The organism is Enterococcus gallinarum (assembly GCF_021496385.1).
GTDB lineage: Bacteria > Bacillota > Bacilli > Lactobacillales > Enterococcaceae > Enterococcus_D > Enterococcus_D gallinarum.
The window spans coordinates 2114214-2171884 of sequence record NZ_CP050816.1 but is presented as its reverse complement, the minus strand read 5'-3'; the positions used below and the strand labels follow the sequence as shown (position 1 = coordinate 2171884).

At 41.7% G+C, this 57671-nt stretch carries 60 protein-coding genes and 1 other RNA gene (2 of these 61 cut by a window edge); 12 read left to right on the top strand and 49 right to left on the bottom strand.

Translation table 11 applies throughout. The features are described from left to right. The 8 genes from HED61_RS10790 to HED61_RS10755 all read right to left on the bottom strand — a co-directional run. Window positions 1-1161 carry the 5' portion of a solute carrier family 23 protein gene (locus HED61_RS10790; protein ID WP_003126613.1) on the bottom strand. 120 nt of this gene lie to the left of the window's left edge, so only the first 1161 of its 1281 coding nucleotides appear in the window; the start codon lies at window positions 1159-1161; its stop codon lies beyond the left edge, outside the window. Window positions 1162-1180: 19 nt separating this feature from the next. Continuing rightward, window positions 1181-1717, bottom strand: coding sequence for a bifunctional pyr operon transcriptional regulator/uracil phosphoribosyltransferase PyrR (gene pyrR, locus HED61_RS10785; protein ID WP_003126614.1), 537 nt, complete (start codon window positions 1715-1717; stop codon window positions 1181-1183). Window positions 1718-1959: 242 nt separating this feature from the next. After that, entirely contained in the window at window positions 1960-2865 is a 906-nt protein-coding gene (locus HED61_RS10780; protein ID WP_003126615.1) for an RluA family pseudouridine synthase, read from the bottom strand. Next, window positions 2866-3324, bottom strand: coding sequence for a signal peptidase II (gene lspA / locus HED61_RS10775; RefSeq protein ID WP_003126616.1), 459 nt, complete (start codon window positions 3322-3324; stop codon window positions 2866-2868). Further along, window positions 3321-4028 carry a CBS domain-containing protein gene (locus HED61_RS10770; RefSeq protein WP_003126617.1) on the bottom strand — a complete coding sequence of 236 codons (708 nt, stop codon included), beginning with the start codon at window positions 4026-4028 and terminating at the stop codon, window positions 3321-3323. The genes lspA and HED61_RS10770 overlap by 4 nt, the downstream gene beginning before the upstream one ends. Next, window positions 4021-4428: a hypothetical protein gene (locus HED61_RS10765; protein WP_096710990.1), complete on the bottom strand. Its 408-nt coding sequence runs from the start codon at window positions 4426-4428 to the stop codon at window positions 4021-4023. Before HED61_RS10765 ends, HED61_RS10770 begins: the two co-directional genes overlap by 8 nt. 658 nt (window positions 4429-5086) lie before the next feature. Next, window positions 5087-6757: a formate--tetrahydrofolate ligase gene (locus tag HED61_RS10760; RefSeq protein ID WP_219645323.1), complete on the bottom strand. Its 1671-nt coding sequence runs from the start codon at window positions 6755-6757 to the stop codon at window positions 5087-5089. A 125-nt stretch (window positions 6758-6882) separates the two neighbouring features. Further along, window positions 6883-7290 carry an EbsA family protein gene (locus HED61_RS10755; RefSeq protein WP_005473184.1) on the bottom strand — a complete coding sequence of 136 codons (408 nt, stop codon included), beginning with the start codon at window positions 7288-7290 and terminating at the stop codon, window positions 6883-6885. A 66-nt stretch (window positions 7291-7356) separates the two neighbouring features. Here HED61_RS10755 and HED61_RS10750 point away from each other — a divergent pair, with 66 nt between their 5' ends. Next, the gene (locus HED61_RS10750; RefSeq protein WP_060814306.1) at window positions 7357-7770 is read left to right on the top strand and encodes a ribonuclease HI family protein; all 414 of its coding nucleotides are present in this window, start codon (window positions 7357-7359) and stop codon (window positions 7768-7770) included. Here the strand turns inward: HED61_RS10750 and cls are convergent. From cls to HED61_RS10730, 4 genes are all read right to left on the bottom strand, one after another. Then, complete coding sequence (gene cls, locus HED61_RS10745) at window positions 7753-9219, bottom strand: cardiolipin synthase (RefSeq protein ID WP_113849711.1); 1467 nt, start codon at window positions 9217-9219, stop codon at window positions 7753-7755. The genes HED61_RS10750 and cls overlap by 18 nt on opposite strands. 9 nt (window positions 9220-9228) lie before the next feature. After that, window positions 9229-10368, bottom strand: coding sequence for a cation diffusion facilitator family transporter (locus HED61_RS10740; RefSeq protein WP_219645322.1), 1140 nt, complete (start codon window positions 10366-10368; stop codon window positions 9229-9231). A gap of 292 nt (window positions 10369-10660) precedes the next feature. Then, window positions 10661-13303, bottom strand: coding sequence for an alanine--tRNA ligase (gene alaS / locus HED61_RS10735; protein WP_219645321.1), 2643 nt, complete (start codon window positions 13301-13303; stop codon window positions 10661-10663). Between the two features lie 372 nt (window positions 13304-13675). Further along, entirely contained in the window at window positions 13676-14728 is a 1053-nt protein-coding gene (locus HED61_RS10730; protein WP_219645320.1) for a DUF7278 family profilin-like fold-containing protein, read from the bottom strand. Window positions 14729-14792: 64 nt separating this feature from the next. Between HED61_RS10730 and HED61_RS10725 the strand changes: the two genes are divergently transcribed. Then, window positions 14793-15224, top strand: coding sequence for a GNAT family N-acetyltransferase (locus HED61_RS10725; protein WP_176333364.1), 432 nt, complete (start codon window positions 14793-14795; stop codon window positions 15222-15224). Window positions 15225-15274: 50 nt separating this feature from the next. Here HED61_RS10725 and HED61_RS10720 read toward each other — a convergent pair whose 3' ends face one another. Then, window positions 15275-16621, bottom strand: coding sequence for a DEAD/DEAH box helicase (locus HED61_RS10720; protein WP_060814311.1), 1347 nt, complete (start codon window positions 16619-16621; stop codon window positions 15275-15277). 51 nt (window positions 16622-16672) lie between these two features. Further along, window positions 16673-17830 carry a VanZ family protein gene (locus tag HED61_RS10715; RefSeq protein WP_003126631.1) on the bottom strand — a complete coding sequence of 386 codons (1158 nt, stop codon included), beginning with the start codon at window positions 17828-17830 and terminating at the stop codon, window positions 16673-16675. A gap of 95 nt (window positions 17831-17925) precedes the next feature. Here HED61_RS10715 and HED61_RS10710 point away from each other — a divergent pair, with 95 nt between their 5' ends. Continuing rightward, window positions 17926-18252: a hypothetical protein gene (locus HED61_RS10710; protein WP_113849715.1), complete on the top strand. Its 327-nt coding sequence runs from the start codon at window positions 17926-17928 to the stop codon at window positions 18250-18252. Window positions 18253-18493: 241 nt separating this feature from the next. On the opposite strand, the gene HED61_RS10705 is transcribed toward HED61_RS10710, so the two are convergent. The 8 genes from HED61_RS10705 to HED61_RS10670 form a co-directional block, all read right to left on the bottom strand. Continuing rightward, complete coding sequence (locus HED61_RS10705; protein WP_113849716.1) at window positions 18494-18718, bottom strand: hypothetical protein; 225 nt, start codon at window positions 18716-18718, stop codon at window positions 18494-18496. Window positions 18719-18729: 11 nt separating this feature from the next. Next, window positions 18730-19095, bottom strand: coding sequence for a hypothetical protein (locus HED61_RS10700; protein WP_050801524.1), 366 nt, complete (start codon window positions 19093-19095; stop codon window positions 18730-18732). Window positions 19096-19167: 72 nt separating this feature from the next. After that, the gene (locus tag HED61_RS10695) at window positions 19168-19809 is read right to left on the bottom strand and encodes an HD domain-containing protein (protein WP_219645319.1); all 642 of its coding nucleotides are present in this window, start codon (window positions 19807-19809) and stop codon (window positions 19168-19170) included. Window positions 19810-19988: 179 nt separating this feature from the next. Further along, a complete protein-coding gene (locus HED61_RS10690; RefSeq protein WP_103300887.1) occupies window positions 19989-21482 on the bottom strand; it encodes a carboxypeptidase M32 in 1494 nt (497 codons plus the stop codon). After that, entirely contained in the window at window positions 21479-22642 is a 1164-nt protein-coding gene (locus HED61_RS10685; protein WP_003126638.1) for a THUMP domain-containing class I SAM-dependent RNA methyltransferase, read from the bottom strand. Before HED61_RS10685 ends, HED61_RS10690 begins: the two co-directional genes overlap by 4 nt. Window positions 22643-22708: 66 nt before the next feature. Then, an RNA gene (gene rnpB, locus HED61_RS10680) (RNase P RNA component class B) lies at window positions 22709-23075 on the bottom strand. A 17-nt stretch (window positions 23076-23092) separates the two neighbouring features. Beyond that, window positions 23093-23500: a cell division regulator GpsB gene (gene gpsB / locus HED61_RS10675; RefSeq protein ID WP_029486829.1), complete on the bottom strand. Its 408-nt coding sequence runs from the start codon at window positions 23498-23500 to the stop codon at window positions 23093-23095. A gap of 71 nt (window positions 23501-23571) precedes the next feature. Further along, window positions 23572-24117, bottom strand: coding sequence for a DUF1273 domain-containing protein (locus HED61_RS10670; RefSeq protein ID WP_060814316.1), 546 nt, complete (start codon window positions 24115-24117; stop codon window positions 23572-23574). A 70-nt stretch (window positions 24118-24187) separates the two neighbouring features. Here HED61_RS10670 and recU point away from each other — a divergent pair, with 70 nt between their 5' ends. Together recU and HED61_RS10660 are read left to right on the top strand one after the other, a co-directional pair. Next, window positions 24188-24814, top strand: a complete 627-nt coding sequence (gene recU, locus HED61_RS10665) for a Holliday junction resolvase RecU (protein WP_005473207.1) — start codon at window positions 24188-24190, stop codon at window positions 24812-24814. Between the two features lies 1 nt (window position 24815). Next, the gene (locus tag HED61_RS10660; RefSeq protein WP_230320920.1) at window positions 24816-27125 is read left to right on the top strand and encodes a PBP1A family penicillin-binding protein; all 2310 of its coding nucleotides are present in this window, start codon (window positions 24816-24818) and stop codon (window positions 27123-27125) included. Between the two features lie 18 nt (window positions 27126-27143). Here HED61_RS10660 and nth read toward each other — a convergent pair whose 3' ends face one another. From nth to HED61_RS10620, 8 genes are all read right to left on the bottom strand, one after another. Continuing rightward, window positions 27144-27809 carry an endonuclease III gene (gene nth, locus HED61_RS10655; RefSeq protein ID WP_003126643.1) on the bottom strand — a complete coding sequence of 222 codons (666 nt, stop codon included), beginning with the start codon at window positions 27807-27809 and terminating at the stop codon, window positions 27144-27146. A 12-nt stretch (window positions 27810-27821) separates the two neighbouring features. Beyond that, window positions 27822-28523 carry a DnaD domain protein gene (locus tag HED61_RS10650; protein ID WP_003126644.1) on the bottom strand — a complete coding sequence of 234 codons (702 nt, stop codon included), beginning with the start codon at window positions 28521-28523 and terminating at the stop codon, window positions 27822-27824. Between the two features lie 127 nt (window positions 28524-28650). Beyond that, the gene (locus tag HED61_RS10645; RefSeq protein WP_003126645.1) at window positions 28651-29031 is read right to left on the bottom strand and encodes a RidA family protein; all 381 of its coding nucleotides are present in this window, start codon (window positions 29029-29031) and stop codon (window positions 28651-28653) included. Then, a complete protein-coding gene (locus HED61_RS10640; RefSeq protein ID WP_060814318.1) occupies window positions 29028-29459 on the bottom strand; it encodes a Fur family transcriptional regulator in 432 nt (143 codons plus the stop codon). Before HED61_RS10640 ends, HED61_RS10645 begins: the two co-directional genes overlap by 4 nt. A gap of 170 nt (window positions 29460-29629) precedes the next feature. Continuing rightward, entirely contained in the window at window positions 29630-30559 is a 930-nt protein-coding gene (cysK, locus tag HED61_RS10635) for a cysteine synthase A (protein ID WP_003126647.1), read from the bottom strand. A gap of 199 nt (window positions 30560-30758) precedes the next feature. Then, a complete protein-coding gene (locus tag HED61_RS10630; protein ID WP_113849720.1) occupies window positions 30759-31616 on the bottom strand; it encodes a glucosaminidase domain-containing protein in 858 nt (285 codons plus the stop codon). 190 nt (window positions 31617-31806) lie between these two features. Then, a complete protein-coding gene (gene tkt / locus HED61_RS10625; protein WP_060814320.1) occupies window positions 31807-33804 on the bottom strand; it encodes a transketolase in 1998 nt (665 codons plus the stop codon). A 100-nt stretch (window positions 33805-33904) separates the two neighbouring features. Continuing rightward, window positions 33905-34144, bottom strand: coding sequence for a DUF896 family protein (locus HED61_RS10620; RefSeq protein ID WP_003126651.1), 240 nt, complete (start codon window positions 34142-34144; stop codon window positions 33905-33907). 128 nt (window positions 34145-34272) lie between these two features. On the opposite strand from HED61_RS10620, the gene lexA reads away from it, so the two are divergent. Both lexA and HED61_RS10610 read left to right on the top strand, forming a co-directional pair. Beyond that, window positions 34273-34902 (top strand): transcriptional repressor LexA, encoded by a 630-nt coding sequence (lexA, locus tag HED61_RS10615; RefSeq protein ID WP_086269194.1) that lies wholly within the window; start codon window positions 34273-34275, stop codon window positions 34900-34902. Between the two features lie 120 nt (window positions 34903-35022). Continuing rightward, on the top strand, window positions 35023-35235 hold the full coding sequence (locus tag HED61_RS10610) for a hypothetical protein (RefSeq protein WP_003126653.1): 213 nt from the start codon (window positions 35023-35025) through the stop codon (window positions 35233-35235). 71 nt (window positions 35236-35306) lie between these two features. On the opposite strand, the gene HED61_RS10605 is transcribed toward HED61_RS10610, so the two are convergent. The 7 genes from HED61_RS10605 to obgE form a co-directional block, all read right to left on the bottom strand. Further along, a complete protein-coding gene (locus HED61_RS10605; RefSeq protein WP_003126654.1) occupies window positions 35307-35819 on the bottom strand; it encodes an adenine phosphoribosyltransferase in 513 nt (170 codons plus the stop codon). Between the two features lie 11 nt (window positions 35820-35830). After that, window positions 35831-38131 (bottom strand): single-stranded-DNA-specific exonuclease RecJ, encoded by a 2301-nt coding sequence (gene recJ / locus HED61_RS10600; RefSeq protein WP_219645318.1) that lies wholly within the window; start codon window positions 38129-38131, stop codon window positions 35831-35833. 283 nt (window positions 38132-38414) lie between these two features. Next, a complete protein-coding gene (locus tag HED61_RS10595; RefSeq protein ID WP_060814322.1) occupies window positions 38415-38840 on the bottom strand; it encodes a LapA family protein in 426 nt (141 codons plus the stop codon). Between the two features lie 12 nt (window positions 38841-38852). After that, window positions 38853-39641, bottom strand: a complete 789-nt coding sequence (locus HED61_RS10590) for an SDR family NAD(P)-dependent oxidoreductase (RefSeq protein ID WP_003126657.1) — start codon at window positions 39639-39641, stop codon at window positions 38853-38855. After that, window positions 39625-40581 (bottom strand): ribonuclease Z, encoded by a 957-nt coding sequence (gene rnz, locus HED61_RS10585; RefSeq protein ID WP_060814323.1) that lies wholly within the window; start codon window positions 40579-40581, stop codon window positions 39625-39627. The genes HED61_RS10590 and rnz overlap by 17 nt, the downstream gene beginning before the upstream one ends. Before the next feature lie 64 nt (window positions 40582-40645). Then, on the bottom strand, window positions 40646-41215 hold the full coding sequence (locus HED61_RS10580) for a DUF456 domain-containing protein (protein ID WP_003126659.1): 570 nt from the start codon (window positions 41213-41215) through the stop codon (window positions 40646-40648). A gap of 202 nt (window positions 41216-41417) precedes the next feature. Further along, the gene (obgE, locus tag HED61_RS10575) at window positions 41418-42731 is read right to left on the bottom strand and encodes a GTPase ObgE (RefSeq protein ID WP_003126661.1); all 1314 of its coding nucleotides are present in this window, start codon (window positions 42729-42731) and stop codon (window positions 41418-41420) included. A 252-nt stretch (window positions 42732-42983) separates the two neighbouring features. On the opposite strand from obgE, the gene gap reads away from it, so the two are divergent. Continuing rightward, window positions 42984-43994 (top strand): type I glyceraldehyde-3-phosphate dehydrogenase, encoded by a 1011-nt coding sequence (gap, locus tag HED61_RS10570; RefSeq protein ID WP_003126662.1) that lies wholly within the window; start codon window positions 42984-42986, stop codon window positions 43992-43994. Window positions 43995-44045: 51 nt separating this feature from the next. Here gap and HED61_RS10565 read toward each other — a convergent pair whose 3' ends face one another. From HED61_RS10565 to HED61_RS10555, 3 genes are all read right to left on the bottom strand, one after another. After that, window positions 44046-44990: an alpha/beta hydrolase gene (locus tag HED61_RS10565; RefSeq protein ID WP_138371856.1), complete on the bottom strand. Its 945-nt coding sequence runs from the start codon at window positions 44988-44990 to the stop codon at window positions 44046-44048. 47 nt (window positions 44991-45037) lie between these two features. Beyond that, window positions 45038-45385, bottom strand: coding sequence for a hypothetical protein (locus HED61_RS10560; protein WP_219645317.1), 348 nt, complete (start codon window positions 45383-45385; stop codon window positions 45038-45040). A 320-nt stretch (window positions 45386-45705) separates the two neighbouring features. Further along, the gene (locus tag HED61_RS10555) at window positions 45706-46803 is read right to left on the bottom strand and encodes a DUF871 domain-containing protein (protein WP_029486837.1); all 1098 of its coding nucleotides are present in this window, start codon (window positions 46801-46803) and stop codon (window positions 45706-45708) included. 176 nt (window positions 46804-46979) lie between these two features. Here HED61_RS10555 and HED61_RS10550 point away from each other — a divergent pair, with 176 nt between their 5' ends. Continuing rightward, window positions 46980-47720 (top strand): peptidylprolyl isomerase, encoded by a 741-nt coding sequence (locus tag HED61_RS10550; RefSeq protein WP_003126666.1) that lies wholly within the window; start codon window positions 46980-46982, stop codon window positions 47718-47720. 53 nt (window positions 47721-47773) lie between these two features. On the opposite strand, the gene fabZ is transcribed toward HED61_RS10550, so the two are convergent. Continuing rightward, complete coding sequence (gene fabZ, locus HED61_RS10545) at window positions 47774-48214, bottom strand: 3-hydroxyacyl-ACP dehydratase FabZ (RefSeq protein WP_003126667.1); 441 nt, start codon at window positions 48212-48214, stop codon at window positions 47774-47776. Window positions 48215-48417: 203 nt separating this feature from the next. Here fabZ and fabI point away from each other — a divergent pair, with 203 nt between their 5' ends. After that, window positions 48418-49173, top strand: a complete 756-nt coding sequence (gene fabI / locus HED61_RS10540) for an enoyl-ACP reductase FabI (protein ID WP_003126668.1) — start codon at window positions 48418-48420, stop codon at window positions 49171-49173. 188 nt (window positions 49174-49361) lie between these two features. After that, complete coding sequence (locus HED61_RS10535) at window positions 49362-50279, top strand: mechanosensitive ion channel family protein (protein ID WP_003126669.1); 918 nt, start codon at window positions 49362-49364, stop codon at window positions 50277-50279. Window positions 50280-50336: 57 nt separating this feature from the next. Here HED61_RS10535 and cbpB read toward each other — a convergent pair whose 3' ends face one another. The 8 genes from cbpB to HED61_RS10495 form a co-directional block, all read right to left on the bottom strand. Then, window positions 50337-50834 (bottom strand): cyclic-di-AMP-binding protein CbpB, encoded by a 498-nt coding sequence (gene cbpB / locus HED61_RS10530; RefSeq protein ID WP_005473224.1) that lies wholly within the window; start codon window positions 50832-50834, stop codon window positions 50337-50339. 108 nt (window positions 50835-50942) lie between these two features. After that, window positions 50943-51455: a metallophosphoesterase gene (locus tag HED61_RS10525; RefSeq protein ID WP_060814328.1), complete on the bottom strand. Its 513-nt coding sequence runs from the start codon at window positions 51453-51455 to the stop codon at window positions 50943-50945. Further along, on the bottom strand, window positions 51452-52804 hold the full coding sequence (rph, locus tag HED61_RS10520) for a ribonuclease PH (protein ID WP_219645316.1): 1353 nt from the start codon (window positions 52802-52804) through the stop codon (window positions 51452-51454). Before rph ends, HED61_RS10525 begins: the two co-directional genes overlap by 4 nt. Beyond that, window positions 52805-53617 (bottom strand): glutamate racemase, encoded by an 813-nt coding sequence (gene racE, locus HED61_RS10515; protein WP_003126674.1) that lies wholly within the window; start codon window positions 53615-53617, stop codon window positions 52805-52807. A gap of 231 nt (window positions 53618-53848) precedes the next feature. Next, on the bottom strand, window positions 53849-54505 hold the full coding sequence (locus HED61_RS10510; RefSeq protein ID WP_003126675.1) for an amino acid ABC transporter permease: 657 nt from the start codon (window positions 54503-54505) through the stop codon (window positions 53849-53851). A gap of 14 nt (window positions 54506-54519) precedes the next feature. After that, on the bottom strand, window positions 54520-55167 hold the full coding sequence (locus HED61_RS10505; RefSeq protein ID WP_003126676.1) for an amino acid ABC transporter permease: 648 nt from the start codon (window positions 55165-55167) through the stop codon (window positions 54520-54522). Window positions 55168-55181: 14 nt separating this feature from the next. Then, on the bottom strand, window positions 55182-55991 hold the full coding sequence (locus HED61_RS10500) for a transporter substrate-binding domain-containing protein (protein ID WP_003126678.1): 810 nt from the start codon (window positions 55989-55991) through the stop codon (window positions 55182-55184). 13 nt (window positions 55992-56004) lie between these two features. Beyond that, window positions 56005-56742 carry an amino acid ABC transporter ATP-binding protein gene (locus tag HED61_RS10495; protein ID WP_003126679.1) on the bottom strand — a complete coding sequence of 246 codons (738 nt, stop codon included), beginning with the start codon at window positions 56740-56742 and terminating at the stop codon, window positions 56005-56007. A gap of 255 nt (window positions 56743-56997) precedes the next feature. Here HED61_RS10495 and trpS point away from each other — a divergent pair, with 255 nt between their 5' ends. Further along, window positions 56998-57671 carry the 5' portion of a tryptophan--tRNA ligase gene (gene trpS, locus HED61_RS10490; protein WP_005473228.1) on the top strand. Its footprint extends 334 nt past the window's final position, so only the first 674 of its 1008 coding nucleotides appear in the window; it begins with the start codon at window positions 56998-57000; its stop codon lies off the right edge, out of view.

The window sequence follows — 57671 nt, the reverse complement described above, 5'->3', positions numbered from 1 at the left end:
TCCGATCACCAGAATCACAGAAGCAATGATCAAATTCTTTTTGCGGTCAAAATTGATTTTATTGTCGATCAAGATTTTCATCCCGCTTGCAGCAATGACACCGAACAATAGGAAGCTGATTCCAGAAATGACCGGATTTGGGATACTCAAGATCAAGGCACTCAATTTTCCGACAAAGCCTAACAAGACAGCCAAGACAGCCGCACCACCGATAACAAAGACACTGTGCACTCTCGTAATGGCCAAGACACCAATGTTTTCACCATAACTTGTCACAGGGGGTCCCCCAACGAATCCGGCAACGATTTGCGCAAAGCCGTCTCCCATCAATGTTTTGTTTAATCCTGGTTCTTCAAAAAAGTTACGCTTTGTTAGTTTATTCAAAACCATCAAATGGCCAATATGTTCTGTCATCGTGACAAAAGCGATAGGCGCCATCGTCGTGATCGCATTCAAATGTAGCGTTGGCTTGTATTGAACAAAGGGAATTTCGAAGCTTGGTAATGAGAACCAAGCAGCATCAATGATTGGCTGCACATCTACGATCCCAGCAGCTAAAGCTACTAAGTAACCACCAATGATCCCTAGTAAGATGGGGATCAAGCCAAGAAACCCTCGCAAAAACATGTTGAAGAAAATCGTCAATCCCAATGTAACCAATGCAACTAAGATAAATTTAAAATCATAGATGTCCCCATTGTACATTGCGTTTTGAGCGGCATTAGCAGCTAGTCCTAACCCGATAACCATGATCACAGGCCCTACGACGATCGGCGGCAAAATTTTATCCAGCCATGCAGCACCAATCTTTTTGATGATCAGAGAAACGATGATGTAAACCAGTCCTGTTGTAACAGCTCCTTGGGCGATTGCCGGGTAGCCGTCTGATTTCATCAACATTTGCATTGCAGCGATAAAAGCAAAGCTGCTCCCTAAGTATGCGGGAATCTTTCCTTTCGTCGTAACGAGGTAAACAAGTGTCCCCAAACCGGAACTTACTAAAGCGATACTTGGGTTGATCCCAACTAGGATCGGTACTAAAACAGTTGCTCCGAACATCGTGAATAAATGTTGAAGACTTAAGCCTAACCAAGGCAATGCCTTTGGGCGATCATTGATATCTAATACCACATCGGTATTGCGAAATTCTTGCTTTTCCATGTGTCTGTCACTCTTCTTCCTACTCGTTTTCTTTATTGATCATGATTCGATCAGAACCGTCAGATTCTTCCATTTCAACAATGATTTGTTCGCTTAATGCCGTTGGAATATTTTTCCCTACAAAATCTGCCCGAATCGGTAATTCTCGATGCCCCCGATCGACTAGTACGGCTAGTGAAATCCGGCGAGGACGACCGAAATCCATGATGGCATCTAATGCTGCCCGGATGGTGCGCCCTGTAAACAACACATCATCGATCAAGATGACTTCTTTGCCATCGATTGCTGTTGGAATGTCAGAAGAATGGATCTCAGGATCTTCATCTGATTTTTTATCGTCTCGATACAATGTGATATCCAGTTCGCCAACGGGGACTTCTACTCCTTCCAATTGTTTCAAGCGTTCAGCAATTCGTTGTGCGATATAGATTCCCCTAGTCTTGATTCCTACTAAGACTAGGTCATCAATCCCTCGGTTGCGTTCGATGATTTCATAAGTGATTCTGGTCAATGCTCGTTTCATTGTTACTGCATCTACTACTTCTTTGGTTGGCATTTCGTTCCCTCCTAATTTTGAACATAAAAAAACTCCTGCCTAGTGAGGCAGGAGTTATGTTTTCCGATCATACTTTCTGGCGCTGTATACAGCGATCCAGAATATGCGCAATCATCCAGCAAGTTTTCGATGCTCCAACGCGGGAGTCGTCTGCTTGCTCATTTCCTTCTTAGCCTCACGGGACTACACTTAAAGGAGCTATTTATTTGTTACACACACTATACAGTTCTTTGAAAAAAAAATCAATCATTTTTTCGCAATTTTTTTAAGGTTTCCTCAAAAAGTTCGGGTAATGGCGCTTCAAAAACCATTGATTCTCCAGTTGTCGGATGGGTAAATCCTAACAGTTTGGCGTGAAGGAATTGGCCATTGCCTTTCAAAGTCTTTTTAGGGCCATAAACAGGATCGCCGGCTAATGGAAAGCCAATGTATTGCATGTGGACCCGAATTTGATGGGTCCGACCCGTTTCCAACTGTAATTCGACTAAAGTAAATTGATCAAAACGTTCCAAAACTGTAAAATGTGTCACAGCCGGCTTACCATCTTCTTGCACTGCTTGCATCTTGCGATTCACTTTAGAACGGCCAATCGGTGCATTGATCGTGCCTTTTTCGTGAGAAATATTCCCATGGACCAGCGCAACATACTTCCGTAAAGAAGTTTTGTCTTTCAACTGTTTGGCTAACGCTTCATGGGCATGATCATTTTTGGCAATCATCAATAGCCCTGACGTATCCTTGTCGATACGATGAACAATTCCTGGTCGTACAACATCATTGATCGAAGATAAATCGGTCATATGATACAACAATGCATTGACCAGCGTTCCGTTAGGATGCCCTGCCGAAGGATGAACGACCATTCCTTGCGGTTTATTGATCACGGCAACATCTTGGTCTTGATACACAATCGTCAAAGGAATATCTTCAGGTTCCAGATCTAGGGACTCTGGTTCTGGTACTTGAATCACTAACTGGTCACCAGCTTTTACTTTGTAATTTGCACGAATTGGATCCCCTTGACAGGTGACCGCTCCTTCTTTTAACCATTGTTGAATTTGCGAACGGCTCGCTTCTAGACGATCTGCCAATACTTTATCGACACGCCCTTTTTCTTCATGGATTACTACTTCAATTTGATTATTCATTTATTTTCCCTTCACTTCATCATCAACTAACGCATAGATAAAAATCAATAACACGCCGATCACTAACGACATGTCTGCAATATTAAAAATCGGAAAATTGATAAAATCTAGCTGAAACATATCCACGACGTACCCCAAACGCAAGCGATCGATAAAATTTCCGATCGCTCCGGCTAAGATAAAGGATAGTCCCAATCGAAACCATATACTGCTTTTACGATGACGGATCAACAAATAAGTTACAACAATAACAGCGGCAACCGTGATGATCGTAAAGAAGGTCATCTTCCCTTCTAAGATACTCCATGCGGCACCGGTATTCCGAATATAAGTTAGTGAAAAGACATGGTCGATCAACGTTTGAACATCACCTAATTCAAAATTGCTGACGATCCAAAACTTCAACCACTGATCAAGTCCAACAATTATGGCACTTAGTAAAAAAAACAAAGCTATCATCTTTTTTCCACACTTTCTTCGTTAAAAATATCCCGCGGACGAACGATGCCTAATAAATTTCCATTAGGATCGCCATTTTTTGTGATTAATACCGCTTCAAGTAAAGCATTTTTATGGAACAGGTCTTCTACTTCAGTGACCGTTGTTGTCGCGGGTACAAACTGATAATTGGACTCTTTACCGTCTTTGATCAACAAGTCTTCTGCTTTACGCCCTTCTAATCGGATCTCTCCTTTTAGACTTTCTTGAGCAAACCAGTATCCTAACATACGTAAAGTGATCAACCCAACAAAACGTCCTTTGTCATAGAGTGGAAATTGTGAAAACCGCTTTTGAGCGACAATCTTCAAGATTTCTTTCAGCGCCAACGTTTTTTCAAAACCGGTCACTTTTTTACCAAACTTAGGTAAGACCGTTTCAGGCTGCAACAAGGCCTGTTCGATTTGTTGGATTCGTGTCACTACCCATTGATTTGGCTCGGCGATCACAAAATTTTCACCGATTTTTTCATGAACGATGGCGTTCCGCAATTGGGCCATCTGCAATAAATCTTCTTCGTATTTTTTGATGTCTCCTTGCTTCTGTTTTGAAAGACGGCGAACCATCTCTGAAAAACCCATGTTACGAGGATTACCCAAATCGTCCCTCAATTGTTTTTCGATTCGATTGAAACTACTCAAAAAAATATCTGCTCCGCTAGCCATTTGTTACCTCCTCAATTACATACGCTTGTTTGCTATAATAAAGACCTAAACATAGATAACCTGCTAAATAAAGAAAGATACCCGAAAGGATAATGGACAACTGTCCACTGCGAGTTAAAAACGCGATCATTAGAAACAGACCAATATAAAACAGCACATAAAAAGAAATCAGTCGCGGATTCATTTTTATTTCTAATGGAGTTTCTGCGTGTAAATCAGCCAACGCAATTTCTTTGCTTTTTAGGATGGAAAATCGGACAGACAATCGGTTGTCAGAATTGAGATTCAGCTCGACGGTCTCTTGATGATTGATTCTGGCGACTTTCTGACCATCCACTAGCAAATCCAGCGGACTCCCCATCGCGTAAAAGCCGGTATTTCGTATGATTTTACGTTTCATCGTTTTATACGCTCCAATTTTATCAGTATACTTTAATTTTCTTAGAAAGAAAACAGTCTTTTAAATGCACTACTGATTATATTATAACAAAAGACACGTCTCTTGCCTCTTGCTAATATTTAACTTTCAGTCTTTTAATAGATTGAAAATCCAAAAGCGGCAAATCATAAGATAAAAACGAGCGACTTTTATAGCCCTCTTTTTAAAACCATTCTTTTTATAGTCTCTCGTTTAAAAGAGCTTGATAACACTTTCCCCTTCCCGTTTCCTACTTTCGTTTCTAATGTTTCTAATGTTTCTAAGAGCAACGGATAAATAGGAATGCTGGAGATAACTATGGGAGACTTTTAGAAAACTTCACAAAAATGAAATATCCTCGCAGTCTCTTCAATTATTTCTTCCAATTTTTGAAAGTCAGAAGAAAAAGGGAGGTTTTATTCTCCTCCGAATCTCGCAGCCTATGTACAGCGTCAACAAAAAACGAACCAAACAAAACCTACTGAAAGACGACGAATCGCTCGCAAACAACACACCACACTTACAGATCACTATTGATTTGTAAGTGTGGTGTGTTATAAGAAATTGACTGAACTATTACTGGAGCCTTCGAGAATCTATTTCTTCATCCAGTATTCGCAGATGCGGAGAGAAAATAAGATTAAAAAAGGCCAGATACATTGCCGTCTGCATCGACATCCATATTCAATGCTGCTGGTTTCTTAGGCAGTCCAGGCATTGTCATAACAGTACCAGTCAAGGCAACAATAAAACCAGCGCCTAGTTTTGGTACAAATTCACGGATCGTAATCGAAAAATCAGCCGGTGCGCCTAAAAGCTGTGGATCATCACTAAAAGAGTACTGTGTTTTTGCCATACAAATCGGCAATTGATCCCAGCCATTTTTTTTGAAGACGTTCAATTGGCGCTGTGCCACACTTGAGAAGACCACATTTGATCCGCCATAAATCTCTTTGACGATCTTGGCAGCTTTAACAGAAAGGCTCTCTTCATTTTGGTAAAGCCTACGATAATTGCCGGGTTGTTCATCAATGGCAGTGACGACTTGCTGCGCCAAAAGTTCCCCCCCTGCGCCACCTTTCTCCCAAACTTGCGTCCGAGCGATTGGTACACCAATTTCCTTGCAGCATTGCTCCAACATTTGGATCTCAGCTTCGGTATCAGTGACAAATTCATTGATTGCAACAACAACTGGCAATTGATAGTTTTGCATGTTTCTCACGTGACGTTTCAAGTTGGCAAAACCCGCGACTAAAGCCGCTACATTTTCTTCTTTTAAATGTTCTTTATCTATCCCGCCGTGCATTTTTAAGGCGCGAATCGTTGCGACCACTACGACAGCGTCTGGTGCTTTAGAGAGATTGGGTGTTTTAATATCCAAAAACTTCTCTGCCCCGAGATCTGCGCCGAACCCCGCTTCAGTAACCGTGTATTCTCCTAAATGGAGAGCTGTTTCAGTGGCAATGACACTATTACAGCCATGGGCGATGTTGGCAAAAGGTCCCCCATGAATCAACGCAGGCGTTCCTTCGATGGTTTGAACCAAATTTGGTTTCAAGGCATCTTTCAACAATAAAGCTAATGCCCCCTGAACCTGCAAATCCTTGACGTAGATAGGTTGTTTATCATACGTATAACCAATCAAAATATTGCTCAAGCGCTCTTTCAAATTATCCAAATTCGTTGCTAGACACAAAATAGCCATAATCTCACTAGCAACGGTGATATCAAAGCCATCTTCTCTAGGTACTCCTTGCAGTGGTCCGCCTAGTCCGACGATCACTTGTCTTAATGCACGATCATTCAAATCCACGACACGTTTCCAAATGATCCGTCGCGGGTCGATCCCTAATTCATTTCCTTGTTGGATATGATTGTCCACCAACGCAGATAATGCATTATTCGCAGCAGTGATTGCGTGCATGTCCCCGGTAAAATGAAGATTGATGTCCTCCATCGGCAAGACTTGCGCTCTGCCTCCGCCAGTCGCACCACCCTTGATCCCCATGACTGGACCTAATGATGGTTCTCGTAAAGCAATCACGGTTTGTTTTCCAATACGGTTTAAGCCATCTGCCAATCCAATCGTGACTGTCGACTTTCCTTCTCCCGCAGGGGTTGGGTTAATCGCTGTGACTAAGATCAACTTGCCGGTGGGGCGTTCCGCGATTTCCTTGATTGCTGGCCAATCGATTTTTGCTTTATACTTCCCATATTGTTCTAGATCTTCTGCTTGTAATCCGATAGTTGCTGCAATATCAATAATCGGTTTAATTGTTGCTTCTTGTGCAATTTCGATATCTTTTTTCATCAGTAACCCTCTATTCCCGAACTATTATTCCTTATTCATTCATATTTGTTTGTCCTATTTCTATTATACCGTTTTTCATGAAGATTGAAACCCTGTTTTTCACTGGAATAAAAAAAGAGTCAGAATTATTTTTCTGACTCTTGTCTTTCAAGAATAGGCACTAGATTAACAAAGTGTGTCTGTAATACTTCAAGATCTTTTTTACGCATTACAAACGTATAGCTTCTTTCATTGGTCACGATTCTCAAATGATGATTCTCTATCCCAATGGCTTGGATTTTCTCGAGAGGAATAACTACTCGTTTCCAAAAGCGGGCATAGGTGATTTTGATGGTCTTCTCCGTCAAATAAAGGCGGCGCTGCAATCCTAACCAGACAAGAAATAGAAAAATCCCCAACACAAGATTGCTTTTCCAATAAGGGCGAGTATTTTCCAGTGCCAAAATCAAGCTGTAAAACAAAACGATCAGTGAACTGGACCAATAGATAATTGCGGTGGCTGGTTCTGGTTGCCAAAAATAGTTACGTTTCATAAATAATTTCCTCACGCGATCAATTTCTAGTATACTTATATCCATCATAACAGAAGGAGTCAACTCATGCTAAAAGTGTATCTCGATGCTTCAACCAAAGGAAACCCTGGACCTAGTGGCGGCGGTCTGTTGATTGTAGGGGAAGACCTGCATGAACAGCATGCCTTTGTACTACCCACGCTCACAAATCACCAAGCAGAATTTGCTGCGATGCATCATGCTCTTGAATTTCTTTTAACGAAAGAATGGCAAGACCAGACGATCATGCTTTATACAGACAGTAAAGTCGTCGCTCAAACAATCGACAAAAATTATACGAACAACCCCGATTTTCGGAAGTATTTAGAGGAAATCCAAGAGTTGCTGCCCTATTTCACTTTACTGATTGTCCAATGGATTCCCGAATCTCAAAACAAAGGTGCCGACCATCTGGCCCGTCAAGGGTTAGCTAAGGCTTTAAAATTACAGGATCGGCGATAACAAACGAGAAAAGTTTTGCTTGAAACGCAACCAGTAAGATTGTTTAGCCAGCATTTCATCTGTCAATAAAGTGGACTGCAGCATATCCTCTTCAAAAATCGTTTTTAATTGCGCCGTGACTTCTTGATCATAAACGAATGCATTGACTTCAAAATTCAACGCATAACTGCGAATGTCCTGATTTGTCGTGCCAAACGAGCAGATGGTATCATCCATCATAACAGTTTTGGCATGTAAAAATCCATTCTCATAGATATAGATTTTCGCTCCCCGGCGATGTAAATAGTTGGCATAGTGTTGGGTCGCTCGATAGATAAATGGATGATCCGGCATGCAGGGAATCATGATTCGAACATCTACACCTGAGTGGATGGCGATCTCCAAGGCATTCATCATACTGTCGTCAGGAATCAGATAAGGGGTTTGGATCCAAATCGATTTTTCAGCCGCCAAAATCATCTTGACGAAGCCGCCTTTAAGAATCTGCGTTTCCGTCTCAGGTCCGTCGGCCACGATTTGCATATCGACATGACCTGCCTCTTCTTTAGGCGGTAAAATGAAATAGCGATCTTCATATTCCAGTTGATCTGCTTCATTTCTAATCGAGGCATTCCAATCGCGGATAAAGATTTCCTGTAAGGTAAAACTAGCAGTTCCAACGATTCGCGCATGTGTATCCCGCCAATAACCAAATTTTGCTTTTTTACCTAAATATTGATCCCCTACATTAAACCCGCCGGTCCAGCCAATTTGGCCATCAATCACCACGATTTTGCGATGCAAATGGTAATTCAAACGTGTATTGCGAATCAAATTTTTTGAAGTAATAAAGGGCACGACCTTTCCGCCAGCGTCCATTAATGGCTGAAAGAATTTACGATTTGCTTTGGGAGAACCCCATGGATCGAATATTAGTCGAACTTCTACTCCTTGCTTGGCTTTTTCAATTAGGACATCAAGAAACTGCCCACCAATTTCATCATTAAAAAAAGAATAGTATTCCACATGAATATTGTCTTCAGCATTTTGCATATCTGAAAATAAGGCAGCAAATTTTTCCTTGCCGTCCGTATAAAATTGTACCTGATTGCCTTTTGTCAAAGGGGATTCATCTAAATTTTTAAAATACCGTTCCAATAGATGGTTGTCATCTGAGTATGGATGCTCTGGAAAGGAATAATTGTGGACTTTGATGATTTGATTTAATTCATTGATTCTGCTTTGATGGTGCTCACTGAATTTATAAATGATTTCTCCGTCGATTCCTCGACCACAAAACAAATACAACAAAAACCCAAAACCCGGGATAAAGACTAATGTCATCATCCAGGCAAAAACACTTGCAATTGATCGCGGTTTACGAAAGACCGTAATAAATGCCGCAACTGTATTGACAAACAGCAACGCCAAAAAGACGGTCGAAACCACACTCATATCCATTTTTATCATATTTTCCTCCTACAACAAATAAGTATGATCAAACGTGATCGCCACCTCATACGTGCCGATTTCATGCGTAATCTTTTGATAAATTTTATCTTGCAGTTCACGATCTGTGTAATTTCTTTGCTTTGGGATCACCAAATCAAAAGCAAACTGTTTTTCGTGAATCCGAAAGTCGTGCATCCTTAACTCTGGATCAATCGTCTCAACGATTTGTCTGACTTTTTCCCGCAACTGCCGGTACTGTTTATTTTGGATAGGGACAGGATCAAGATGACAAACCAATTCAACTTGAAGGTTCCTTTGAAAATCATGTTCGATCGCATCAATTACTTCATGGGCTTGGGACAAACTCCAGCTTTCATTGACTTCAATATGAACACTAGCAAAACGATTCTTGGGACCATAGTTATGAACGAGCAGATCATGGTACCCCAATATTGTTGGATAACGATCTAGTCGATCCTCCATCTCACGGATTTCAGCTTCTGTCGGACGTGCACCTAGCAGTTCATTGATAAAGGTACGGATCATCATGATACCACTAAATAAAATGTATAGCGCGATCAGCAAGCCAATATACCCATCCACCCGCCAACCGGTTCCCCATTCAATCAATGCAGAGAGCAAGACCGCAACTGTTGTGAGTACATCATTAAAACTATCTTGTCCGCTAGCTTGTAAGGTTGCAGAGTCAATTTTCTTCGCCAATTGACGGTACATGAGACCTTGCCAAAGCTTTAATCCGATTGACAAGATCAGCACAATAAACAACCATGGTGATAAACGGATCGGTTCAGGAGCAATGATTTTTTCAAAGGCATTTTTTAGAAACTGAAAACCAACAAATGTGATTAGTAAAGAAACCACAAAACCGCTAATGTATTCAAACCGTTCATGGCCGTAGGGATGCTCCCTATCCGCCGGCTTGGCAGCAATCCGAAAACCGATCAATGTCAAAAAGGAGGAGGCGGTGTCAGACAGACTATTGATAGCATCTGCCATGATCGAGACCGATTGTGCCGACAGTCCAATCAGAAACTTTGCGACAAAAAGAAGTGCATTTGAGAGCAATCCCAGATAGCTCGCAAGTTTACCGATCATGGTGCGATCAGTTGCGTTTCCTTTCATTCGCTTTAAAAAGAAGCGCAGCATAACATTCCCTCCAAGCGTAAATTCGTCTTTCTTATTTTACCCCGAATGAAATCAGTAAAACAACTAAAAGCATGTAAAAAACGTATTTTTCTAAAAATGAATGCTTCAGCTATTCCAAAATTTCTCTTTAATAAAATCCAATTTCTGCAAAAACAGAAAAAATACCCGAAGGAATCACGTTTCGATCCTCTACCGAACGTCTTATAAAAAGACGCGGCAGCTCTCTGACACACAATTCCAGTTCGGATATTTCTTGATGTTATACATTTTTTTATGATTTGCTGTTAAAGAATCAGTTTGCGGCTAACCAATTGGCTACTTCAGTTAATGCAGCGTCGATTCCTTCTGGTTGCTTCCCACCGGCTTGTGCCATATCTGGACGTCCGCCGCCACCGCCGCCGACTTTCGGTGCGATGTGCTTGATCAAATCTCCTGCTTTCAAGCCTTTCTCATTTGCCTGTGGCGTCATTGCAGCCAACAGATTAACTTTGCCATCGTTGGCTGTAGCAAGAACTAAAACATCCGATAATTCTTTTTGTTTCCATTGGTCTGCCAATTGGCGTAACTGATTCATATCTTTGACAGTTACTTTTGCAGCAATAAAACGAATCCCATTCACTTCTTTGACATCTTTGAAAACATCGCCAGCTTGTTGATTGGCTAGTTTGCTCGCCAGTGCTTGATTTTCTTTTTGCAGATCCCGCAGTTGTTGCTGTAATTGTTCTGTTTTGCTGACTACATCTTTGATTTGTGCCGATTTGACGATCCCTGCAATGGCTTTTAGCTGTGCTTCTCCTTCATGTAGCAATGCGTAAGCTTCTTGACTGGTCACTGCTTCAATCCGACGAACGCCAGCACCAATCCCGGATTCAGAAACAATTTTGAAAATACCGATATCTTCTGTATTGGCGACATGTGTGCCACCGCAAAGCTCGATAGACCAATCTGCGACATTGACTACGCGCACATCGTGGCCGTATTTTTCGCCAAAGAGAGCCATCGCCCCCATGCCTTTCGCTGTGTCGATGTCGGTTTCGATAGTTACGACTGGCAAAGCTTCCCAAATTTTCTGATTGACGATTTGTTCCATCTGACTTAATTCGTCTGCAGTCACTTGGCCAAAATGACTAAAGTCAAAACGCAAGTGTCCAGGTGCAACTAATGAGCCTGCTTGGTTTGCATGGCTACCTAGCACTTCTTTCAACGCTTTGTGCAATAAATGAGTGGCTGTGTGGTTTTTGATGATTTTGTTCCGACGGTGCTGATCAACTTGCAAGAAATAAGAAGCCCCTTCCGTCAAGTTGCCAGTTACCTTCGCAGTATGCAGAAACTGGCCATTTGGTGCTTTTTTTACATCAGTGATCTCCGCAACGATAGCACCAGATTGGTCAACGACAGTACCAGTGTCCGCTACTTGACCACCCATTTCTGCATAGAATGGTGTTTCTTTGAAGATCAGTTTGGCTTCACCAGTGGTTACTGTATCAAGCAGTTGTTCCTCTTGAATGATCACTAACAATTCGCTGTTGGCTTCAAGGCTTTCGTAGCCAACAAAACGGCTTTCGACTTTGATATCAGTCAAAAGAGCGGATTGAACACCCATAGAAAGCTCAGTCGATCGAGCAGAACGAGCCCGTGCCCGCTGTGCATCCATTTCTTTTTCAAAACCGGCATGATCAACTTTCAACCCTTCATCTTGAGCGACTTCTTCAGTCAATTCAACAGGGAATCCGTAAGTATCATACAACTTAAAGATATCGGCACCTGCTAATGTCTCTTGCCCATCTGCCTTCACTTTAGCAATGACTTGGTTCAAGATCTCTAATCCTTCATTGATGGTTTCATGGAACCGTTCTTCTTCATTACGGATTACTTTTTCGATAAACGCTTGTTGAGCCAATACTTCCGGATAATAACTCTCCATGATTTTTCCTACGATCGGAACAAGTTTATATAAAAAGGCTGAATCGATACCTAATTTCTTGCCATGCATGACGGCGCGGCGTAGCAAACGGCGCAACACGTATCCGCGTCCTTCGTTTGACGGTAGTGCACCATCGCCTATAGCAAAAGAAAGCGCGCGAATGTGGTCGGCGATCACTTTGAAGGAAATATCTGTTGCTTTGCTTTCGCCATATGCAAAATTGCCGCTCAATTCTTGAACCGCTTCGATGATCGGCATAAAGAGATCTGTTTCAAAGTTGGTTGGTGCATTTTGGATGATCGACACCATCCGTTCAAGCCCCATCCCCGTATCAATATTTTTATGTGGTAATGGTTCATACGTGCCATCTGCTTGATGATTGAACTCTGAAAAGACCAAATTCCAAATTTCCAAATAGCGTTCATTTTCACCGCCAGGATAATTCTCCGGATCATCTTCTGCGACATCGTTGAACTCAGGTCCGCGGTCATAAAAAATCTCTGAATCTGGTCCACAAGGTCCAGCACCGATGTCCCAGAAGTTGTCTTCGATCTCTACGATGTGTTCTGGAGTCAACCCGATTTCTTCGCGCCAAATTCGTTTTGCTTCTGTGTCTTTTGGATACACTGTGACATAAAGCTTTTCTGGATCAAAGGCCATCCATTCTGGAGAAGTCAAAAACTCCCACGCCCAATGGATTGCTTCATTTTTGAAGTAATCACCAATCGAAAAATTTCCTAACATTTCAAACATGGTGTGGTGACGTGCTGTCTTACCAACATTTTCGATATCGTTGGTCCGAATCGATTTTTGTGCATTGGTGATTCGCGGATTTTCTGGAACAACGGTACCGTCAAAATATTTTTTCAATGTTGCTACACCTGAGTTGATCCACAACAATGTTGGGTCATTTACAGGGACGAGTGATGCACTAGGCTCGATCGAATGTCCTTTTGATTGAAAGAAATCGAGAAACATTTGACGAACTTCGGCACTTGATAAGTGTTTCATATAGTTTTCCTACTTTCTAATGATAAAATCGCTTGGGAGCAAGGAATGCTTTTGTTCTTTGGTGACCTTTCTCTCTGATATCTGTTCATTCGACGAACTCGCTTCTGGGCAGTCAAACAAAAAAACACCACTGCAGAGCAAGGACGTAGCTACGCGGTACCACCTTACTTGCAATGATGTTGATCATTACCTCTCAGACTCGATAACGCAGAGCAGGCGTCAGCATTTCTACTGAATCAGATACCAAAGGGAGCGATCAATTAGGATTCTTGTTTTTCTCTCAGCTTTGAAAAACTTTCTGTAAAGAATGAACAAATCAACCATGTCCTTCGTCTTTAAAAGTATAAGGAAATGTTCACAAAAAGTCAATCCTCAAATCCGTTCTCGATCAATAATAACTGCTTTTCGGTAGCGGTATTTTTCAGGGTCCAACTGCTGGTTTGCTTGCAACATTTTGCGTGACCGATAATAACTAGCATAGGGCAATGTATCCAGTAATGGATTGCCGCACTCTGGCCAATCTTCCATCTTTAGAAATGAACTGTCAGTTAGCTCCCATCCATTGGCATACGGATAAATCAAGCCAAACATGTTCGGCTCAGCCAATGCTTTTTTGGTCAATTTGACACCATCCTCACAGGGTTTTTCATTGCCCCAACGAAATAAACGACGGGTCCCGGCGCCCACTGCATATTCCCACTGTTCTTCATTCATCAAATCATATCCCTGCTGTCCCAGCCAGTGCTGCAAGTCATTTTGGGTCATTCGTTGGTGGGTGTATACATGATAATTGCCAGACACTGGATGCAGTTCCGCAAAGTACTGATTTTCGGCACTGATTGTTCTTGGCATTTCCCACTGCAAACTTTCTTCAAAACTTCGCGGCTGCTGAAATGCCTGCCGTATCTCGGAACCAAAAGTTTCAAATTGATCAACATGACCATGGAATTCTCCCGTGACTGTATCTAGTTCTCCAATCAAACGAGTACCCGCCGGCAGCGCCATTTTTTGCACCAACATAGGTGGAATGGCTGCTTTGCGTAATGGGCTCGTCGACTCATTGACAAAATCTCCCCACTCCTCAGCGTTTGACAATCCATAGCCTTCGATCAAGCGGCTCAGCGATGGATTAAGAGTTTCTTGCCACATTTTGGACCAGCAGGTTATCGGCAATCCCTGAATGCCCAAGTCCCAGCCTAGAATTGTTTCAGAATTTCCAGGCACAAAGACGAAGGGTTCCTCATCAATCGTTAATTCAAAGGTCTCACACTTGATTCCTGCATAGCTTGTTTTAATAAAATGAACATCTGTAATTTCTTTCAATGGGCTGACAAAGTACATGACTACTTGCTGAAACACTTGGCTTTTGACTTCAGCAGTCAAATTTTTCCAATTCGTCCATTGCAATGCTTCGAAAAAATCCACGAGCTTTCCCCTTTCATCTGCTACAATCAATATAGATTGAGTATACCATGAATTGGGAGGAAAAATGATGCAGCTTTATTTTGGGCGGGAGGACTGGATTCAGCAGGCTGTTTTTGCACTTAGAAGATCTGTCTTTGTCGACGAACAAGGAATCGCTCCTGAATTAGAATTTGATCAAAAAGATCAGTTCTGCCATTATTTTCTACTGGCAGAAGGCCAAGTACCAATTGCCACTATTCGCTATCAATCGTTGGATTCGCAAACGATTCAGCCTGATCGCTTTTGCGTGGCTAAAAACTATCGAAAGCAAGGGATAGGACGGCAGTTGTTAGCGGCCTATGAGCAAAAAGCGATCACCGATGGCTTTTGCTGGTCGGTTTTGTCTTCTGAAATTGCAGCAATCGGCTTTTATCAAAAATGCGGCTATGAGATCCTCTCTCCTCCTTTTGAAGAAGATGGAATCCTCTGTGTAAAAATGGGAAAAAATCTTTGCTAAAACGAAGGAACACCCAATAGCCATTGCTTGGCCGATGGGTGTTCCTTAAATTAGATACTGGAATTTTTTTTATTCTTGCGAGCAGAGCGATTCGACTGACGACGTTCGATCTTTCGTTTCTCTTTGTTTTTCTTATCAACAGCCCACTGAATTTTCTTCTTGTAGCCAGGTTTGATTTTTTTCTTTTTCTTCTTGACCAACCCAATCAATGTTGGGTCTAATTCGTCTCTTGATTTTTCACGTTTTTGTCGACGATTCCGATCATATGTTGCAACGATCTCCCCATTTTTGATTTCTTTTGGTTGGAATTTTACACCTAAATCTTCGATTGCTTGAATGGCTTGTTCGTCACTAGGATCATACAAAGTGATCGCTGTTCCAGCTAACTGATTACGTCCAGTACGTCCCACACGATGAATAAAGAAATCCAAATCCGCCGGAATCTCAGCATTGATTACATGCGAAACCCCCTCGATGTCAATCCCGCGAGCAGCTAAATCAGTTGCGACTACATATTGATACTCTAAATTTTGAACCTGACGCATCACACGTTTGCGTTCTCGCGGTGTGATATCGCCATGGATCTTGGCTACTTTCAGCCCTTTTTCTTTCAGATAGTCGGTTAATTCATCCACTCGGGATTTGGTATTGGCAAAAACAATCGCCAAATAAGGATGTCCCGTCGTTAGTAGTTGATAAACCAATTGATTCTTATCTTTTCCTTTAGTTGAGATCAACCAATTTTCAATGGATTCAGAGATGACTGCTTTCGGACGAATTTCTTCGATCAATGGATTTTCGAGATATTTTTTCAAAAATGGACGCAGCTTTTCTGGAATCGTTGCAGAGAAAACTAACATTTGCAGTTTTTCCGGCAATCGACTAGCAATTTGGTCCACTTCTTCCAAAAAGCCCATATCTAATGTCATATCTGCTTCATCAATGACAAAGGCTTGTGCCGTATGCACAGCCAGTGCTTGTTCATTGATCATATCTAGAATTCGTCCCGGTGTCCCGATAACAAGCTGCGGCTGCTGGTTTTGCAAACGGTCCATTTGTCGTTGTTTATCCGTGCCGCCTACAAAGTTGGTCACACGAATCTCTGGTTGCTGAAATTCTGCTAGTTGTTTTGCCGCTTGATAAATCTGCGTGGCTAATTCACGACTCGGTGCAGTGATAACTACTTGCACTTCATCTTTTTGCGGATCGATTTGATCCATCAAAGGAAGCAAAAATGTATGCGTCTTCCCACTTCCAGTTTGGGATTGTCCCACGACACTGCGACCTTTTTGGATCACAGGGATTAATTTTTCTTGAACTTCTGTTGGTGAAGTAAATTTCTTCTCCGCTAACGCTTCGTAAATAAATGGTTGAAATTTAAATGACTCAAAAGACATTCAAACACCTTCTTTCTATTGACATCTTTTGGATTATAACATATTTCCAGCTCAATTCCTAACCTTGTTTCGCTGGATCGTGCTTACTACATAAGTAGCCGTTCTTTTTTCGTAAAAGAATCGCGGTTGTTTTTTGAATGCTGCCCAAAGGATGTTGCAATAAAATCCAAGTTGGATCAAACCAAAAATCAACACAACCAACAAACTCACTAGGACGAGCATTTGATTAGTAGATTGAATAAAAGGCGTAAACAACACATTGATGCGTGTCGCACTAACATAGATCAGATAGAGCAATCCATAACGCTTAAAAATTGCTCTGAAACTGACACGGGAATGGTTTTCCTCCATCACTCGAATGCGAACAAGTTTTTTTCCTAGCGTTTGTCCATTGAGAATATAATTCAAAAGAATAAAGTAAAGAACTACTTCTAGTAAAAAATACCAATAATCATTCGTAAAGTCATCGATTTCTTTATTCACAGTCACTCTTAACAGAATCATAAGCATCCAAGCGAATAAATTCAATATTCCCCAATCGATCAGCCAAGCAACAAATCGGCGAGTAAACGTCACTCGATTATCTTTGGCATAAGATTCGGCATCCATCTCTTCACGGGTAGGCAACAGGAAGGTAAACAATGGCGTCACCAAAAAGCCAATGGTCCCGCCAAGGGTATTGACAAATAAATCATTGACGTCAAACAACCGATAAGGGCGCGGATAAATAAAGTATAATCCAGTTAACTGAGTCAATTCAAAGAACAGTGATAAGCCAAAGGTTGCCACAATCGTCTTCGGAAAAGACAATTTAAAGTAGTAGCGCATATAGACACCAAAAGGCAGTGTCAAAAAAAGATTGAATAATGGCTCTAAGACTACGTTTTGCTTCAAAGCCGGAAGATACGTAGTGGGATCATTGATTTGTAACACCGTTTGCTGCAAAAAATGCTGCCAGGAAGCACCTAACTGCCACTCCATTTTGGGACCGGTCATTTGAGCGACTTCTTCAATACTCGGCAACGGCAAAATGACCAAGAAATAGGCACAAAGCAGATAAAAAACAAATGAATAAAGTACAATTGCTCGTGAAAAAATAAATCGGCCAAATTTACGGTATTGGCGCACAAAAAATATCGACGAGATTGCAAGTGCCAAGAATGGAAATAACAGTAATGCAACCTTGATTGGCATAAGATAAGCTGACATAACATCCTCCTAAAAATCTATTTCCTTTTAATCTTACACTGTAATTCCCAAAACGTAAATTTTGGAGTATGATAAATAAAAGGAGGTTAAAAAACATGTTGAATCCTTATTTTGCTTTTGGTGTGCCATTTTTTCTTTTATTGCTCTATATCGGCTTTGCGCTTTTTCGCCGTTCTTCTCATATTCCTTATTTAGGGTTTGTACTCTTTATCATTGCTGGATTTATGAGTGTATTCAGTTTCCAAGTGATCCAACAGGCGCTGACAGAAGTAAATAAAACCAATGCTACTGCGGTAGAGCAGGTCCATGGCTATTCCCTCTACTTATTAGCTATTCCGTTGCTGATCGGTCTCTTGTTAGTGATCCGCAATATTTTTCGGGGTTATGCTAAAATCAAAAAAGTACGTCTCCAATCCAAATGAAAAAGATACAGTTTCACTTTATTCAAATGTTGACTGACAGGCGCTCTGAAAAACAAATGAATCCGTCAAACAAAACAATTATCCGAACGATAGCTGAATGATCAAGCGTACTTACATGCATGCGGACTTAAGTTAAGCGCATCGCATTCTTCATCGACTATCGTTCGGATATTTTTTTGTTTTGTGTTCTTCTGTTTTTCTTTAACCTACATACATTCATTGGGCATTTGCCCCTCTATTCTTACTCCTCGTCTAGAAAATCAGTCTCGGCCTGTGCAAGAAATTGCTCCTTGACTTCATCATCCAGTTGTTCCAAAAGATATTGCCAGTCGCTATTTGACAAAACGACCACATCCAAATCTTTTTCTTCGTCAATCAATTCGAGGTTGCTGTACTTATCACCCAGATCAAGAAATAAATCAGCGAGTGTTGCATCCTCAATGGTTAGGTATTCCGTTTTTTTCATCACCCATCACCTCAAAAATCAAAGAATTCGTAAAACAATATTTCAAACGATTGAATGGTTGTCATTTTTTGTAGCGTCAATAAATCCAAGCGGATAAACTCTTTTTCCACTAGAAAATAGTGATTGTCTTCTAATGCTTCTTCGATGAATGGCAGAATCTGTTCTTCATCTCCTTGCCGTTCCCTGGAAATACTAGAGATCTGATTAAATAAACGTTCATCTTGCAATAAAAAATACTCATCATCGTACCGGTAAATGGCAACTTGATAATTCCGGATGGGTAATGCTGCTCGAATGATAAAAAAACATTCCCCAGAATCAGAAAGTGCAGGTAATAATTCATTCGGTTTCAGCGCTTGTTTGTAATACATATCCATCCCTCCCCTTATTTATAATTATAGATAAATACAGAGGAAACACAAAGGAATCGAACTGAAGATTAAAAATTACTAAACATCCCATTCTCTATAAAATTCAGTTAAAAAGGTTGTCATAAAGTCTTTACGCCGCAGCGCTTCTTGTTTGCCAAAGTGTGTGTGCATTTTTTCAGACAATAAAAACAACTTTTCATAGAAATGATTGATCACGGTGGTCCCTTTTCGATAGTCAGCGTGGTTTGTGAACGTTTTCGGCGCTCGCTCTGATTCATGGATCGGATGCTGATGTGCACCGCCAAAGTAACTAGTACGCAAAATACCAATTGCGCCCAATGCATCTAAGCGATCCGCATCTTTCACGATTTGTCCTTCTAAAGAGGAGACTTGTGCCCCTGCCAATAACTCTTTTGAGAAAGAGAGATTCTCAATGATTGTAAATATATGACTGATTTGTTCTGCTGTGGCTCCAGCAGCGAGAAGGCATTGCTGCACTTCTTCTTTGGCTTTCACCACATCTTTCACCACCTTATCATCAATGGTATCGTGCAAAAATGCCGCTGCTTCCACAACGTAATCATCTACTTGCAGTTGATCTTCGGCAATGATCTGTTTAGCCATTGCGGCTACTCTCTTGACATGATCAAAGCCATGCCCTGTGTGATCAGTTCCCAAAATCAATTTGGCATATTCATAAATTGGTGCTATATCAGCCATTTTTTGAAACTCCTGTCTTTTTTATCTTGTTTCTATTGCTAGCATTCTGATTCAATCGTCCGATTCCATCAAAGTATCAGAACCTAAAGTCAATAAATACTATCGTCTAGCTACCTAGTTTGCCGTGCGTTTTTTTAAAGATGAGAAGAAGCCTTTCGAGTGAACGAAAGGCTTGCTCATTAGCGGATTTGATAAACAGAAAAATAAACCTTCCGCAGATAATCCAATAAATATTGCGGATTTAACAGTTCTCCTGTCGCATCCAGAATCAATTGATTTGGTTTTTTAGAAGCCCCGTATTGATGAATGTGCGTGGTCAACCATTGGCGGATCTCTGAATAATCATCAGAAGCCAATACAGCATCGACATCGATCTCTTTTTCCATTGCATGAAAAAGCTGTGCCGCATACATGTATCCTAAAGCGTATGATGGGAAATAGCCAAAACTTGACCCTGACCAATGAACGTCTTGCAAGATACCTTCTAAATCATTTTGCGGACGTACGCCTAAGTATTCTTCATATTTATCATTCCAAATAGTTGGCAGATCTTCCACATTCACTTCTTCATTGAAAATCATCTTCTCAATCTCGTAACGGATAATGATATGCAAAACATACGTCAGGCTATCTGCTTCGATCCGAATCAAACTTGCTTGGGTAAATTTTAATGCATTGTAGAAAGTCTCAAAGGAAACATCATCGAAAGTTCCTTCTGCACACTCTTGAAAATAAGGGTATTGTTTCTCCCAAAAGTTGCGATTGCTACCGATAATGATCTCATTGAATAAAGATTGCGATTCATGGATTCCCATGGATGCTCCTTCGTGGACCGGCGTTCCTTCAAATTTTTCATCAATGTTTTGTTCATACATGCCGTGGCCTGCTTCATGAATCACGCCGAATATTCCCATCGAAAAATCTTCTTCATTCCAACGAGTCGTCAAGCGAACATCATTGTGGTTAATGCCGGTCGCAAAAGGATGCACCGTATTGTCCAACCGCCCGCGAGAAAAATCATACCCTAAGTCTGTGATGACTTTCGAGATGAATTTCCGCTGTTGCGCCTCTGTCATTTTACGAGATAAGATCGTTGTATCTGGTGGAGTACCTTTTTCTAACTGGCGACGAATATCCATGATTCCATCACGAACTTGTGAAAACACATTATCCAAGATTTCAACGGTCATGTTCGGTTCATATTGATTCAAAAGAACATCATAATTTGTCCGTTCCTCTTTTTTCCAATAAGGGATCAGCTCTTTTGTCAAACGGATATTCTCAGCTAATGCTTCCTTGAATAAAGAGAAATCTTTCGCTTTGCGGGCTTGCGTCCAAGCAGTATGAGCTCTAGAAGTAGCAGCAGAAGCTGCGATCGCTAATTCATTAGGAACATTTTTTTGCAGCTCATATTCTTCTTTCACCAGCTGATAAGCTGCTTGACCAACTTCAGATAATTCATCAGGGTGCTGACCAAAATAAGTAATGGCTTCTTGGATCGTTGGTCCGACTTTCTTTTCGAAATACAAGCCATACAAGTAGCTGTCAACTTCACTGCGATATTCGCTGGCCTTTTCAGGCATTCCCGTCTGAGTATCCCAACCAAGGATTCCCATTGCTTGTGACAGCAAATCGAGCTCTTTTAATTCTTTTAGAAATTCTTGTTCTTTCATTCAACCGTCTCCTTTTTACGCGGTGGGCGACTGCCCCAATACTGGAAGAAATCCGTACGCAACGCACCATTATATAGTTTGCGTTTCTTGGTTGCTTTTTCACCATAGTGGGTCTCAAATGTAAGGTCACTGGTCAAAATGTATTTGCTCCAAGTTTTTAATGGCCGAAAGACTTCGCCCATTTCACGGTACAAGCGCTGTACCGTCTCTTCTTCTCCTAAACGTTCCCCATATGGTGGGTTGGCAACGATCACGCCGTATTCTTTGTCTGTTTTAAAATCTTTGACTGCTTGTTGTTTGAAGGTGATGGAATCACCTAGACCAATCTCTTCCGCGTTTGCTTTGGCGATTTCGATCATCCGTCCATTGATATCTGAGCCCATAATGTCCAGTTGGCTATCGTAATCGGCTGCTTCGTCTGCCTGAGCTCTTACAGTCTCAAATACTTCAGCTGGAACCCAATCCCATGTCTCACAGACAAAGGAGCGATTGAATCCAGGGGCAATATTATGTCCGATCAGTGCTGCTTCGATGCACAGTGTACCGGAACCGCATACAGGATCAACAAACGGTCGGTCTTTGCGCCAGTTGGTCAACATGACTAATGCTGCAGCCATATTTTCTTTTAAGGGTGCGCCCCCTTTTTCTAGTCGATAGCCACGTTTGAACAAACTCGGTCCTGTCGTATCGAGTGTAATCATGGCATGATCTTTCAACAAAGCAACTTCCAACTGAAAGAAAGCACCACTTTCAGTTAAAGGAACACTTGCAGGGCGATGATAAACTTCCCGTAATCGATTAACGATCGCTTTTTTTGTGATTGCCTGACAATCAGGCACACTGAATAACTTCGATTTGATCGATTTACCTGCCACAGGAAACTCTGCGTCTAGCGGCAGAAAGTCTTCCCAAGGTAATGCTTTGACTTGCTCAAATAATTCATCAAAGGTGTATACATCAAATTCTCCCACCACAATCTTAATGCGGTCAGCTGTGCGTAACCAGAGATTGGCGGTTGCAATGGTCTCCAACGTTCCTTTGAAACGAGCCCGTCCATTTTCTACTTGGCATTCAATGCCTAAATCTCGCAACTCCTTACCAACTAGCGCTTCTAACCCACTAGCAGCGGTTGCGACACAATCAAATACTTTTTCTGTCATAGATTTCTCCTTCTTGATATAAAAAAACCTTCCGTTGATGGAAGGATTCCCTGATCTGCTGTGATTTTCTATAAGCCATGTTCTGTCCACGTCTTCCTCAGGGAGAAGAAAACGTTGGGTAATTATCTATCTGCAATTACTTGCCTTTTTGCTCCGTTCATTTCCGTGCAAAAAGCGCCCCTACCATTGTTTGGGTTGCTCGCTCGAGGGGTTTACCGCGTTCCACCAAGACGGTTTCCCGTCTTGCTTCGTCACTGTGGCACTTTCAAGGATACTTTGGCATAGCTCGCGCCTTAGCCATTTTTCCTGCCGTTACTCTTTCAAGTACCCTAGCTTATTGTTTCGCTAGGCACGATCACTACAAGCATCTCAGCTTGTGCGAGCATGGACTTTCCTCAGCATAATCAAAGTTATGCCGCAATTACCCGAAAACCACAGCAATCAAATTGATTAGAATTGACGTGTTTTTTCGTTATCGTCTTCAAAATCAGCATTTGTGTAGTTGCTGTTGTATGAAGAGGAACGTGTAACTGGTTCTTCTTGATCCAATTTTTTGCCAAAAACTTCTTTTTCCAAATTAGACAAACGTTTCAAAATATCAAAATTTGTCACTGTTTGACTTTTTGGCGCTTCTTGTTGGACCCGTGATGCAATCGCTTGGTTCTTAGAAAGTTGATCGATTTTTGCATTCAAACGATCGTTTTCTTCTTGCAATGCTAAAATCTCTTTGTTGTAGCTCTCGTAGTCTTTGATGATATTGTCTAAAAATTCATCGACTTCCACTGGATCATAGCCGCGCATTTTTGTTTTAAATTCTTGTTGAAGAATATCCTTGGGACTAAAAATTAGATTTGCCATTATTTACACCTCATTGATTTTTCCAAATGATTTTCACTTTCTAGACCATTCTATCAAAAAACTCTCAGAAATCAAAGTAAATTACTATCAAATGTTGCGTTTTGCAGATCATCCATTGTAATTTGATCGATCTCGTAAGGATGATCCTCCCGATATTTCTTCGCATCTTTCAAAAAAAAGCTGGTTTTTCCAGGGAATTCTTCATCATAAAGCAGCAACGCACCATCTGTGTGTTCCAATAGAAACTGGGTATGATTTCTTAATTGGCTTGGTTCTTTGTAGGGTTGATGGCTAGTGGCATTCACATAATCAGCGCTCATTTGCACTCGCTGCAACATTTGCTGGTTCGCTTCATTCCAGTTTTCACCAAATCCTTGAAACGGATAAATGATCCCTAGTTTGATTTCTGGATAGTCTTTTTGCAAAAGCTCCACTACTTCTGCACACCACATTTCTGCTCCTAGATTGCCACTGATCAGCACCCATTCCAGTCCTTGTTCAATGTAAGAAAGCAAAGACATTTTTATTACTTTCTTAATAATTTTGATTTTGGGATCTTTTTCTTGAAATACACCAAGTTCAAAGCTGCGGTAGCCAGTAAAATATAAGGTTTTCATTGTTTAAGCAGTCATCTCTTTTCTTTCCAAACGTCTTTTTGGTATAATGATGCCTAGGAGTGTGAATAACATGGTCATTCGATACCCTAACGGTCAGTCTTCTGCTTATGATGGCGGTAAAAAACAAAAATTGCAAGAAAAAATAGCTCGGCCAAAAACTTTCGCGAACCGCGGAATGCGTTTTGAAGAAGCAATCAATCAAAGCAATGCCTATTATTTGAATCGTCAAGCAGCAGTCATTCATAAAAAACCTACACCTGTTCAGATCGTTAAGGTGGATTATCCCCGCCGCAGTGCAGCTGTGATTAAAGAAGCTTACTTCCGAGAAGCCTCTACCACGGACTATAATGGTGTTTATCGCGGATATTACTTGGATTTTGAAGCCAAAGAGACACAGAACAAAACCTCTTTCCCCTTCAAAAATTTTCATGAGCATCAGATTCAGCATATGGAAAACTGTCTGACGCAGCAAGGAGTCTGCTTTGTCTTGTTATGGTTCTCAAGCTTGCAACGCTGCTTTTTTTTGACGAGCAGCAACTTGATCACAGAGTGGCATCAACAAAAAACAACAGGTAAAAAATCGCTGCCTCTTGCCTATATAGAGAAAAACGGCATTGAGATCATCCCAGGAATCGCTCCGCGTATTCCTTATTTAAAAGCAGTAGATCAATTTTTGTCAATGAAGGAGAATGATTAGTATGGCGAAAGAATCGCAATCGAGAGCTTCTCGACATGATTCTAAGAAAGCGGCGGCTGCATATAAAGGCCCGAAACAAAAAAAGCCGAAAGGAAAACGAACGATTGGCAGTATTTTACTTCGTACCTTTATGGGGCTCTTCTTTTTAGGATGTCTCGGTCTCTTATCAGGGATGGGACTTTTTTGGTGGTACGCTAAAGATGCACCACCATTAGATGAGAAACAGCTCGATTCTGCTGCTTCTTCCAGGTTCTACGCCTCCAATGGAGATCTGATCCTCGATTTTGGTAGCGAGACCCGTGAAAAAATCACTGCGAATGAAATTCCGCAGCAATTGGAAGATGCGATTGTATCTGTAGAGGATCGTCGTTTCTATCAACACATTGGAGTAGACCCTATCCGTATCATTGGATCGGCATTGTCGAACGTGACGACTGGTGGCATGCAAGGTGGGAGCACCCTAACACAGCAATTGATCAAATTATCCTTCTTCTCTACTAGTGCAGAAGATCAGACGTTGCGAAGAAAAGCGCAAGAAGCTTGGATGGCCGTCAGACTGGAACAAACAAAATCCAAACAAGAAATCTTGACCTACTATATCAATAAAGTGTACATGTCTAACGGTGTCTATGGGATGCAGACAGCTGCCATGAAGTTCTATAACAAGACATTGGATCAACTAGATTTGGCTCAAACAGCATTAATCGCTGGATTACCAAACGCCCCTTCTGCTTATGATCCATATGCTCACCCAGACAAAGCTAAACAGCGACGAGATCTTGTTCTGTTAACCATGTATGAGAATGAAAAAATCACTAAAGACGAATATGAGGCAGCCAAAGCCGAAGATATTTCAGAAGGATTGCAAAAAAATCCGCAACGAAATAACGAATGGAAATATTATGACAATTACTTTAAAGAAGTGATTGATGAAGTAAAAGCAAAAACCGGCAAAGATGTCTATACGGATGGATTGGACATCTATACGAATCTTGATGTCAATACCCAAAAACGATTGTATGACATCGTTAATAGTGACGAATACATCAATTTCCCAGATGATAAAATGCAAGTAGCCGCTACTCTGGTAGATGTTAATAGTGGTAAAGTTGTCGCGCAAATCGGTGCTCGTCATGTGGAAGACGATGTTGTCTTAGGTAATAATTTAGCAGTCAACGTCACTCGTGACTTTGGCTCAACCGTTAAACCCCTGACAGACTATGGTCCAGCCTTCCAATTTTTACAAAATTCAACAGGCCGCATGATTTTGGACGAACCCTATAATTATGTGGGGACGAACACACCAATCTACAACTGGGATCGACAATATATGGGAAATATCACTTTGCGGACAGCACTGGCTCAATCGAGAAATGTTCCAGCAGCAAAGCTTTTTGAAGAAGTAGGTGCTGACAATATTTCTTCCTTCTTGAAAGGCCTAGGTATTGAATACAAAAACATTGAACAGTCCAATGCAATTTCCAGCAACACGTCAGAAATCGATGGCACCAAGTATGGGATCTCTAGCTTGAAAATGGCTGCTGCTTATGCTGCCTTTTCAAATGGCGGAACCTATTACGAACCGCAATATGTCAATAAGATCGTTTCGCAAGATGGAACAGTTGATGAAGACTCCTTCAAAGTGGAAGGTCAAAAAGCGATGGATGATACGACAGCCTATATGGTCACCGATATTCTGAAAGACGTGATTTCTGTCGGAACAGGAACCAACGCCCAAATCGATGGACTATACCAAGCTGGGAAAACCGGGACTTCCAACTATGATGACAATCAATTGGCCCAATTGGATACGTCAAACGGTGCTTACCCGGATATCACGTTTGCAGGTTATACCCCATCCTTTTCTTTAGCTGTTTGGACAGGATATAATGATAAAATGACGCCGATCACAGACAGCAGTACTCATGTTGCCTCAGATGTTTATCGGGAATTGATGCAATATGTCTCAGCCTCTGTTGAGAACCGCGACTGGAAAATGCCCGCAGATTTGACCCGGATCGGCAATGAGCTTTACATCAAAGGGACTTACCAGCAACCAAGTTCTAGCACAAGATCAACGATCAGCTCTTCTTCGCTTCCTGAATCAACACCAGAAAGCAGTTCTGAAATCGTTGAATCTAGCAGTTCAACGGAAGAATCGATTCCACCAGTTGAATCTTCTTCTGAAAGCTCACAATCTACACCGCCACCGTCAGAAAGTGAAAGCACACCATCGTCTTCTTCGGAGTCAAGTTCGACGCCATCATCTTCGTCGACTACTCCAGGGACAAATGAAACAAATCCTGAATAAAAAAAGTTCAGCCGCCTCTCATTGAGGTGGCTGAACTTTTTTTGCGCGCATCCGCAGTTGTCCTTCTTGGCACATTGTCAATAATGGGCAAACTTCACATTTTGGCGCTCTAGCTGTGCAATGGTATCGTCCAAAGAAAATCAGTGTGTGATGTGTTTTGACCCAAAGATCTTCTGGCACTTTTTTCATCAATGTTTGTTCTACTTCTAAGACATTCGCATCTAATCGGCAAATCCGTAAGCGCTTGGTTACTCGTTCGACGTGGGTATCCACAGCGATTGCCGGAATACCAAACGCATCGCCTAAAACAACGTTGGCTGTTTTTCTTCCGACCCCCGGTAATGACACTAATTCCTCGCGGGTTCTAGGTACTTGGCCATTGAATCGTTCGATAAGCTGGGACGCACAAGCCTTGATATTTTTTGCTTTGTTGCGATAAAGACCGATCGTCCGTATTTTCTCAATGATTTCCTCAACAGGGGCTGCTGCCAAGGCCTCAGGTGTCGGATAGGCAGCAAATAGTGTGGGGGTCACTTTATTGACCGACACATCCGTAGCCTGAGCACTTAAAATCACAGCAATCAACAGTTCAAACGGATTTTTGGAAATCAGTTCTCCGTGAGCGTCGGGGAACATTTGGTACATTTGTTCCAATGCGATCATAGTTTTTGCTTTACTGATCATGACAACTCTCCTTTATTCCCCTTCTAACCAATTATGCATAGGAATCTTAGGAACGGGTCCATTCGTTTGTTCCAAATTTTCTTTCTGCATAAACTGTTTTTTACGGCGTTTTTGTTCTTCTTCTACTTGTTCTTTCGAGGTAATATTTTTCCGTTCCCAAGAAAGTAAAATGCGATCAATATAATTCAAACTGTAAGCTTGATTCAAAACCGCCTCACGTAACGCAAATTGAATCAAATCCGGCTGGTATTTATCTTCTTCCAGCCATTGTGATATTCGCTGGTATTCGATTGCTGAAAGCGGACGGCCAAATTCGGACTCAAACATTTGATAAAGCGAACGTACTTTTGAATCATAGCTCTGCTTTTCCTCCTGCTGATTTTTTTGCCGCAAACAAACTTCCAGTCGTTCATAGATTCCAGAAAACTCATAGTAATCCACCATCTTCCCTGCTGAATCTTTCTTGGATTCGATGGCGATGATCTGTTTATTCAATAGCTCATTCAACCATTTATAGATTTCTTTTTGCTCACTTCCCATCCCCTTAGCAATCATTGCTAGATCAGGAAAATCATTGCCTTGTTCGTGGTAACGATACAACTGAAGCCATAATACAAATTCATCATTGGTTAAACCAAGGCTATGATAGTTTTCCAAAAGCAGATTGGAGACAGTTGTTTGCCCCTGGGCTAAATATTCTTGTAAAGAAATCATCTTATTGTCCTCTTTTCCCATCGTTACATAAAAACCATTTTCAATTTTATTTTGGCATCATCAAGAATAAAATCCATTCTCAACAAAAATGGGACTGCGCATATATACGACCGTCCCATTGACTCCTTTATTGTGCCACCACAGCAATGATCTCTACTTCCACCAATACATCCTTTGGTAAACGGGCCACTTCAACTGCTGAACGTGCAGGCAAATGTTCATGAAAAAGTGTGCTGTATGTATTATTGAATGGAACAAAATCATCCATGTTTTTTAAGAAACATGTTGTTTTGACGATTTCATCTGGTGTAATACCGGCGGCAGTTAAAATTGCCTCGATATTTTTGAGAACTTGCTGCGTCTGAACTTCGATAGTTGCTCCCACAACTTCTCCTGTAACAGGATCTAACGGCACTTGTCCGGAAGCAAACAAGAAACCATTAGCAATCCGTGCTTGTACATAAGGACCAATTGCTTGCGGTGCTTTATCCGTTGAAATAATTTTCATTCCTCTTCTCCTTTACACTCTGGACACAATCCATATACTTCTAAGCGATGGCTTTGGATTTTATATCCGGTCAGTTGGGAAGCGGCCATTTCGACATCTTCCAATCCAGGATAGTAAAAATCAGAAATCTTGCCGCAACGTTGACAAATTGCATGATAATGCGGCTCTGTCGTAAAGTCAAAGCGACTGGATGCATCGCCGTAGTTCATTTCTTTCACAAAACCGATCTCCGTAAACAGTCGCAGATTATTGTAGACTGTCGCTACACTAATACCGGGAAAGTGGACTTCGATCGCTCGGTAAATTTCTTCTGCGGTAGGATGTGATGCGTGGCTAGCCAAAAACTCAAGTATCGCAACCCTTTGTGGAGTGATACGGATATTTTCTTGTTTTAATTGTTTGATTGCCTCATCATATATCGTGTTCACAGGAGTTCCTCCAATTCTCTTATCTGTAATATCATACTATGTAGATGGTAAAAATTCAAACAGCTTTCTCTAAAAATTCTTAATCAACCACAAAACAAACACGAAAAATTCCACAGTCCTTAAGAAAAGGGGAGAAAAAGCAGGCATTCTGCCAATGCCCGCTTTCCTTGTTATTCTTCCACTTGATATAAAGCAGTCGATAGATAACGTTCTCCATTGTCCGGGACGATCGCTAAGACTTTTTTGCCTTTTCCCAGTTCTTTGGCAACTTTGAGTGCTGCATGGATCGCTGCTCCAGAAGAAATACCTACGAGCAAGCCCTCTTTACGGCCGACTTCTCTCGCTGTTGCCATCGCATCTTCACTTGATACGGCAATTGCTTGATCAAAGATCTCTGTATCAAGAACTTTAGGTACAAAGCCGGTTCCAATTCCTTGGATTTTGTGAGGACCAGGTTGTCCGCCTTCTAAGATAGCCGATTCTGCCGGTTCAACGCCATAGATTTTTAAGTCTGGATACACTCGTTTTAATTCTCGACCCGCACCAGTGATCGTGCCGCCTGTACCGATACCAGCGACAAAGGCATCTAATCCTTTTGATTCAAAGGCATTCTCTATTTCTTTCCCAGTTGTTTTCTCGTGAATCTCGGGATTTGCCGGATTTTCAAATTGCAGCGGCATAAAATAGCCCTCTTGTTCAGCCAATTCTTTGGCTTTATTGATTGAACCTGTGATTCCTTCTGAGCCTGGTGTCAAAATCAATTCAGCACCATAGGCTTGCATCAGCTTGCGCCGTTCGATACTCATGGTCTCAGGCATCACGATGACCACTCGGTACCCTTTCGCTGCACCGATCATCGCCAAGCCGATCCCAGTATTACCGGAAGTTGGTTCCACGATCGTATTGCCTGCTTTCAAAGAGCCGTCTTTTTCGGCTTTTTCGATCATGGCCAAAGCGATTCGGTCCTTCACGCTGCTCCCTGGATTATAAAACTCAAGTTTTACGTAGACATCAGCGGAATCCTCTCCCACCACCTTGTTTAATTTGACGATGGGCGTATGCCCAACTAGCTCGGTAACAGATTGATAAATCTTTGTCATTTGCAATCCCTCCAGTTCATATTCCTATTCTACCCAAAAAACGGCAGACTTGCGAACAAAAAGTTAGCGTTTTCCAAATATTTATGTTTTTTTCACAAAGAAAAAAACTTTTGCTTTGCTTCTTTTAGTTACTAAAAGAGAACAAAAACAAAAGTTTTTGTGAAATTTCATTTGGCGTTTAGCTAATAAATAGCGAAAATCAAACGATCAATTCCTGTCCTACGACGATCAAGTCACTGCTTAATCCATTGGCAGCCATGATTTGATCCACCGTTGTTCCAAAACGTGAAGCAATATCCCAAAGACTGTCGCCAGATGCTACGACATAACTTTGTCCCGTACTTTGTGTCGTTGTTGTCGTCGATGTGGATTGCGTTGTCGTTACAGAAGTCGTTGTGGCACCAGTACTTGGTGTATCAAAACGAGTTAGTTGATACGTTTCAATCAGCCAGTTTAATTTTTGTGCGTAACCTGGATCAGTGGCATAGCGTCCTGTCAGATAGCTGGTCGCATCGTAAAAAGAAGTCGTTTGACTTTTCCAGACCCCACTATAATGTGCTTTACCTGAAGTGAAGCTTGTACTTCTTAAAACGTTGGCGTGATCTTGAAAAGACTCCCAGTAGGAATTATATTGGCGGAATGGTTCATTCATTACGACCCATTGTCCATTGATATACTCATCTGTAGGCAAATAGACAGATTGCCCGTTATATGATCCTTTGACCCCAAAAAGATTGTAGTAAGGCGCATTGGATAATGTAGATGAGCCATAGCCACTTTCCAAAATGGCTTGCGCGATCATCACCGATGCATAAAGATCATTATTGGCCGCAACGTCTTGTGCTGACCAACCAATCTGTTCGATAAAACTAGCGATTCCTTGACTAGTGGCCTGATATTCACTTGCTTGGACCTGTTCCGGAAGTAGCGTGACCACCGCTGGTGACAATGCTAATCCAGCCCCAATAAAAGAAACCACTGCTCGTTTACTTGGTCGTGGCATCACTGCTTTTTGTTGGCGGATATGTCTTTCACTGCGGGTTTGATAATTTTTCATTCTTTTCCTCCATCGTCCCAATACTATTCAACAATATAGACATTATACGGAAAAAATTTTTTCTGTGCAACTTAAGCAACTCAATAGTTTTTTAAAAGTCTTTTCGCAAAAACATCTTGTTCTACCTAAAAACGAAAAGACTTTAAAAAAAACAAGCGAAATCAGCTGCGATTTCGCTTGTTTCTTACGCTTATTTGATCGATTGGAAAGTGGCAACCACATTTTCGACTGTAAAGCCGAACTCTTCCAATACTTTGTTTCCTGGAGCAGAAGCGCCAAAATGATCAATGGCGATGACTTTGCCTTTGCAGCCTAGGTAACGATCCCAACCAAATGGGGAAGCTGCTTCGATGGCAACCCGTTTTTTCACGGCTTTCGGCAAGACACTCTCCTTGTACTCTTCCGACTGTGCTTCAAACAAATCAAAGCTTGGCAGCGATACGACAGACACATCCACTCCAGCTTCTGCTAGTTTGGCTTGCGCTTCTACCGCTAGATTCACTTCTGAACCAGTAGCGATCAAGATGCCTTCTGGTGTCTCACCGGTTTGTTTTGAAAGGACATAGCCACCTTTAGCCACGTTTTCTTCGACACCACTTAGCGTCCCTGCTAACACTGGCAGGTTTTGACGGCTCAACACTAAGACCGTTGGTTTATTCGTCGTTTGCAAGGCGATCTTCCAAGCTGCCCGAGTTTCGTTGCCATCTGCTGGTCGGATCACTTGCACGTTTGGCATGCAGCGTACACTCGCCAATTGTTCGATTGGTTCGTGGGTCGGTCCGTCTTCACCAACAGCCACAGAATCATGGGTCAGAACATAGATGACTGGCGCATGTTGGAGAGCCGACAAGCGAACTGCTGGACGCAAGTAATCAACAAAGACGAAGAATGTCCCGCCATACACGCGTGTACCGCCATGAAGTTGGATCCCGTTCATGGCTGCGGCCATCGCAAACTCCCGCACACCGAACCAAATGTTGCGGCCTTCATATTGACCAGGTTCAAAATCTTTTTCCGCTGCGACCATCGTATTATTGGATCCGGATAGATCGGCCGATCCTCCCCATAGGCTTGGGATAGCTTTTGAAAGGGCTTGGATCATTTCTTTACTGGAAACACGACTCGCTTGTGAGCTGCCTACTTCATAAGTTGGCAGTTCTGCATCCCAATCTGCTGGTAGTTCGCCAGCCACTGCTTGTTCGAACTGTGCAGCTAATTCTGGATAAGCCGCTTTGTAAGCAGCGAATTTCTCGTTCCACTCCGCTTCGGCTTTTTGGCCTTCATCGATCATCGTTTCTTTGAAACGAGCCGCTACTTCTTCCGGCACGGTGAATTCAGGATACTCCCAGCCATAGATTGCTTTAGCGGCTGAAATACCTTCCGCACCTAATGGAGCACCATGGACAGCAGAGGTTCCTTGATTTGGGGCACCGTAACCGATGACTGTTTTGATTTCAATCAATGTCGGTTTCTCTGTTTCAGCTTTAGCTGCTTCAATGGCTTGTGAGATTGCCTCTAAGTCATTGCCGTCTTTGACCAACAAATGTTGCCAACCGTAAGCTTCAAAACGGGCACCAACGTTTTCTGTGAATGCTTTTGAAGTAGGGCCATCTAATGAGATATCATTGGAATCATATAAAACGATCAATTTGTCCAGCTTCATATGACCAGCCATTGAAGCTGCCTCTTGAGACACACCTTCCATCAAGTCGCCGTCGCCACATAATGCATACGTATAGTGGTCGATCACATTGTATTCATCCCGGTTGTATGTCGCCGCTAGATGTTCTTCCGCCATCGCCATCCCGACGGCCATTGCGATTCCTTGTCCTAATGGACCAGTCGTTGCTTCCACACCATCCGTATGCCCAACTTCTGGGTGTCCTGGTGTGCGGCTGCCCCACTGACGGAAATTTTTCAAGTCTTCCGTGGTTACTTGATACCCTGAAACATGCAGTAAGCTGTAAAGCAAAGCAGAACCATGTCCAGCAGACAAGACGAACCGGTCGCGGTCGATCCAGTTTCTAGAAGTGGTCGGATTAACTTTCAAATGCTTGGTCCACAAGGCATACGCCATTGGCGCTGCCCCCATTGGCAGACCGGGATGACCTGAATTTGCTTTTTGTACGGCTTCGATACTCAATGTACGAAGGGTGTTGACACCTAATTGATCGATTTTATCAAACAATGGTAATTCCTCCTAATTTAGGTTTTTTTTACCTTTATTACATCTCATATTATACGGGATTTCTTTCAGGATTTCAATAGGAATGAAAAGGAATTCATCTTTATCTGCCATGCAATCCTTTTTTCTTTTGAATTTCTTTTAATTTGTCTGGAGTGACATCTTGTCCTTCAGGATCGACGATTTTCATTCCTTCAATGTGGTGTCGCATTCCTCCACGAAAAGCTTGTAAATATTCTTCGCGAAGCTTTTGCTGTTCGATCGTTTCATCAGCAGATAGACCTTGCACTTTTTTCTTTTTGGCTAGCTCATTAATGCGGGCTAATTTTTCTTTGGATAACATTTCGACACCTCCTTTTCACTACTTTATCTTATACAAAACCTGACAAAAAAACAATAGCAACAAAAAGCGAACATTTGTTTGAATTGTCGTTTCTCCTATGGTACACTAAGACTATCAAATGAAAGAAGGTGTCAGTTTTGGCAAAACGAACAGAAAATCGACAAATCGAGATTCTTAAGTTTATTCATACACGAGTCACTGAAAAAGGCTATCCGCCGACTGTTCGCGAAATTGGCGAAGCCGTTCAGCTATCCTCTACTTCTACCGTCCACGGACATTTATCCAGGCTTGAAAAAAAAGGCTTGATTTTACGCGACCCAACAAAACCAAGAGCGATTGAATTGACTTCCTCCGGATTAGAAAAAATCGATGTGCAGCCAAACTCGATCCCAATGCTAGGAGTCGTTACGGCTGGTGAACCGATCTTAGCTGTAGAAGACGCCTCCGATTTTTTCCCGATACCGCCTGATTTAGCAAATAGCACCGGCAGTTTGTTCATGTTGACGATTCGCGGTGAAAGTATGATCAACGCTGGAATCTTAGACGGTGATCAAGTCATCGTTCGCAAACAGCAAAGTGCTCAAAACGGGGACATTGTCATTGCAATGACGGATGAAGATGAAGCCACCTGTAAGAGATTTTTCAAAGAACAGGATCACATCCGTTTGCAACCGGAAAACGATTACCTAGAACCTATCATCTTGCCAGATGTAACGATTTTAGGCTTAGTCGTTGGTCTCTACCGTCACTTACTTTAATCGATTCCTTAAATCTTCGATCCTTCGAAGATTTTTTTTATTTCCTCTTTACAAACCGAACAAACATTCGTATAATAGTTTTACAAACATAAGTTCGCATTTTTATAAGGAGTGAAAATAATGAAAGCAGTTCGTCGATTTGGTTTTATTTTGTGGGTGTTGTTAACAGGGATCATTATTGGTTATTTTGGCGTACTCAGTGCAGTTCTGATTTTTTGCCCTTTGATGATGCTGTGGTTCATGCTATGGGATGAAAAGAAATTCCGCCAAGCAGAACGAAAGAGAAACCAAACTTATTATCACGACCATGATTTTTATCATTACGAACAGTAGGTCGATTATTTCGGTGTTGCTGCCAAACAAACAAAAAAAAGCCAGATCAAAATTGATCTGGCTTTTTTCGATTAATATTCCATCAATGTTTTAATTTCGTATCCAGTGATTTTGTCTCTGCCTTGCAAGTCCATCAACTCGATCAGAAAAGCACAGCCAACTACGATGCCGCCTAATTTTTCCACAAGTTCGATCGTTGCTTTAATCGTGCCGCCGGTTGCAAGTAAATCATCACAAATCAATACCCGTTGGCCAGGTTTAATCGCATCTTCGTGTAACGTCAAAATATCCACGCCATATTCTTTCTGGTATGTTGCTTCAATCGTTTTTCGAGGTAGCTTGCCTTTTTTACGTACTGGCGCAAAACCAACACCCAGTTGATACGCCACGGGACAACCAACAATAAACCCACGAGCTTCAGGTCCAACCACCATGTCGATCCCTTTTTCCTGAGCGTACTCGACGATTTGCTGTGTTGCATAACGATAAGCTTCTCCATCAGCCATCAATGGAGAGATGTCGCGAAAGACAATTCCTTCTTGCGGATAATCCGGAATGCTGGCAATATAGTCTTTTAAATTCATGTTTTTTCCTCCTAAGATATCAACCATTTGCGAATCGTTGATAAATCACTCATTAGTAAGTCTTCTTCTGTTTTGATTTTTGCAAGTCGCTGTTGATACAACACACTCTCAGTAAGCGGCTTATTCTCTGGATCAGGGACTTTTTTCAAAACGCCATCTTTTATTGTAACAAATTTCAAATCAAAAAACACTTGAATCATAAAAATTAATAATTTTTCTGGAATTTGCAAGTAGTTAGCTACCATTGGCAGTTTATAGCGAATATCAATCCCATTCTGCTGATTGATCAGTTGAAACAAACGGCCGTATTGTTCTCTAGTCCCGACACCATCCAGATAAGCATCCTCTGTGGATACTAAAATCAAATAGATACGATTGACAGGTATTTCTTGAATGATTTTTCTCAAAAGCTCTTTCTCGCTAGGACAGTCTAGAAAAGCGAGTTGCGTATAATTTCCTGAACCAAAAAAAGCTGTCAAATCGTCTAACGTTTGATAAACATGAACGTTCGGACAAAATCGTTCTATCTCTGAAGGCAATTTATCCGAAAAAGCAATCCCTAATGTTTGGGCATCAAGGATCAACCCTTGCCGATTTTTCTTTGAACGCAAGTCGAACAGCTGTATGCCGCTGACTTCAAAATCTTCCAACATCAGCTGTGGTTTCTTCTTGCCGTTCCATTCATTGACAGATAATTGCCCCACAACGGCCAATCCTTCACTCTCAAATTCTACTAGCTGTGATCCAAAACCAAAACCGATCACGTCTAATTGACCATTTTCTCCATCTGTAAGACTGACTTTTAAATGCTGATTCTCTGTACCAATTTGTCGGCCATTATCAGCAGAAATATTCGTAATCAAAAACTTTGGGATTGGGTTGTCTGTACCAAAGGGAGCTAAAATTTTCAGCGACTCGATAAAATTTGTCGTAATTTCTGCTAAAGACAATTCTTCATCAATCGGTAACGGAATCCCGCTAGAAAGGTCGATTCGATTATCGACCACGTATTGATTCATACGTTCTTGGAGCATCGAAAGGTGATCAATAGGCACACTGAGCCCTACTGCCGCGTGGTGTCCACCAAAGCTGGTAAACATTTCACGCATTCCAGAGAGCATGTCAAATAGATTTAATGATGCAACGCTGCGCCCAGAACCTTTAGCAATACCGTTGCTTTTTTTGGTTAAAACAAGGACCGGCCTGCCAGTCTGTTGCATCAATTGTCCAGCAACGATCCCTAAGACACCTTCATGCCAATCATCTCCCACAATCAAATGGACTTGATTTGAATCGGAAAGCATGTTCTGAGCTTCTTTCAAAATCGTTTCCACATATTGCTTTCTTTGAAGATTGATCGTATCTAATTGGTTGGCTAACGATTGGGCTTCTTCTGGATCAAATGTCGACATAAGTGTTACCGCAGGATTGGCATCTTCCAAGCGTCCAATCGCATTCAAACGAGGTCCGATGGCAAAACCAATATCCGTTTCATTGATTGCCCGTTTCTTCAGACCACTCACTTCGATCAGTGCCGAGAGCCCCGCACGTTCGGTTTGCTGGATCATTTTTAATCCGTTAGTGACCAGAATGCGATTCTCACCAGTGAGCGACACCATGTCGGCGATCGTACCAATTGCCACGAGATCTAATAATTCGACTGGCACTTCTTCTAATAACGCAGTAGCGACTTTGAATGCGACTCCGACCCCCGCCAAATCTGGAAAAGGATAATTTCCTAATGGATGACGAGGATGAATGATGGCATACGCATCGGGTAATTCTGGTGGCAACTCATGGTGATCTGTAACGATAACATCTACCTGTGCTTCTTTGGCATAAGCCAATGCCTCATGACCAGATACACCATTATCAACAGTTATAATCAATTGCACACCAGCTGCGATTTTATCTTGATAAACGGAAAGATTGGGCCCGTAGCCATCGGTAAAGCGATTGGGCAGATAAAATTCAACATCCGCACCCAATAATTCCAGCGCTTCTTTTAAGACAGTCGTGCTCGTAATACCATCAGCATCGTAGTCTCCATAAATCAGAATACGCTCTTCATTCATGATCGCTGTCTGAATTCTATCGACGGCTTTTTCCATATCATAAAACAAAAATGGATCATGAAGTCCCTGCAAATCCGGTTCTAAAAAACTTTGCAAGTCTGCTGCTGTTCGAATATTCCGCTGCCATAATAATTGACCTATTAATGGTGACAAACCTCTTGCTTGGATCATTTCCTCGAAATCAGCTGATAATTCACTTTTTTGTGGTCTCAGCCAATGAAAGTTCGCGCGTTTCACACAATCACTCCTAACTTGGTAATTATAGCAAATATTTTGGAGAAAAGAAAAGCGTTGACCAAAAAAGCACTACCAGCTTCTCTCCTTTTTCTGTCCTATTTCTAGTACAATAAAAACGACATCCTTCGGTCGTTTATCGAAAGACCATCGAAGGATGTCGTTATTATTTCGCTCATTTGTTGCAAAAGAGTGGTGAGCCAATCTTGCGCCTCACTTCAGAGATTTACCGTTCTGGTTGGAGTCCCAAAACCCTCTTTTGAAGAACAAGAGTGCAAGCTTACCATTACTCTGGAAACGTATCTTGACGATTTTCTATAATTGGTGGTTCACCAGGCACAACTGCCGCAGTTTTTGCTTCTGCTTCAGCAATTTGTTGTTCCCTCAAGGCGAGGTCTGCTTGCTTGTTTGCATATTCCCGTTCTAATACCTCACGCTGTTCTTGCAGTTTTTCTTCATTATTTTGTTGAAAGTCAGCCAATTCTTTCCGTAATCTTTTTAATTCTTTCTTTTGTTGGAACATCGTACTAGTTGACACTAGTAAGATAATCAGTGCCCCCAACAAAGCCGCCCCAATGATAATCAAGATCAGAGGCGCTTTGATGCTAGTAAAGCCAAAATTGATTGGAACAGTCATATTATTGGCGACCGCAAAAAGGACGATCACTAAAACCAACAAAATACCTACGATTACTCGCCATTGATTTTTCATCAAAAACAACTCCTATTTTTTATTGAATAGACTTCCAGCCAAGTAGTCCCCAATAGCTGGGAATAGTGTGTAGAATTTTGCAGCTACTCCCATCACTTGTGGGCGATTGATCTCTCGTTTTGGATGAATCATCGCTTTAACGATGGTCTTTGCCAGTTTTGTTGGTTCAAGAACAAATGTCCCTAAAGAAGCTAAATAATTGCCACTAGGATCTGCTTGGTCAAAGAAGGCTGTTTCGATAGGCCCCGGATTGACAGTTGTCACATGGATGCCGAAAGGTTTCAACTCCAAACGCAACGCATTTGAAAAACCTAATACAGCAAATTTGGTTGCCGAATACACTGCAGTTTTTGGTGTAGCAATTTTCCCAGCCATCGATGCCACATTGATGATATGACCAGAGCGCTGATCGACCATTTCTAAAGCAATTTGCTGTGTTAAGACCATCATCCCTAATACGTTCACTTCAAACATATTGCGGATCGTTTCTGGTTTCATTTCTGTAAATTCTTGAAAAATACCAAAACCAGCATTGTTGACAAGAATGTCCACTTTTCCGACCTTTTCACGAATCGAAGCAATGACATTTTCGACACTTTCAGGGTCTGCAATATCCAATTGAAAGGCATAAGCTGGTTTGCCACTTAATGTCATACAATGTTCTTTGACTTTGTTGATCAACTGACTTCTACGGGCACAAATCACCACGATCGCACCGCGACGCGCTGCTTCATAACAGATTTGTTCCCCTAAGCCAGCAGATCCGCCAGTTACGACAATTACTTTATTTTCTAACAACATCTTGATCTCCTTTTTCTGCAAATGGGACATCGATGACATCGAAGTCTTTCACGATCACCGTATTAGGAAATACAGCTTTTGCTTCATTTGCCAGATTTGTAATATCTTTCCCAACATAGCGTGCACTAATGTGCGTCAAAAGCAATCGTTTTACCTGTGCTTGTTTGGCTACTTCAGCCGCCTGCACCGTTGTAGAATGAAAATAGGCGCGAGCCATTTTAGCTTCATCTTTATTGAAGGTACTTTCGTGAACCAGTACATCTGCATTTTCAGCCAATAAGATCGAATTGGCACAAAGGCGAGTATCTCCTAAAATCGTGACGGTACGTCCCTTTTTCGCTTCACCTACATAGTCGCCTCCGTTGATTTGTCGTCCATCTTCCAACGTGACGATTTCGCCTTTTTTCAGTCGACCAAAAACTGGACCCGGTTTGATTCCTAATGCAGTCAAAGCTTCTACCTGAAGCTCTCCTTGGTGACTCGCTTCTTCGACTCGATACCCAAAGCTTTCAATTCCGTGATCCAACCGACGGCAAGAAACGGTAAACTGTTTGTCCTTGAAGAGAATGCCTTCTTTTGTGATCTCATGAAAAACTAACGGGTAGCTCAATTTTGTTTGAGAAATTCTTAACACGGTCCGCACAAATTCTTCAATACCTATGGGCCCATAAATCTCTAACGGTGAAGCGCCCCCTTGAAAGGAGCGACTGCTGATCAATCCAGGCAATCCATAAATATGATCTCCATGTAAGTGAGTAATGAATATCTTTTCGATTTTCCGTGGGCGAATCGTAGAATGCAAAATCTGCATTTGTGTGCCTTCACCACAGTCAAACAACCAAACAGCATTGCGTTCATCAAGTAACCGCAGTGCTGTGCTTGTTACATTCCGATGTTTCGCTGGTACGCCTGCACCGGTACCTAAAAATTCTAATTCCATATACTTCTTTCCTTTCATCTTCCCCCAATTTTAGCGGAAACGAAGGTCAGATGCAATTTATAGTTTATTCCTGTTCTTCTTCAGATTGGGAATGAGACTTTTTCCAATCTTCTTGCGCTTGTGCTTTCGTTTTTTCTTCGACTTTTTTAGCCGTTTCAATTTCTGCTTCTACTTCATCATAGTCAAAGCGAGTAATTTCCCCACCTAATTGATTCATGATCAACTGATTTAGTGGACGATTGTCTTCCTCATCTGCAATCAACAATAAGCCAGTGTCGCCTACCCCAATTTGGGTGCTGACATGTTCAAACAGCAATTGTGCATTTTGGATTTCTTTGGCGTCTCGTGTCGCGCCAATCATACTACCGCCGAACCAGCCTAACATGATTCCTAATGGTCCTCCCAGAATTCCTACTAGCATCCCAATCATTCCACCAGTCGATGCTTTGTTATTACCGGTAAAGTCTAGAAAATCTTCGATCTTGAACTGGTGCGCACCGGATTCTGTATGAGTGATCACAGCCATTTGTTCTCCTTTGATTTTTCGTTCCATATGCATGCGTTTTACTTCAGAAAATGCTTGGAATGCTTCCGAGTTTGCGTTGAAATTCATTACAATCACACGTTTTGCCATAATTTTCGCTCCCTTTCTTTTCTTTATTTTACCAGTATCTTGTCTATTTGAAAAAGAAAACAAATAAAAAAACGAAGTCATCTCATAACTCCGCTTTTTTATAAAGATTCCCTAGTTGTATCAAGAGTTGTTCCTATTGATAGGATTAGGCGCTAACGCTTTAACTGTATCTAAAGCAGCAACTAAGCTTACTCAACTAATCTTATTCAACAAATTCAAACTCAAAATTACCGATGCGCACGATATCGCCATCTTTGGCTCCTCGCGCACGTAACGCTTCGTCTACTCCTAACCCGCGTAATTGACGGGCAAAACGCATGACTGTTTCATCATGATCAAAGTTAGTCATTTGGAAGAGTTTCTCAATCTTTTCACCACTCAAGATCCAAGTAGCATCTGGATCACGATCAATGGTAAATTCTGGTTCATCCGAATGGAACCCATATTGAACAACTTCTTCTTCGATTTCCTCATCATACAATAAGAATTCTGGTGTGACTTCTAATAAGTCTGCAGTTGCACTCAGTAAAGCATCAATTCCCTTACGAGTGACACCTGAAATTGGGAAAATCGGCAAAGGATCTGCGAATTCATCGGTTTGTTCTTTTGCTAATTGCTCTTTGAATTTCACCAGATTTTCTTCTGATTCTGGCATATCCATTTTATTCGCTACGATAATTTGCGGACGTTCAAGCAAGCGTAAGTTATGGGTTGCTAATTCTTGATTGATTGCTTGATAGTCTTCATACGGATCGCGCCCTTCCATCCCACTCATATCGATCACGTGCAAAATCACTCGTGTCCGTTCAATGTGTCGTAAAAACTGTGTACCTAATCCAACACCTTGCGATGCCCCTTCAATCAATCCAGGAAGATCGGCCACGGCAAAACTACGACCATCTGAAGTCGTTACCATCCCTAGATTAGGGACTAGCGTTGTAAAGTGATAGGCACCAATCTTCGGTCTTGCAGAAGAAATGACAGAAAGTAATGTAGATTTTCCTACGGATGGGAAACCAACCAAGCCGACATCAGCTAGTACTTTCAATTCCAATTCAATTTTTCTTTCTTGGCCAGGTTCGCCATTTTCAGCTAGTTCTGGCGCCGGATTCTTTGGAGAAGCAAAACGGATATTGCCACGACCGCCACGGCCGCCTTTGGCAATCGTCAACGTCTGTCCTTGCTCCAACAGATCTCCTAGCAAAGCACCTGTGTCTGCATCGCGGACAGTGGTTCCTTGGGGAACTTTGATATACGTATCTTCTGCTCCGCGGCCATGCATCCCTTTACTCATTCCGTTTTCACCTGGTTGTGCTTTAAAATGACGATTGAAACGGAAATCCATTAACGTACGCAAGCCTTCGTCGACAACTAAAATCACATCACCGCCGCGGCCACCATCCCCACCGGCTGGTCCGCCATCGGGAACGTATTTTTCTCTTCTAAATGCAACCATCCCGTCTCCGCCTTTACCAGCTTTGACATCGATTGTTACCTGATCTAAAAACATGGACATGTTATGTGCCCTCCATTCTCTCTTCTTACCTTCTAATAAACCAATTTGAATACAATTCATGCCATTTGCAGGCCAAAGTTCACCTTTAAGAAAGTCTATTTAATTGTAACGACCGCAAGGCCATTTGTCTATCTTTTCTGCCTCTTTTCCCAAAGAACTAGATAAAAAATTAAGGGTTTTTCTTTGACAGAATCTTGGTTTCGTAGCAGAATTTTAATTGTAAGATCAAAAAAAGAGGAGGAACAATAGATTATGACAGTAAAAGTGGGAATAAATGGATTCGGACGTATCGGTCGCTTGGCCTTCCGTCGAATCAAAGAAGTATCAGATGATATCGAAGTCGTGGCGATCAATGATTTGACGAGCCCAGTCATGCTAGCCCAGTTACTCCAGTTTGATTCAACTCATGGTACCTATCCAGGCACAGTCACTGCCACAGATGATGCGATCGTCGTTGATGGAGAAGAAACAAAAGTCTACGCAGAACCTGATGCCAGCAAAATTCCTTGGGTGAAAGAAAATGGCGTGGATATCGTTTTAGAATGTACAGGCTTTTATACATCTGAAGAAAAAGCACAAGCACACTTAGATGCCGGTGTAAAACGTGTCGTTATCTCTGCACCAGCAGGAAAAATGAAAACGATCGTTTACAATGTCAATAGTGATACACTTACTGCAGAGGACAAAATCATTTCAGCTGGTTCTTGTACAACCAATTGTTTAGCTCCAATGGCTTATTTCCTAAATGAAGAATTTGGGATCGAAGTAGGAACTATGACGACTGTCCATGCCTACACTTCTACTCAAATGCTTTTGGATGGCCCGGTACGGGGAGGCAACCTGCGAGCTGCGCGTTCAGCCGCTGATAATACGATCCCTCATTCAACAGGAGCAGCGAAAGCGATTGGTTTGGTCATTCCAGAACTAAATGGCAAACTTCAAGGACACGCACAACGGGTACCTGTTGTCGATGGATCTTTAACAGAATTGGTATCGATTCTGAAACAAAAAGTAACCGCAGAAGAAGTCAATGAAGCCATCAAGAAACACACGATCGACAATCCTTCTTTTGGCTACGATGACCGTGAAATCGTCTCTGGCGATGTTATCGGTACGACGCAAGGATCAATCTTTGACCCGACACAAACAGAAGTAACTACTGCAGGAGACTTCCAATTGGTCAAAACTGTTGCATGGTATGACAATGAATATGGTTTTACTTGCCAAATGATTCGTTTGTTAGAAAAATTTGCTAATTTATAAGCTACTCATTACAAAAAGAGCGAAGATCCGTAGATCTTCGCTCTTTTTTTGCTATTCTGGCAAGTGATCATACTTTTCAAGGAATGCCGCAATTTTTTCCTGGTAACGTTTTGGATCTTTCGTGTAGCTTTGGGCATGTTCCGCCCCTTTGACTACCCATTTTTCTTTTGGCGCATCTGTAGCAGCATAAACTTCTGCCAACATTGAATAAGGAACGAAAGTATCCGAATCACCATGGATGAAGAACATTGGACGAGTGTTCTTGTGCAGCTGTTTCACGGCATCTGCTTCGCCAAAGAAGTAACCAGCTCTTAGCTTGGTAACCAGACTAGTGACATTGATCAAAGGAAATGCTGGCAAACCAAATAATTGATCCAACTGATAGCTCAATTCCTCATTTACAGAAGCATAACCGCAGTCCTCAATGATCGCTGTTACGTTGGCAGGCAACTTTTCGCCACTGGTCATCATCACGGTAGCAGCTCCCATACTTACACCGTATAAAACAATGGATTCTTCCTTGCCGCTTTCTTTTAAGATTTGATCGATCCATTGGACATAATCTTTCCGTTCTGGCCATCCAAATCCTATATAATCGCCTTGGCTTTCTCCATGACCGCGGGCATCAGGAACCAATACGTTATATCCTAGATCATGGAACATCTTCGCATAAACTCCCATCGTCTCTGCGTTTCCCATATAACCATGGGCGACAATCACTGTTTTGTGCTGTGATTTTTGGGCAGGCAAGTAAATTCCGGACAACATCAATCCATCTGAGGATTCAAGTTGCCACATTTGACGATTTTCCGGAGCGGTAAACCACTCCTCCGCTTCAGGATTCGCATTGCTTTTGTCCGTTCCAGAGGTATCACCTTTTAAAAAATCTTTTTCTGATGGGACAACTGCGTAATTATAAAAATAATTTCCGGCATAGCCCAAGCCTGCTATCAAAAGCACTCCCACTAAAATGGCGATCTTCCAGCGTAGTTTCATTTTGTTCCTCCTCGACAACAAGTTTACATAATATAATTATTGGTTGATTATTTCAAGAAGCGCGCTTGAATCTGCTCCTTATTCAGGCGATATTTGAAATAAAGATGAAATCCGCCCGCCAACATCAACGTGATCCCATACACCCACATCTGATGCCAAAAATAAAATGTATTAATGACCGCAAAGACCCCTAAAACGGCAAAAAAACAGCCATATAAGCGCCAAAGAAAGCCATCAGTCCCTAATTTGGTAAAATATGTCTCCCATTCTTGACTGGTCATATGTTGTCGTTTCCGCTTTTGCTGGAAAATAGCAATCAGTAAGAAAATCGACAAAAAACCAGCCAGACGAATGGTAACGATAAATAACAATAACGTTTCAATAATAAAAAACACCGTTCTGGTTGCTCCCTCCTAAAAAACATTCTAGTACAAAATACCCCTTTTACTTTTGATTTGTCAATAGGACCAAAACGAAAAACAATCAAACTAACACTTCAACAAGCGCTACCAAGTGCTGCTATGTAAAGAGCAGAGAAGTAAAAAGTAAAGAAATTTTTGCTAGCAGGCGGCTCCTTTCAACAGTCCTCACCTTCTTACCATTAATCTCATCCACATGTAGAAACGTGCCTTTTTTTCCCCACTCTGCACGGACGAAAGCCATTAAACAAAAAGAACCGCTCAAAAAGAGCAGTTCTTTGGAAAAACAAAGCGTCTTATTCGTCTTTGCTGTCTTTTAGTTTAAAGCTTGACCATGGTTTCAAGAAATCCAGTAGAAACAGTTCATCTGCAGCAATTTTTCCTACGACATTGACACGGCCATCATTCTTCATTTCTTTCAATGCGATCTGAGTTTCACCTTTGTATTGCCCATAACCGACGTTATCGATCAAAATATCACCGCGAGTCATATCATGGGTATCATGTGCTGGGAATGGCTTATCTTTGTAGTAAATTCGAGTCATCGTCGACCGCAAAATATATTCTGAGCGATCCCCGCGATAACCATGAAGATTATCAAATAAACAGATGCGCTCGTCTTCTGTAATCCCTTCAGCAACATCTACTTTTAAGGTAGGATAGTCAGCGTTGAAGGCTTCTGCCATTGCAGCTAACTCTTTTTCTGATGCATAGGCATTTCCCACTGAAATATCATCGATTAATCCTGTCAAAACCAAATGTTTGACTTGAGTAGCGATTGGCAGATCACGATGATCTTCCAACGAACAAAGCCCATCTTGTGTTGGCCAAGGACCAAATGTTGCCTCGTGAGAATTCACAAAAGCCATTGTGTTCAAGTTGTAACGACGGAATTTTTCTGAGCAATACACAAAATGGTCATAACCCAAACCTGAATATCGATGAGGGTAAAAATTGTGAGAGCCTAATAAATTATTCGTATTTGGCGAATAACTCATGATATTGTCTACGTAGTTTGTCCCACTGCTCATATTGATCTCAATTTTAATGCCATAAGGATTACGCGTCATACGCGCTTCTTCGGCACCGGTAAAACCGATATCCAAACGGACACCATAAGCACCCATTTCATCAAAGAATGAAAGATCATCATATGAGATCTCTAATTGATCAAAGAGACCAGGATTGATGTCCACCATGACTTCCATTCCTAATTGATTGGCATAATCCACTACCTGCTTGAAATCTGCCAATACTTTTTCTTTATCATCTTCGATTTGCAGCAAACTTGTAAACACACGCTTAAAGCCGTATTTGTGTGCTAAATCAAGATAAGCCTTGTCTTTCTCAAACGTTGATCGTTCTGGATAAACTGAAATACCTAATTTTCCCATCCGTCAAACCTCCTAAAAATTCTATCCGTTTTTTGTTCATGAATCCTCTTTCATTATAGCAAACAACCGATAAGTGGTCTACACCTTTCCTATTGGTTTTAATAGATACCTGCTTTTCACTCCAGCTAAATTTTGATATGATAAAGACAGTCTAGTAATGAAAGGATCTTACTCAAATGAAAAAAATGATACTAACGTTGGCGGCAGCAACTAGCCTCTTTCTATTAACTGCCTGCAATGATACAACAACTACTTCTAGTTCTTCGGATAAAACAACCACATCAGAATCTGTAGACTTAAATTCTCTGGAACTGCCGCAGTTGTCCACTGAAGTAAAAGAAAATGAAGATCTTGTTGCACTTGAGACCACAGAAGGCACGATCAAAATCAAATTATTCCCAGAAATTGCACCAAAAGCTGTCGAAAACTTTATGACTCATGCCAAAAATGGCTACTACGATGGCTTGACTTTCCATCGAATCGTCGAAGATTTTATGATCCAAGGCGGCGACCCTAACGGTGACGGAACTGGTGGAGAAAGCATTTGGGGCAAAGGGTTTGGCGAGGAAATATCCAAACAGCTTTACCATATCCGCGGCGCGTTATCGATGGCAAAATCCAGCGCTCCCAACAGCCAAGGAAGTCAATTCTTTATTGTTCAAAACCATGATGATGTCTCTGATGGACGAGCAATCCAATTTTATCCTCAAAAAATCATTGACGCCTACAAAGATGGTGGTGCTCCGACACTAGATGGTAAGTACACAGTCTTTGGTCAGGTCATTGAAGGAATGGAGGTCGTAGACAAAATTGCCAAAGCCGAAACGACCGGTGAGGCGAATAGCAACGGAGAAGACTCTACGCCAAAAGATCCTGTCAAAATCAAATCCATCAAGATTTTACAAGAAGCTAAGTAAGCAAAAAAGACCAATGCCTTTGAAAATTTCCCTTAAAGGCACTGGTCTTTATTTTATTTTTGTTCTCCAACAATAAAGGTAAATTCACACTCCGCTGCTTTTTTTCCTTCCACAGTTGCCACAGCATTGGCTGTCCCTACAGAACCTTTGATTTTTGTAATCTCAAAAACAAGTTTCAAGGTATCGCCGGGAACAACTTTTTGACGGAATTTTGCTTTGTTGATCCCGCCAATATAAGCAGTTCTTCCCTGAAATTCATCCGATTTCAAAATCAAGATCGAACCTGCTTGTGCCAATGTTTCTAAAATCAACGCTCCTGGCATCACTGGATTTCCTGGAAAATGTCCTTGGAAAAAATCTTCATTGATCGTCACATTTTTCGTGGCAATGATCTTCTTCCCTGATTCAATCTCATCAACGTAATCGATATAAATGATCGGATAGCGATTTGGAATCAAGTCCATGACTTCTGTTTCTGTCAATAGTTTTTTCATGGGGTTCCCTTCCTTGCTTAAAAAAATATTATAGTTTGATTATCAAAGTATCATAGTTCTGATTTTTTCGCAACTAAATATTTATTAAGAAAAAAATAGTTTGACAATCAAACAATTATGAATAATAATTAGAAATCATGATAGTGGGACCCACTATCGATCGTCATTATTGATTATTATGCAAACTATTAAGGAGTGGAATTATGAGTTTCTTAACTGGAAAAAAAGTTGTCGTGATGGGCGTAGCCAACAAACGCAGTATCGCTTGGGGCTGTGCGCAAGCGCTAAAAGAACAAGGCGCTGAAGTCATCTATACGTATCAAAACGAACGCATGAAAAAACCTCTTGAACGGCTACTAGAGGAAAATGAGTATACGGTTGAATGTGATGTTGCAAATGATGAGAGTATCGCGAAAGCTTTTGAAACCATCAAAGACTATGCAGGCGAAATCCATGGCGTCGTCCATGCTGTCGCTTACGCCAACAAAGATGATCTTTCAGGTGATATTTTAAATATATCAAGAGATGGCTATGCACTAGCACAAGATATCAGCAGCTATTCATTGATCGCTGTTACTAAATATGCCAAACCCCTCTTGGCAGAAAATGCCGGAATCGTTACCTTGACCTATTTAGGTTCAGAACGTGCTGTACCCAACTATAACATGATGGGGATTGCTAAGGCTGCTCTCGAATCAAGCGTTCGCTATTTAGCTGCAGAATTATCCCCGCAAAAAATCCGGGTCAACGCCATCTCTGCAGGAGCAATCAAAACACTGGCTGTGACAGGTGTAAAAGATTATCAAAAGCTGATCCAATTATCTGAAGATCGTACTCCTGATCATGTTGGTGTGACCATCGAAGAAGTCGGCAACACATGTGCCTTTCTGATTAGTCCATTGTCTAGCGGTATCATCGGAGAAGTGATTTTTGTCGATAAAGGTGTTCACTTATCGTAATTCTATGATCACATGTACTCGTGCTCGTCTCTTGACTGGTCTATGCCAAGAGACGAGTTTTTGCTGTTTCTTTGCTAACTAATGATATTCCCTTATTTGTTCATCTTTTTATAAAAATTTAACAAGTGAATTTTGCATTTCTGTTTTTTCTCCTATAAAATAGACTTATTGATAGATGGAGGGATTTTATGTTACGACTTTTGACAGATGCTACAACGGATTCGACAGGATCCAGCTTGACGGAGCCTGCCGCAAAACAATTGAATGCCTTGCAGAAATGGTGGCAAAACATTGATTGGGAGGCTATTGTTGGTATCTTGATCCAAAAAGTTCTGATGCTGCTTTTTTTGATTATTTTATTTGGTATTTTGCTGAAAATCAGCAATTATGTCATCGAACGAATTTATCGTTCCTACGAGAAAAAAGGAACCTATAATGCCAGTCGAATCAACACGATCCATGCGCTGATCCGCAATATCGTCCACTATACATTAGGTTTCTTCTTTGTATATGCGTTATTGTCAACGATTGGCGTGCCTGTTGGTTCACTCTTAGCGGGGGCTGGGATTGCTGGGGTGGCACTGGGACTAGGTGCTCAAGGCTTTATGAATGATCTGATCACTGGTTTTTTTATCATTACTGAGCAACAAATCAATGTCGGCGATTATATCCGTTTGACGAATTTGTCATTAGAAGGAACAGTTACAGCTGTCGGTATTCGAACGGTTCAGTTAAAATCCGTGGATGGGACTGTCCATTATATCCCGAATCGGAATATCACTACGATCAGCAACACTTCACGAGCCAATATGCAAGTCGTTGTAGATGTGCGTATCTTGCCATCAGAGGGCTTAGATGATATCCGGTCGATCATTGACGAAGTCAATCAAACAGTGGCTGCTGCTCACGAGGAAGAGATCCAAACGAAACCAGCAATTTTTGGTGTTGTCGACCTTGGCAACAATAATTTTGCGATCCGGACAACGATGTATGTTACCAACGGAACTCAGTGGAAACTAAAAGAAGAGTTTTTAGCGGCTTCAATCGATGCACTGACTGCTAAAGGCTACACCATTCCTAGTGCGCCAATCATTGGCGTCAATTGACCGCTTAAACGTTAAAAGCACCCCGATGATTTTTTCGGGGTGCTTTTTTATACATTATTAGATGACTTGTAATTCGTCTGTAGGACTGGCCTCTTTTGAGATCAGCATATACCGTTTCTCTAATTCATGTGCTAGGTGATTGACAGATTTTAAGATTTCTTTTCGGGTAATGATTCCTACAAAGACATTTTCCTCATTGACGATGGGCAAAAATGCCTGATCCACTAAGAGATGAAGCATGTCTTCTAATTCGCCATCTTCTTTGATACAAGCCACATTGACTTCCATCACGTCTGCGGCCGTCAAGCCTTCTAAGTTGTCCATACTAAACCCAGTCAGGTCCATCATTCTTTCGACCACGTTCGATAAACTGATCAATCCAACAAGATGATCCTCACTATCTAGGACCGGAATCTTGGAATAGCCGACTTTCGATAAAACGAGTAACGCATGGTTTAATGGATGATTGTAAAGAACCGTTGCAACGTTTTCTGCAGGTACTAAAAAACTTTCTTGATTTTCTAATAATATTTTTTCTACTGTTTGACCAATCAATCTGAATGCCTCCATTTCACAGCTACTTTTCTATTTTACTAGAAAAATCAAAAAGATATCGTAAAACTGCTTATTTATAATGAATTTTTTACTTTTGATTTCGCTTTCTTAGCGCTCAAAAATAAAATGCAAATCAGCGATTTCATTAAACGTACGATCATAATATTGAACGATCCACTGCTTTTCAGTACTTTCTATGATGGCAAAACTTTTGATTTGAATAGGTCCCCGCGGTTGAGAAATACTGCCCGGATTCAAGAATAGTCGATGCCCCACCTTCTCACAGGCAATCTGGTGGGTGTGACCAAATACAGCAATTGACGCATCAGCTTGTTGTGCTTGAAGTCCGAGTGTTGTCACGCCAAAACGAACATCTGCCAAATGACCATGGGTCACATAAATCGTGTCGAGAGGCGTTTTGATAATCTTTGCATCCTCGTATTCCGGACTGTAATCACAATTTCCGCCAACCACTTGATAGGTTTGCCAAAGGGGATCGCTTGGTTGCAGTTCCGAATCTCCACAATGGATAAAGGTATCCACTTTCCCAGAAAATTCTGCTAGCAAATCAACGAGAATTTGACGATCGCCATGGTTATCGCTAACGATTAAATATTTCATGCTTGTTCTCCTTCCAACCACTCTTGCCATACATTGCGTAGTTTCGCGATGGCTTGACCACGATGACTCACTTGATTCTTTTCTTCTCCACTCATTTCAGCAGCCGTTTTATCTGAACCAACAGGGATAAACAATGGATCGTAGCCAAAACCGTTCTCTCCCCGAGGAATGCGGCCAATTCTGCCTGGCCAATCGGCAGCGACTACGAGACTTTCTTTGTCAGGAGCTGCAAAGACCAATGTACAATGGAATTGTGCTGTTCGTTGTTCATCTGGGATATCAGTTAATTCGTACAACAATTTGGCATTATTTGCAGCATCGCTTTTTTGTTCACCCGCAAAACGTGCCGAGTAAACACCGGGTCTACCACCTAATGCATCCACTTTTAAGCCCGAATCGTCCGCTAGAACAGGTCGCCCAAGAATTTTTGCAATCGTTTCTGCCTTCAGCCGAGCATTTTCTTCGAAAGTCGTTCCTGTTTCCTCAACATCAGGTAATGCGGGATAATCTTTCAATGTCCGAACGTCATAGCCAGCAGCACCAAAAACTGCGGTGAATTCTCGTGCTTTGCCAGGATTACCAGTGGCAATCACGATCGTCTTCTCAGGAATAACGTATTGGGGCTGTTCTTGGATCAGCAATGCTTCTTTTTGATAGGCAATCAGCTCTTCAATGGCTGTTTTGCCATAAATCAGCATTTCGTTCAATTGCTGACCATCAAATGTCGCTTCTTCCCCAGTTCCTTGAATCTCAATGAAACGGCCTGACTCTGTCATTACGAGATTCATATCTACAGCAGCCGCAGAATCTTCTTCGTAGTCTAAATCAGTGACACAAGTGTTATCAGGTAAAATTCCTACGCTGATGGCAGCAAGATGTTCTTTAATAGGATCTTCCGTTAGCTTATGGTTGGTCAATAATTGATCGATCGCCAATCGCAAAGCCACAAAAGCACCGGTGATACTAGCTGTTCGAGTGCCGCCATCCGCTTGGATGACATCACAATCGACTACAATGCTACGTTCACCTAACTTTTCCAAGTCTACCACTGCCCGTAACGAACGGGCGATCAGTCGCTGGATCTCCATTGTCCGACCAGACAGCTTTCCTTTTGCACTTTCTCGACGATTACGGGTATTCGTTGCTCGCGGCAGCATGCTGTATTCTGCCGTCACCCAGCCTTTCCCTGAGTCCCGTAAAAAAGGCGGCACTCGGTCTTCGATCGTTGCGGAACAAATAACTGTGGTATCACCAAATGAGATCACGACGGATCCTTCTGGATGTTTGAATACATTTGTTTTGATTTCTACTGGACGGATACTTCCCGCTTTTCTGCCATCATGGCGCATTTAATTTCCTCCTAATGTGATATGTTGCGAATGGACCGGTACATTCAACCATTCGTTCGCAATTTCATCAAATAATTTTGTTGAACCTGTCGTATAAAAAAAATATTCCGGTTCTTGGGTCATTTGGCTTGTATTGGCAATAGCAAAGTAGTCCAACAGCATGCTGACTTCACCCACTGTTTCTGCACCGGAATCAATCAGCTGGATCTGGCTCCCCATCTCGTTCTGGATCAAAGACCGCAACAAAGGATAATGAGTACAACCCAAAATCAACGTATCTAATTTCTTATTTTTGAGGGGGCGCAGTGTTTCGGCAACGATTTTTTTGGCAACCGATGATTGCGCTTGATTGCTTTCAACAATAGGCGCGAATTTGGGACAAGCCAAGCTAACTACCACAGAACGAGGTGATTTAAGCTTGATTGCTTCTTCATACGCATTGCTCTTAATAGTACCCGCAGTTCCAATGACACCGATCTGTTGGTTTTTTGTTGCTTTGACAGCAGCTCGAGAGCCAGGCAGTATGACTCCGATTACCGGAATCGATAATTTTTCTTTGATTTCTTCTAATGCGACAGCCGTAGCCGTATTACAAGCAATCACCAACATTTTGATGTTTTGCTGCAATAAAAATTCGGTCATCTGCCATGTATACTCGATGACTTGTTCTGCCGGACGCGGCCCATAGGGACAGCGTGCAGTATCACCAAGATAAATAATATGTTCATTGGGCAATTGCTTAATCGCTTCTTTAACAACGGTCAATCCGCCAACACCAGAATCGATAAAGCCAATGGGTTGTTTATTTGTCATAGTTGTCCATCCTTTTTAATGAAAGAAAGAAATTTGTCTAAGTTCCATTTTGGACTTTTTTTACTGATTTTTCAAGTATTGCTTTATCCAAGAAAGCAATGAACCTATTGCGGTCAAAAAAAGATCCGAAAACCTCCGATGCTCTGGCTACTCTCGTCCAAGGAAAGCAACTGCATGACATCAAAGGTCATTCGGATCTAGTAATCACTGTTTCTATGCAGCCTCAAGAAATCAGTAATTATACTGACGTGCTTCCAAGAAGCGAGAAAGCAGCGATAAGGCATAGCAGACGATGAAGTACAGCACAGTCATCGCAAGAAACATTGGCAATACATAATTGGTATTTTGTCCATAAATAATTCGAGCATGGTGAGTCAGTTCTGGAAGTGAAATAATCACTGCCAATGACGTATCTTTGATCAATGAGATCAATTGACTAACGATCGCAGGCAGCATGGCTTTAAAAGCTTGCGGCATCACAATGCTTCGCAACACTTGGACATAACTCAAACCGGTAGACAAACCAGCCTCCATTTGCCCTTTTGGTACGGCATTAAGCCCCGCTCGAAAAATCTCTGAGAGCATGGCAGATTCAAAAATCGTCAATGCCACAACTGCAGACCAGAAAATATTGAAACGAATACCGATCTGCGGCAATGCAAAGTACGTGAAGAAAATAATCAGCAGCAACGGCAGGTTTCGAATCACATCGATCACTACACCTAAAATCTTTGAAAAGAACGGAATGTTAGTGAAACGCAAGACTCCTGCAAGGCCGCCAATCAGAAAACTAAAGATGATCGATAAGACGGAGACTTCGATCGTTACTCGGAGACCGTCGATCAAAAACCGAAGATTGATGGCAGAAAAAGCTTCGAAAAATTCCATTTAGTGTCTCCTTTCTATGAGCGTACAGCCCAACGTCTTTCAAGATAAACCATTAAATAGGATAATGGTAATGTGATAATCAAATAAAAGATTCCGACAATAATATAGGTGTCGAAAGTATTAAAGGTTTCACTGGCAATCAAGTCACCTTGATACATAATGTCAAGACCAGCTACCATTGCTAAAATCGATGAATTTTTGACCAAGTTGATAAACTGATTTCCTAGTGGCGGAACAACGATTTTAAAAGCCTGCGGTAAAATAATGTAGCGCATGGCCTGGCTGTACGTGAATCCAGAGGACAAAGAAGCCTCCATCTGCCCTTTAGGAACTGTCTGGATTCCAGAACGAATCGTTTCTGCAATAAACGCAGACGTATAGATGGTCAAGCCGATCGTTCCCGCTTGAAATCCGTCAAAAGTCACCCAATACATCGGCACCACGACATAAAAGAACATCACGATGATCAACAAAGGAATATTTCGGAAAAACTCGACATACGCTTTAGCGATCCCTTTGACCCATCGATTGGTAGACAGCTGAAATATCGCCATCAATGTACCAATCACTAAACTAAAGAATAAAGCCAGTAAACTGGAGAAAATCGTATATTTGAAACCAGAGAAAAACTGGTCGCCGTAAGTTTGAAACAATTCAAGCATGCAAATTTCCTCCTTTAATCAACTTTCCCAGATGCATCATCAGGGAACCATTTCTGATAAATTTCATCATACGTACCGTCTTCATGCATTTCTTTCAATGCCTGGTTGACGGCTTTCAAGAAAGGCTCTTGTCCTTTATCGATAGCTATTCCGTAAGGTTCATTTGTAAATGTACCGCCAACTAAATGATAGTTGGGATTTTCACTGGCCATCCCCAATAAGATCGCATTATCTGTCGTCATCGCATCGCCTTGTCCTGACTGTAATGCAGTAAAGGCTTCGGCATAATTTTCTAACTCCAAGATTTTTGCTTCCGGCGCTGCCTTGCGGATATTGATCGCTGATGTCGATCCTTTGACGACTAAAACCGTCGTATTGGCATTTAAATCTTCGATTCCCTGAATCGGGCTATCTTTGGCTACTAATAAAGATTGTCCAGCATCGAAATAAACATCAGAAAAATCTACTTGTTTCTTCCGTTCATCCGTGATGGTCATCGTAGCGATGATTGCATCGATATTGCCATTTTTTAATAGCGGAATTCGAGTTTTTGATGTGACTTCGACAAAAATAGCACTTCCGTCACGTCCTAAAATATGCTCAGTAATTGCTTTAGCGATATCGATATCAAATCCGCGGACTTCAGCTGTCGCAATATCCATCAATCCAAATAATCGGGTATCATTCTTGACTCCCCAGATGATTTGGTTGCTTTCTTTGCTGCTCGCTAACACATCACGTTCTGCAGCACTTTGGCCTTTACAAGCAGAAAAGGTCATGAGCGCGAATACAAGGAGCAGCACTGTACTGATTTTTTTGCTCATAGCTACTTTCCTCCTAATGATTGGTTACCTTGCTTAAGAATTGTTTGGCCCGTTCGTCTCTTGGGTTTTCAAAGAAGCCATCGACGTCGCGACGATCTTCTAATACTTGGCCTTCTGCCATGAAAACGATCCGGTCGGCTACTTCACGGGCAAAACTCATCTCATGAGTCACCACGATCATGGACATGCCTTCACTGGCGATTTTTTTCATCACGTCTAAAACATCACCGATCATTTCTGGATCCAGTGCAGAAGTTGGCTCATCGAAAAGCAACATTTCTGGTGTCATGGCTAATCCTCGGGCAATAGCCACCCGCTGTTGTTGTCCGCCAGACAACATGGATGGATAAGAATCTTTTTTGTCCAGCATGCCTACACGGTTCAACAGTTTTTCGGCTAAGGCAATCGCTTCTTGTTCATTTTGTTTTAATACTTTAATGGGAGCCAAAGTGATGTTTTCTAACACGGTTTTATTGGGGTAAAGATTGAAATGCTGGAAGACCATTCCGATGTTTTTTCTAATCTCTGTCAATTTGACATCTTTACTGAAAAGATCTTTGCCATTGATCAGTAAGTGACCAGAAGAAATCGTTTCTAATCCATTGATTGTGCGAAGCATCGTGCTTTTTCCGGATCCTGAAGGACCAATCACAACAACGACTTCACCTTTTTCAAATTCAATATTTATGTTTTTTAATGCATGGAATTTGCCGTAGTACTTTTCCACGTCTTTAAATTCTATCATTGCCATTCATTCACACTCCAAGTCTATATTTAAAAATAAATGAGTAATTGAAAAGATTTGATTCATATTATAGCTCAAAATTTTTCTATTTGTAAAGGTAGTTTTAATTTCCACATCATCCCCAAAGAAAAACCTTCATTATTTTAACCTCATGTTAGGTTTTTGTCCATCGTTTTTTTTCGACCCTTAGTAGAACAAGTTGTTTCTTTTGGAAAAACAAGGTAAGATGAACTATATATTGAATTTAGAGGTGGATGAAACGTGAACACAATATTAACCGGAGACCGGCCTACAGGGCAACTTCATTTAGGGCATTATGTCGGCTCATTAAAAAAACGAGTGGAGATGCAAGACGACCCTAACAATCAACTTTATATCATGATCGCTGATATGCAAGCATTGACAGACAATGCCAAAAATCCACAGAAAGTGTCAGAAAATATCTTGCAAGTGGCACTTGACTATTTAGCGATTGGTCTCGATCCGACCCGCTCGACTTTATTTATTCAATCACAAATCCCTCAGTTATCGGAACTAACCATGTATTACTTGAATTTAGTCAGTGTGGCACGGGTTCGCCGCAATCCGACCGTCAAAGCCGAGATCGAACAAAAGAAATTTGGGGAAGGTGTCCCAACTGGATTCTTCATCTACCCTGTCTCACAAGCAGCAGATATCACTGCTTTCAAAGCCAACTTAGTTCCTGTCGGTGAAGATCAAAAACCAATGCTAGAACAAACACAAGAAATCGTTCATAGCTTTAATTCCATCTATAGTGACGTATTGGTGGAACCTAAAGCAGTTCTTCCGCCTAAAGGAATGGGACGTTTACCTGGTATCGATGGAAATGGTAAAATGAGCAAATCATTGAACAACGGAATCTATTTGGCAGACAATGCGGATATCGTTCAAAAGAAAGTCATGAGCATGTACAC

Excerpts from the sequence above, each read along its gene's own strand:
- HED61_RS10690 (WP_103300887.1), bottom strand. The coding sequence starts at position 21,482 with ATGAAAGAACAAGAATTTCTAAAAGAATTAAAAGAGCTCGATTTGCTG.
- HED61_RS10710 (WP_113849715.1), top strand. The coding sequence starts at position 17,926 with ATGTTGAATCCTTATTTTGCTTTTGGTGTGCCATTTTTTCTTTTATTG.
- nth (WP_003126643.1), bottom strand. The coding sequence starts at position 27,809 with ATGATCAGTAAAGCAAAAACTATGATCGCATTGGAACAAATGTACCAA.
- HED61_RS10770 (WP_003126617.1), bottom strand. The coding sequence starts at position 4,028 with ATGGCTAGCGGAGCAGATATTTTTTTGAGTAGTTTCAATCGAATCGAA.
- HED61_RS10500 (WP_003126678.1), bottom strand. The coding sequence starts at position 55,991 with ATGAGCAAAAAAATCAGTACAGTGCTGCTCCTTGTATTCGCGCTCATG.
- HED61_RS10720 (WP_060814311.1), bottom strand. The coding sequence starts at position 16,621 with ATGTCTTTTGAGTCATTTAAATTTCAACCATTTATTTACGAAGCGTTA.
- HED61_RS10670 (WP_060814316.1), bottom strand. The coding sequence starts at position 24,117 with ATGAAAACCTTATATTTTACTGGCTACCGCAGCTTTGAACTTGGTGTA.
- gpsB (WP_029486829.1), bottom strand. The coding sequence starts at position 23,500 with ATGGCAAATCTAATTTTTAGTCCCAAGGATATTCTTCAACAAGAATTT.
- obgE (WP_003126661.1), bottom strand. The coding sequence starts at position 42,731 with ATGTCCATGTTTTTAGATCAGGTAACAATCGATGTCAAAGCTGGTAAA.
- rnz (WP_060814323.1), bottom strand. The coding sequence starts at position 40,581 with ATGGAATTAGAATTTTTAGGTACCGGTGCAGGCGTACCAGCGAAACAT.
- HED61_RS10725 (WP_176333364.1), top strand. The coding sequence starts at position 14,793 with ATGATGCAGCTTTATTTTGGGCGGGAGGACTGGATTCAGCAGGCTGTT.
- fabZ (WP_003126667.1), bottom strand. The coding sequence starts at position 48,214 with ATGAAAAAACTATTGACAGAAACAGAAGTCATGGACTTGATTCCAAAT.
- fabI (WP_003126668.1), top strand. The coding sequence starts at position 48,418 with ATGAGTTTCTTAACTGGAAAAAAAGTTGTCGTGATGGGCGTAGCCAAC.
- HED61_RS10645 (WP_003126645.1), bottom strand. The coding sequence starts at position 29,031 with ATGAAAATTATTTCAACGGATAAAGCACCGCAAGCAATTGGTCCTTAT.
- HED61_RS10650 (WP_003126644.1), bottom strand. The coding sequence starts at position 28,523 with ATGATTTCTTTACAAGAATATTTAGCCCAGGGGCAAACAACTGTCTCC.
- HED61_RS10700 (WP_050801524.1), bottom strand. The coding sequence starts at position 19,095 with ATGGATATGTATTACAAACAAGCGCTGAAACCGAATGAATTATTACCT.
- HED61_RS10550 (WP_003126666.1), top strand. The coding sequence starts at position 46,980 with ATGAAAAAAATGATACTAACGTTGGCGGCAGCAACTAGCCTCTTTCTA.
- HED61_RS10590 (WP_003126657.1), bottom strand. The coding sequence starts at position 39,641 with ATGTTGTTAGAAAATAAAGTAATTGTCGTAACTGGCGGATCTGCTGGC.
- HED61_RS10565 (WP_138371856.1), bottom strand. The coding sequence starts at position 44,990 with ATGAAACTACGCTGGAAGATCGCCATTTTAGTGGGAGTGCTTTTGATA.
- rph (WP_219645316.1), bottom strand. The coding sequence starts at position 52,804 with ATGCGCCATGATGGCAGAAAAGCGGGAAGTATCCGTCCAGTAGAAATC.
- lspA (WP_003126616.1), bottom strand. The coding sequence starts at position 3,324 with ATGATAGCTTTGTTTTTTTTACTAAGTGCCATAATTGTTGGACTTGAT.
- HED61_RS10580 (WP_003126659.1), bottom strand. The coding sequence starts at position 41,215 with ATGGCAAAACGTGTGATTGTAATGAATTTCAACGCAAACTCGGAAGCA.
- HED61_RS10765 (WP_096710990.1), bottom strand. The coding sequence starts at position 4,428 with ATGAAACGTAAAATCATACGAAATACCGGCTTTTACGCGATGGGGAGT.
- HED61_RS10685 (WP_003126638.1), bottom strand. The coding sequence starts at position 22,642 with ATGACAGAAAAAGTATTTGATTGTGTCGCAACCGCTGCTAGTGGGTTA.
- HED61_RS10630 (WP_113849720.1), bottom strand. The coding sequence starts at position 31,616 with ATGAAAAATTATCAAACCCGCAGTGAAAGACATATCCGCCAACAAAAA.
- cls (WP_113849711.1), bottom strand. The coding sequence starts at position 9,219 with ATGATAAAAATGGATATGAGTGTGGTTTCGACCGTCTTTTTGGCGTTG.
- HED61_RS10555 (WP_029486837.1), bottom strand. The coding sequence starts at position 46,803 with ATGGGAAAATTAGGTATTTCAGTTTATCCAGAACGATCAACGTTTGAG.
- HED61_RS10750 (WP_060814306.1), top strand. The coding sequence starts at position 7,357 with ATGCTAAAAGTGTATCTCGATGCTTCAACCAAAGGAAACCCTGGACCT.
- HED61_RS10660 (WP_230320920.1), top strand. The coding sequence starts at position 24,816 with ATGGCGAAAGAATCGCAATCGAGAGCTTCTCGACATGATTCTAAGAAA.
- HED61_RS10595 (WP_060814322.1), bottom strand. The coding sequence starts at position 38,840 with ATGAAAAATCAATGGCGAGTAATCGTAGGTATTTTGTTGGTTTTAGTG.
- HED61_RS10610 (WP_003126653.1), top strand. The coding sequence starts at position 35,023 with ATGAAAGCAGTTCGTCGATTTGGTTTTATTTTGTGGGTGTTGTTAACA.
- HED61_RS10760 (WP_219645323.1), bottom strand. The coding sequence starts at position 6,757 with ATGAAAAAAGATATCGAAATTGCACAAGAAGCAACAATTAAACCGATT.
- HED61_RS10780 (WP_003126615.1), bottom strand. The coding sequence starts at position 2,865 with ATGAATAATCAAATTGAAGTAGTAATCCATGAAGAAAAAGGGCGTGTC.
- gap (WP_003126662.1), top strand. The coding sequence starts at position 42,984 with ATGACAGTAAAAGTGGGAATAAATGGATTCGGACGTATCGGTCGCTTG.
- HED61_RS10740 (WP_219645322.1), bottom strand. The coding sequence starts at position 10,368 with ATGCTGCGCTTCTTTTTAAAGCGAATGAAAGGAAACGCAACTGATCGC.
- racE (WP_003126674.1), bottom strand. The coding sequence starts at position 53,617 with ATGACAAATAAACAACCCATTGGCTTTATCGATTCTGGTGTTGGCGGA.
- HED61_RS10505 (WP_003126676.1), bottom strand. The coding sequence starts at position 55,167 with ATGCTTGAATTGTTTCAAACTTACGGCGACCAGTTTTTCTCTGGTTTC.
- recU (WP_005473207.1), top strand. The coding sequence starts at position 24,188 with ATGGTCATTCGATACCCTAACGGTCAGTCTTCTGCTTATGATGGCGGT.
- cysK (WP_003126647.1), bottom strand. The coding sequence starts at position 30,559 with ATGACAAAGATTTATCAATCTGTTACCGAGCTAGTTGGGCATACGCCC.
- HED61_RS10525 (WP_060814328.1), bottom strand. The coding sequence starts at position 51,455 with ATGAAATATTTAATCGTTAGCGATAACCATGGCGATCGTCAAATTCTC.
- HED61_RS10755 (WP_005473184.1), bottom strand. The coding sequence starts at position 7,290 with ATGAAACGTAACTATTTTTGGCAACCAGAACCAGCCACCGCAATTATC.
- HED61_RS10495 (WP_003126679.1), bottom strand. The coding sequence starts at position 56,742 with ATGGCAATGATAGAATTTAAAGACGTGGAAAAGTACTACGGCAAATTC.
- HED61_RS10510 (WP_003126675.1), bottom strand. The coding sequence starts at position 54,505 with ATGGAATTTTTCGAAGCTTTTTCTGCCATCAATCTTCGGTTTTTGATC.
- HED61_RS10605 (WP_003126654.1), bottom strand. The coding sequence starts at position 35,819 with ATGAATTTAAAAGACTATATTGCCAGCATTCCGGATTATCCGCAAGAA.
- HED61_RS10620 (WP_003126651.1), bottom strand. The coding sequence starts at position 34,144 with ATGTTATCCAAAGAAAAATTAGCCCGCATTAATGAGCTAGCCAAAAAG.
- pyrR (WP_003126614.1), bottom strand. The coding sequence starts at position 1,717 with ATGCCAACCAAAGAAGTAGTAGATGCAGTAACAATGAAACGAGCATTG.
- HED61_RS10695 (WP_219645319.1), bottom strand. The coding sequence starts at position 19,809 with ATGGCTGATATAGCACCAATTTATGAATATGCCAAATTGATTTTGGGA.
- alaS (WP_219645321.1), bottom strand. The coding sequence starts at position 13,303 with ATGAAACACTTATCAAGTGCCGAAGTTCGTCAAATGTTTCTCGATTTC.
- HED61_RS10715 (WP_003126631.1), bottom strand. The coding sequence starts at position 17,830 with ATGTCAGCTTATCTTATGCCAATCAAGGTTGCATTACTGTTATTTCCA.
- HED61_RS10705 (WP_113849716.1), bottom strand. The coding sequence starts at position 18,718 with ATGAAAAAAACGGAATACCTAACCATTGAGGATGCAACACTCGCTGAT.
- HED61_RS10535 (WP_003126669.1), top strand. The coding sequence starts at position 49,362 with ATGTTACGACTTTTGACAGATGCTACAACGGATTCGACAGGATCCAGC.